Annotated in this window: 57 protein-coding genes and 1 tRNA gene (2 of these 58 running past the window's edge); 26 read left to right on the forward strand and 32 right to left on the reverse strand. The window is 69.5% G+C overall.

All coding sequences use genetic code 11. From position 1 onward, the window contains the following. Positions 1-760: the 3' portion of a substrate-binding domain-containing protein gene (locus DY023_RS15360; protein WP_116243219.1), read on the forward strand. It extends 359 nt beyond the left edge of the window; 760 of the gene's 1,119 nt are visible here — the last part of the coding sequence; its start codon lies beyond the left edge, outside the window; its stop codon occupies positions 758-760. A gap of 82 nt (positions 761-842) precedes the next feature. Beyond that, positions 843-2,690 (forward strand): ABC-F family ATP-binding cassette domain-containing protein, encoded by a 1,848-nt coding sequence (locus DY023_RS15365; protein ID WP_116243220.1) that lies wholly within the window; start codon positions 843-845, stop codon positions 2,688-2,690. A 6-nt stretch (positions 2,691-2,696) separates the two neighbouring features. On the opposite strand, the gene DY023_RS15370 is transcribed toward DY023_RS15365, so the two are convergent. From DY023_RS15370 to idi, 7 genes are read right to left on the reverse strand one after another with little or no spacing between them, the layout of a single operon-like run. Continuing rightward, positions 2,697-3,557 carry a prenyltransferase gene (locus tag DY023_RS15370; RefSeq protein WP_116243221.1) on the reverse strand — a complete coding sequence of 287 codons (861 nt, stop codon included), beginning with the start codon at positions 3,555-3,557 and terminating at the stop codon, positions 2,697-2,699. Beyond that, positions 3,547-3,849 (reverse strand): lycopene cyclase domain-containing protein, encoded by a 303-nt coding sequence (locus tag DY023_RS15375; protein ID WP_116243222.1) that lies wholly within the window; start codon positions 3,847-3,849, stop codon positions 3,547-3,549. Before DY023_RS15375 ends, DY023_RS15370 begins: the two co-directional genes overlap by 11 nt. Continuing rightward, positions 3,846-4,172, reverse strand: a complete 327-nt coding sequence (locus DY023_RS15380; RefSeq protein ID WP_116243223.1) for a lycopene cyclase domain-containing protein — start codon at positions 4,170-4,172, stop codon at positions 3,846-3,848. Before DY023_RS15380 ends, DY023_RS15375 begins: the two co-directional genes overlap by 4 nt. After that, the gene (crtI, locus tag DY023_RS15385) at positions 4,169-5,692 is read right to left on the reverse strand and encodes a phytoene desaturase family protein (protein WP_116243224.1); all 1,524 of its coding nucleotides are present in this window, start codon (positions 5,690-5,692) and stop codon (positions 4,169-4,171) included. Before crtI ends, DY023_RS15380 begins: the two co-directional genes overlap by 4 nt. A 17-nt stretch (positions 5,693-5,709) precedes the next feature. Then, on the reverse strand, positions 5,710-6,579 hold the full coding sequence (locus DY023_RS15390; protein ID WP_116243225.1) for a phytoene/squalene synthase family protein: 870 nt from the start codon (positions 6,577-6,579) through the stop codon (positions 5,710-5,712). Next, positions 6,576-7,625, reverse strand: a complete 1,050-nt coding sequence (locus tag DY023_RS15395; RefSeq protein WP_116243226.1) for a polyprenyl synthetase family protein — start codon at positions 7,623-7,625, stop codon at positions 6,576-6,578. Before DY023_RS15395 ends, DY023_RS15390 begins: the two co-directional genes overlap by 4 nt. Continuing rightward, the gene (idi, locus tag DY023_RS15400; RefSeq protein WP_116243227.1) at positions 7,622-8,188 is read right to left on the reverse strand and encodes an isopentenyl-diphosphate Delta-isomerase; all 567 of its coding nucleotides are present in this window, start codon (positions 8,186-8,188) and stop codon (positions 7,622-7,624) included. The genes DY023_RS15395 and idi overlap by 4 nt, the downstream gene beginning before the upstream one ends. Positions 8,189-8,265: 77 nt before the next feature. Between idi and DY023_RS15405 the strand changes: the two genes are divergently transcribed. From DY023_RS15405 to DY023_RS15430, 6 genes are all read left to right on the forward strand, one after another. After that, positions 8,266-8,829: a MarR family winged helix-turn-helix transcriptional regulator gene (locus tag DY023_RS15405; RefSeq protein WP_245958734.1), complete on the forward strand. Its 564-nt coding sequence runs from the start codon at positions 8,266-8,268 to the stop codon at positions 8,827-8,829. A 108-nt stretch (positions 8,830-8,937) separates the two neighbouring features. Continuing rightward, positions 8,938-10,659 (forward strand): Na+/H+ antiporter, encoded by a 1,722-nt coding sequence (locus DY023_RS15410; protein ID WP_116243229.1) that lies wholly within the window; start codon positions 8,938-8,940, stop codon positions 10,657-10,659. A gap of 95 nt (positions 10,660-10,754) precedes the next feature. Next, positions 10,755-11,660, forward strand: a complete 906-nt coding sequence (locus DY023_RS15415; protein ID WP_116243230.1) for a MetQ/NlpA family ABC transporter substrate-binding protein — start codon at positions 10,755-10,757, stop codon at positions 11,658-11,660. Between the two features lie 88 nt (positions 11,661-11,748). After that, positions 11,749-12,795, forward strand: a complete 1,047-nt coding sequence (locus tag DY023_RS15420; RefSeq protein WP_116243231.1) for a methionine ABC transporter ATP-binding protein — start codon at positions 11,749-11,751, stop codon at positions 12,793-12,795. Continuing rightward, entirely contained in the window at positions 12,795-13,454 is a 660-nt protein-coding gene (locus tag DY023_RS15425) for a methionine ABC transporter permease (RefSeq protein WP_116243232.1), read from the forward strand. The genes DY023_RS15420 and DY023_RS15425 overlap by 1 nt, the downstream gene beginning before the upstream one ends. Positions 13,455-13,501: 47 nt before the next feature. Next, positions 13,502-14,683: a MarP family serine protease gene (locus DY023_RS15430; protein ID WP_116243233.1), complete on the forward strand. Its 1,182-nt coding sequence runs from the start codon at positions 13,502-13,504 to the stop codon at positions 14,681-14,683. A gap of 6 nt (positions 14,684-14,689) precedes the next feature. Here the strand turns inward: DY023_RS15430 and DY023_RS15435 are convergent, their stop codons facing one another. The 3 genes from DY023_RS15435 to DY023_RS15445 form a co-directional block, all read right to left on the reverse strand. Then, entirely contained in the window at positions 14,690-15,622 is a 933-nt protein-coding gene (locus tag DY023_RS15435) for a pseudouridine synthase (RefSeq protein ID WP_220347337.1), read from the reverse strand. 5 nt (positions 15,623-15,627) lie between these two features. After that, positions 15,628-16,377, reverse strand: a complete 750-nt coding sequence (locus DY023_RS15440; protein WP_116243235.1) for an SDR family oxidoreductase — start codon at positions 16,375-16,377, stop codon at positions 15,628-15,630. A gap of 63 nt (positions 16,378-16,440) precedes the next feature. Next, positions 16,441-17,376, reverse strand: a complete 936-nt coding sequence (locus DY023_RS15445) for a GlxA family transcriptional regulator (RefSeq protein ID WP_116243236.1) — start codon at positions 17,374-17,376, stop codon at positions 16,441-16,443. 116 nt (positions 17,377-17,492) lie between these two features. Between DY023_RS15445 and DY023_RS15450 the strand changes: the two genes are divergently transcribed. Then, positions 17,493-18,437 carry an NADP-dependent oxidoreductase gene (locus DY023_RS15450; RefSeq protein ID WP_116243237.1) on the forward strand — a complete coding sequence of 315 codons (945 nt, stop codon included), beginning with the start codon at positions 17,493-17,495 and terminating at the stop codon, positions 18,435-18,437. 17 nt (positions 18,438-18,454) lie between these two features. Here the strand turns inward: DY023_RS15450 and DY023_RS15455 are convergent, their stop codons facing one another. Continuing rightward, positions 18,455-18,949, reverse strand: coding sequence for a MarR family winged helix-turn-helix transcriptional regulator (locus tag DY023_RS15455; protein ID WP_116243238.1), 495 nt, complete (start codon positions 18,947-18,949; stop codon positions 18,455-18,457). Positions 18,950-18,956: 7 nt separating this feature from the next. Then, positions 18,957-19,451 (reverse strand): GNAT family N-acetyltransferase, encoded by a 495-nt coding sequence (locus tag DY023_RS15460; protein WP_116243239.1) that lies wholly within the window; start codon positions 19,449-19,451, stop codon positions 18,957-18,959. A 63-nt stretch (positions 19,452-19,514) separates the two neighbouring features. Between DY023_RS15460 and DY023_RS15465 the strand changes: the two genes are divergently transcribed. The 6 genes from DY023_RS15465 to DY023_RS15490 all read left to right on the forward strand — a co-directional run bounded on the left by DY023_RS15465 (position 19,515) and on the right by DY023_RS15490 (position 24,980). Continuing rightward, a tRNA-Gln gene (locus DY023_RS15465) sits at positions 19,515-19,586 on the forward strand. A 1-nt stretch (position 19,587) separates the two neighbouring features. Further along, positions 19,588-21,018 (forward strand): bifunctional UDP-N-acetylglucosamine diphosphorylase/glucosamine-1-phosphate N-acetyltransferase GlmU, encoded by a 1,431-nt coding sequence (gene glmU / locus DY023_RS15470; RefSeq protein ID WP_116243240.1) that lies wholly within the window; start codon positions 19,588-19,590, stop codon positions 21,016-21,018. Positions 21,019-21,028: 10 nt separating this feature from the next. After that, complete coding sequence (locus DY023_RS15475) at positions 21,029-22,063, forward strand: ribose-phosphate diphosphokinase (protein WP_116243241.1); 1,035 nt, start codon at positions 21,029-21,031, stop codon at positions 22,061-22,063. Positions 22,064-22,125: 62 nt separating this feature from the next. Beyond that, a complete protein-coding gene (locus tag DY023_RS15480) occupies positions 22,126-22,545 on the forward strand; it encodes an FMN-binding protein (RefSeq protein WP_116243242.1) in 420 nt (139 codons plus the stop codon). 12 nt (positions 22,546-22,557) lie between these two features. Then, positions 22,558-23,433 carry an FAD:protein FMN transferase gene (locus tag DY023_RS15485; RefSeq protein ID WP_116243243.1) on the forward strand — a complete coding sequence of 292 codons (876 nt, stop codon included), beginning with the start codon at positions 22,558-22,560 and terminating at the stop codon, positions 23,431-23,433. After that, positions 23,430-24,980, forward strand: coding sequence for an FAD-dependent oxidoreductase (locus DY023_RS15490; RefSeq protein ID WP_116243244.1), 1,551 nt, complete (start codon positions 23,430-23,432; stop codon positions 24,978-24,980). Before DY023_RS15485 ends, DY023_RS15490 begins: the two co-directional genes overlap by 4 nt. Before the next feature lie 73 nt (positions 24,981-25,053). Here DY023_RS15490 and DY023_RS15495 read toward each other — a convergent pair whose 3' ends face one another. From DY023_RS15495 to DY023_RS18400, 4 genes are all read right to left on the reverse strand, one after another. Next, a complete protein-coding gene (locus tag DY023_RS15495) occupies positions 25,054-26,502 on the reverse strand; it encodes a sensor histidine kinase (protein WP_116243245.1) in 1,449 nt (482 codons plus the stop codon). Between the two features lie 64 nt (positions 26,503-26,566). Continuing rightward, entirely contained in the window at positions 26,567-27,295 is a 729-nt protein-coding gene (locus DY023_RS15500) for a response regulator transcription factor (protein ID WP_116243246.1), read from the reverse strand. A 128-nt stretch (positions 27,296-27,423) separates the two neighbouring features. Next, entirely contained in the window at positions 27,424-28,872 is a 1,449-nt protein-coding gene (gene gndA / locus DY023_RS15505) for an NADP-dependent phosphogluconate dehydrogenase (RefSeq protein WP_116243247.1), read from the reverse strand. 82 nt (positions 28,873-28,954) lie between these two features. After that, complete coding sequence (locus DY023_RS18400; protein WP_281271947.1) at positions 28,955-29,080, reverse strand: hypothetical protein; 126 nt, start codon at positions 29,078-29,080, stop codon at positions 28,955-28,957. Positions 29,081-29,314: 234 nt separating this feature from the next. Between DY023_RS18400 and DY023_RS15510 the strand changes: the two genes are divergently transcribed. Together DY023_RS15510 and pth are read left to right on the forward strand one after the other, a co-directional pair. Then, on the forward strand, positions 29,315-29,932 hold the full coding sequence (locus tag DY023_RS15510) for a 50S ribosomal protein L25/general stress protein Ctc (RefSeq protein WP_116243248.1): 618 nt from the start codon (positions 29,315-29,317) through the stop codon (positions 29,930-29,932). 89 nt (positions 29,933-30,021) lie between these two features. Beyond that, positions 30,022-30,603 carry an aminoacyl-tRNA hydrolase gene (gene pth / locus DY023_RS15515; protein WP_116243249.1) on the forward strand — a complete coding sequence of 194 codons (582 nt, stop codon included), beginning with the start codon at positions 30,022-30,024 and terminating at the stop codon, positions 30,601-30,603. Between the two features lie 30 nt (positions 30,604-30,633). Here pth and DY023_RS15520 read toward each other — a convergent pair whose 3' ends face one another. The 9 genes from DY023_RS15520 to sdhC form a co-directional block, all read right to left on the reverse strand. Beyond that, positions 30,634-31,161, reverse strand: a complete 528-nt coding sequence (locus DY023_RS15520; RefSeq protein WP_116243250.1) for a hypothetical protein — start codon at positions 31,159-31,161, stop codon at positions 30,634-30,636. Between the two features lie 29 nt (positions 31,162-31,190). Further along, complete coding sequence (gene trpS, locus DY023_RS15525) at positions 31,191-32,198, reverse strand: tryptophan--tRNA ligase (protein WP_116243251.1); 1,008 nt, start codon at positions 32,196-32,198, stop codon at positions 31,191-31,193. Positions 32,199-32,207: 9 nt separating this feature from the next. Beyond that, entirely contained in the window at positions 32,208-32,750 is a 543-nt protein-coding gene (locus DY023_RS15530; protein WP_116243252.1) for a hypothetical protein, read from the reverse strand. A gap of 73 nt (positions 32,751-32,823) precedes the next feature. Further along, a complete protein-coding gene (locus tag DY023_RS15535) occupies positions 32,824-33,717 on the reverse strand; it encodes an exodeoxyribonuclease III (protein WP_116243253.1) in 894 nt (297 codons plus the stop codon). Between the two features lie 9 nt (positions 33,718-33,726). After that, positions 33,727-35,025: a YihY/virulence factor BrkB family protein gene (locus tag DY023_RS15540; RefSeq protein ID WP_245958735.1), complete on the reverse strand. Its 1,299-nt coding sequence runs from the start codon at positions 35,023-35,025 to the stop codon at positions 33,727-33,729. A gap of 21 nt (positions 35,026-35,046) precedes the next feature. After that, positions 35,047-35,805: a succinate dehydrogenase iron-sulfur subunit gene (locus DY023_RS15545; protein ID WP_116243254.1), complete on the reverse strand. Its 759-nt coding sequence runs from the start codon at positions 35,803-35,805 to the stop codon at positions 35,047-35,049. Positions 35,806-35,807: 2 nt separating this feature from the next. Next, positions 35,808-37,634 (reverse strand): succinate dehydrogenase flavoprotein subunit, encoded by a 1,827-nt coding sequence (gene sdhA, locus DY023_RS15550; protein WP_116243255.1) that lies wholly within the window; start codon positions 37,632-37,634, stop codon positions 35,808-35,810. Positions 37,635-37,660: 26 nt separating this feature from the next. After that, entirely contained in the window at positions 37,661-38,101 is a 441-nt protein-coding gene (locus tag DY023_RS15555) for a succinate dehydrogenase hydrophobic membrane anchor subunit (RefSeq protein ID WP_116243256.1), read from the reverse strand. Continuing rightward, the gene (gene sdhC / locus DY023_RS15560) at positions 38,101-38,526 is read right to left on the reverse strand and encodes a succinate dehydrogenase, cytochrome b556 subunit (RefSeq protein ID WP_116243257.1); all 426 of its coding nucleotides are present in this window, start codon (positions 38,524-38,526) and stop codon (positions 38,101-38,103) included. Before sdhC ends, DY023_RS15555 begins: the two co-directional genes overlap by 1 nt. Positions 38,527-38,687: 161 nt before the next feature. Here sdhC and DY023_RS15565 point away from each other — a divergent pair, with 161 nt between their 5' ends. The 9 genes from DY023_RS15565 to DY023_RS15605 all read left to right on the forward strand — a co-directional run bounded on the left by DY023_RS15565 (position 38,688) and on the right by DY023_RS15605 (position 48,982). Then, a complete protein-coding gene (locus tag DY023_RS15565) occupies positions 38,688-39,803 on the forward strand; it encodes a mannose-1-phosphate guanylyltransferase (RefSeq protein ID WP_116243258.1) in 1,116 nt (371 codons plus the stop codon). A gap of 137 nt (positions 39,804-39,940) precedes the next feature. Beyond that, entirely contained in the window at positions 39,941-41,050 is a 1,110-nt protein-coding gene (locus tag DY023_RS15570) for a BMP family lipoprotein (protein WP_116243259.1), read from the forward strand. Between the two features lie 85 nt (positions 41,051-41,135). Next, positions 41,136-42,650: an ABC transporter ATP-binding protein gene (locus DY023_RS15575; RefSeq protein ID WP_116243260.1), complete on the forward strand. Its 1,515-nt coding sequence runs from the start codon at positions 41,136-41,138 to the stop codon at positions 42,648-42,650. Beyond that, positions 42,647-43,963, forward strand: coding sequence for an ABC transporter permease (locus DY023_RS15580; protein WP_116243261.1), 1,317 nt, complete (start codon positions 42,647-42,649; stop codon positions 43,961-43,963). Before DY023_RS15575 ends, DY023_RS15580 begins: the two co-directional genes overlap by 4 nt. Continuing rightward, positions 43,960-45,246, forward strand: coding sequence for an ABC transporter permease (locus tag DY023_RS15585; RefSeq protein WP_116243262.1), 1,287 nt, complete (start codon positions 43,960-43,962; stop codon positions 45,244-45,246). Before DY023_RS15580 ends, DY023_RS15585 begins: the two co-directional genes overlap by 4 nt. A 15-nt stretch (positions 45,247-45,261) precedes the next feature. Beyond that, positions 45,262-45,681 carry a cytidine deaminase gene (locus tag DY023_RS15590; protein ID WP_116243263.1) on the forward strand — a complete coding sequence of 140 codons (420 nt, stop codon included), beginning with the start codon at positions 45,262-45,264 and terminating at the stop codon, positions 45,679-45,681. After that, the gene (locus DY023_RS15595) at positions 45,678-46,970 is read left to right on the forward strand and encodes a thymidine phosphorylase (RefSeq protein WP_116243264.1); all 1,293 of its coding nucleotides are present in this window, start codon (positions 45,678-45,680) and stop codon (positions 46,968-46,970) included. Before DY023_RS15590 ends, DY023_RS15595 begins: the two co-directional genes overlap by 4 nt. A 25-nt stretch (positions 46,971-46,995) precedes the next feature. Beyond that, positions 46,996-48,111: an adenosine deaminase gene (locus tag DY023_RS15600; RefSeq protein ID WP_116243265.1), complete on the forward strand. Its 1,116-nt coding sequence runs from the start codon at positions 46,996-46,998 to the stop codon at positions 48,109-48,111. Positions 48,112-48,130: 19 nt separating this feature from the next. Beyond that, the gene (locus DY023_RS15605) at positions 48,131-48,982 is read left to right on the forward strand and encodes a carbohydrate kinase family protein (RefSeq protein ID WP_116243266.1); all 852 of its coding nucleotides are present in this window, start codon (positions 48,131-48,133) and stop codon (positions 48,980-48,982) included. An 18-nt stretch (positions 48,983-49,000) separates the two neighbouring features. On the opposite strand, the gene DY023_RS15610 is transcribed toward DY023_RS15605, so the two are convergent. The 7 genes from DY023_RS15610 to DY023_RS15640 all read right to left on the reverse strand — a co-directional run. Beyond that, positions 49,001-49,750 (reverse strand): alpha/beta hydrolase, encoded by a 750-nt coding sequence (locus DY023_RS15610; protein ID WP_116243267.1) that lies wholly within the window; start codon positions 49,748-49,750, stop codon positions 49,001-49,003. A gap of 9 nt (positions 49,751-49,759) precedes the next feature. After that, positions 49,760-50,707 (reverse strand): SDR family oxidoreductase, encoded by a 948-nt coding sequence (locus tag DY023_RS15615; RefSeq protein WP_116243268.1) that lies wholly within the window; start codon positions 50,705-50,707, stop codon positions 49,760-49,762. After that, positions 50,704-51,663 carry a bile acid:sodium symporter family protein gene (locus DY023_RS15620; RefSeq protein ID WP_116243269.1) on the reverse strand — a complete coding sequence of 320 codons (960 nt, stop codon included), beginning with the start codon at positions 51,661-51,663 and terminating at the stop codon, positions 50,704-50,706. The genes DY023_RS15615 and DY023_RS15620 overlap by 4 nt, the downstream gene beginning before the upstream one ends. After that, a complete protein-coding gene (locus DY023_RS15625) occupies positions 51,660-52,943 on the reverse strand; it encodes a flavin-containing monooxygenase (RefSeq protein ID WP_116243270.1) in 1,284 nt (427 codons plus the stop codon). The genes DY023_RS15620 and DY023_RS15625 overlap by 4 nt, the downstream gene beginning before the upstream one ends. 102 nt (positions 52,944-53,045) lie before the next feature. Beyond that, on the reverse strand, positions 53,046-53,768 hold the full coding sequence (locus DY023_RS15630) for a TSUP family transporter (protein WP_116243271.1): 723 nt from the start codon (positions 53,766-53,768) through the stop codon (positions 53,046-53,048). Beyond that, positions 53,768-55,435 (reverse strand): phospho-sugar mutase, encoded by a 1,668-nt coding sequence (locus DY023_RS15635; protein ID WP_116243272.1) that lies wholly within the window; start codon positions 55,433-55,435, stop codon positions 53,768-53,770. The genes DY023_RS15630 and DY023_RS15635 overlap by 1 nt, the downstream gene beginning before the upstream one ends. Further along, positions 55,432-56,149, reverse strand: the 3' portion of a protein-coding gene (locus tag DY023_RS15640; RefSeq protein WP_116243273.1) for a purine-nucleoside phosphorylase. Its footprint extends 116 nt past the window's final position; only the last 718 of its 834 coding nucleotides appear in the window; the start codon falls outside the window, past its right edge; its stop codon occupies positions 55,432-55,434. The genes DY023_RS15635 and DY023_RS15640 overlap by 4 nt, the downstream gene beginning before the upstream one ends.

Consider the following 56,149-nt stretch of genomic DNA (forward strand, 5'->3'; position numbering starts at 1 on the left):
GGTGGAAGCTGCTCGCGAGGCAGGCGCGTACGTGATCGCGTACGACCGTCTGATCGAGAACACCGAGGCCGTCGACTACTACGTGGCGTTCGACAACTTCAAGGTCGGCGAGCTGCAGGGCCAGGCACTGCTCGACGGGCTGGAGGAGCGTGCGGGTCACGAGGCGCCCTACAACATCGAGCTGTTCTCCGGGTCGCCCGACGACGCCAACTCGAAGGTGTTCTTCGACGGCGCCATGAAGGTGCTGCAGCCGAAGATCGATGACGGCACTCTCAAGGTGCTCTCGGGCCAGACCGACATCGCGCAGACGGCGACCGAGGGCTGGAAGGCCGAGAACGCCCAGCGCCGGATGGACTCCATCCTCACCTCGACCTACAGCTCCGCCACCATCGACGGCGTGCTGTCGCCGAACGACACCCTGGCGCGCGCCATCATCACCTCGGTGCAGCAGGCAGGCAAGCCGGTCCCGGTGGTCACCGGTCAGGACTCCGAGGTCGAATCGGTGAAGTCGATCATGGAGGGCGTGCAGTACTCCACGATCAACAAGGACACCACGCTGCTGGTGCAGCAGGCCATCAAGATGGTCGGCCAGCTGCAGAAGGGCGAGGAGGTCGACGTCAACGACACCGAGCAGTACGACAACGGCGTGAAGGTCGTCCCGGCGTACCTGCTGCCCCCGGTCATCGTCACGAAGGACAACGCCGCCGAGGCGTACAAGAACGTGCCGAGCCTGGAGAAGGTCGTCGAATCCTACGAGTGATCTGCAGTCCACTCACCACGCAGAAGCGGGCCGTCCTCGGGCGGCCCGCTTTCGCATGTCGGCCGACTACCCTTGTAGGGACATGGCACATCTCCTCGGGGCCGAAGGCCTGCATCTCGAGTACCCCACCCGCGTCGTCTTCGACTCCGTCACGCTCGGCGTGGAGGAGGGCGACCGCATCGGCATCGTGGGTCGCAACGGCGACGGCAAGTCGAGCCTGCTCGGCATGCTCGCAGGGCTCCGCGAGCCGGATGCCGGCCGGGTGACCGTCCGCGGCGGAACGACGATCGGCCGCCTCGATCAGGCCGACACCCTCGACGACGCGCTCACGGTGGGCACTGCAGTGGTCGGCGACACCCCGGAGCACGAGTGGGCGGGGGACGCCCGCGTCCGCGACGTGATCTCCGGACTCGTGGCCGACCTCGGCTGGGACACCCCGGTCGCCGCGCTCAGCGGCGGGCAGCGCCGCCGCGTGTCGCTCGCGAAGCTGCTGGCTGGGGACTGGGACGTGCTCTTCCTCGACGAGCCGACGAACCACCTCGACGTCGAGGCCATCACCTGGCTGGCCGGGCACCTCAAGAACCGCTGGGCGAAGAACTCCGGCGCACTGCTGGTGGTGACCCACGACCGGTGGTTCCTCGATGAGGTCTGCAACGCCACCTGGGAGGTGCACGACCGCATCGTCGAGCCCTTCGAGGGCGGCTACGCCGCTTACATCCTGCAGCGCGTGGAGCGCGACCGCATGGCCGCGGCATCCGAGGCGAAGCGTCAGAACCTGGCGCGCAAGGAGCTCGCCTGGCTGCGTCGCGGCGCGCCCGCGCGCACGAGCAAGCCGAAGTTCCGCATCGATGCCGCCAACGAGCTGATCGCCGATGTGCCGCCGATCCGTGATTCGGTGTCGCTGCAGTCGCTCGCCGTCTCGCGGCTGGGCAAGGACGTCGTCGACCTGCTGGATGCGGGGGTCTCCTACCCTTCGACAGGCTCAGGGACCCAGGAGAAGGTCGTGCTGAAGGACGTCGAATGGCGCATCGCACCGGGTGAGCGCACCGGCATCCTCGGTGTGAACGGCGCGGGCAAGTCCACGCTGCTCGGCCTGATCTCGGGTGCCGTGCAGCCGACCAGCGGACGGGTGAAGCACGGCAAGACCGTGCAGGTGCGCACGCTCACGCAGCGCCTGGATGAGCTCGACAAGCACTGGAACGATCCGGTGCGCACCGTGATCAGCGGCCTTCGCACCTCGTACACGTTCGGCACCGGCTCGAAGGCGCAGGATCTCACGCCCGGGCAGCTGCTGGAGCGCCTCGGGTTCACCTCGGCGCAGCTGTCCACCCCGGTGAAGGACCTCTCCGGTGGCCAGCAGCGCCGGCTGCAGCTGCTGCTCGTGCTGCTCGACCAGCCCAACGTGCTGATCCTCGACGAGCCCACGAACGACATGGACACGGACATGCTCGCCGCGATCGAGGACCTCCTCGACTCGTGGCCGGGCACGCTGCTGGTCGTCAGCCACGACCGGTACTTCCTCGAGCGTGTCACCGACCAGCAGTACGCCATCCTCGATCGGCACCTGCGTCACCTACCCGGCGGCGTCGACGAGTACCTGCGGCTGCGCGCACTGGAGCAGTCCGCCTCGGTCGTCGACCGCCCTTCATCTCGCTCCGCTCACTCAGGATCCGCGGGGCAGGGTGCAGCGCCGCAGGCTTCCGCTCTCGACGGCGCCGCCCGCCGCGCCGCCGAGAAGGAACTCGCCGCGCTCGAGCGCAAGATGCAGAAGCTGAACGGCGACATCGACAGGGCCAAGCACGCCCTCGCCGATCACGACCAGTCCGACTACGCCGGTCTCGGCGAGAAGATGAAGGCCATCCAGGCCCAGCAGGACGAGGTCGAGGAGCTCGAGCTGCGCTGGTTCGAGCTCACCGAGCAGCTCGGCTGAGTGCCCTCACGAGGTCTGGGCCGCGAACGCGATCAGCAGCATCGTCACGAGGAATCCGCAGAGGTAGTTGATCCACAGGAACCGCCGCCAGCCCCGATTCGCGTTCGCCGAGTCCTGGTCGCTCACGCCGGCGTACGGTGCGGCGGCGAGAAGGTAGGGGACGGCGAGCACCGCCGCCAGCGCGCCTGGCCATCCGGTCATGAGCATCAGAAGTCCCGCGGCGGTCCAGCAGGCGAGCGCGAAGCGCACCGTGCGCGCGGCACCGAGCACGGTGCCGATGGAGGCGATGCCGGCCTCCCGGTCGGGAACGATGTCCTGCACAGCCCCGAAGGCGTGACTGGCCATGCCCCAGAGGAAGAACGCGCTGAGGGCGGCGACGAGACCCGACGTGAAGTCGCCGCCGGCGAGCACCACGCCGTAGACGGCAGGGCTCACGAAATGCGTGCTGGACGTCGCGGAGTCGAGGCCGGGCACCTCCTTGAACCGCAGCGGCGGCGCGGAGTAGGCCACCACGGCGAAGAGACTGACCGCGAGGACGAGCCAGGAGAGCGGCGATCCCATCGCGACGAGTGCGAGGACGAACGGCAGGCACAGCACCGCAGAGGCGATCAGGACGCCCCGGTGTCGCGATGCCGGCAGCAGCGCTCCTTCCACTCCGCCCTTGCGCGGGTTGGCGAGATCCGATTCGTGGTCGAAGACGTCGTTGATGCCGTACATCGCGAGGTTGTATGGCACGAGGAAGAACAGCGTCCCGATGATCAGTGCCGCGTCCAGCTCCCGCGCCGTGAGGAGGTAGGCGGCGGCGAACGGGTAGCCGGTGTTGATCCAGCTGAGCGGGCGGGAGACGGCGAACAGGTCACGGATCATCGTGCCTCCTCAGTGCTCCCCAGAGAGCCGGGAGCAGGATCACGGCGGCCAGGGGATAGGCGAAGTCCTCGATCGGCGCTGCACCGAGCGTCAGCCCCGAGACCCGCTGGTCCTCGGCATAGGCGAACAGGCCGGCGGCGATCATCAGATTGTCGAAGACGGCGGTGAGGGCGACGAGTGCCGCGGCGGTGATCGCCAGCGCCGCGACCGACAGCACACGCCGACGGCGGGTGGTCACGGCGACCGCTGCCGCCGCGGCGAGGAACCCCGCGCAGAGCAGAATGTAGGTCATCGCGGGCTCCGCCGGTGATCGAGCGCGCGCTGGATGCCGCAGGCGAGAGTCATCGTCAACTGGCAGAGGAACAGGAGGAAGAGCGGCTCTTCCAGAGGCAGCTCGGGCGCTAGGAGGACGCCTGTCGAGTAGGGGTTCTCGCCGCGGAAGAAGATCCCCAGTGCGATGCCTGCGGCGTCCCAGAGCAGGAGGAAGGCGACGCCGATGCCGAGGACGATCGCCGCGCGCAACGGATCGCGTCCGAGGAAGAGCCGGTGCCGCAGGTCGACCACGACCGTACCGGCGAGCGAGACCAGCAGCAGCATGAGGTACAGCGCGTTCACAGCGGCTCCGGGAGCGGGGTCGCCGTGCGGTCGCCGCGCAGCCGCTTGAGCACCAGCTCGGCACTGATCAGGCACATCGGCAGCCCGATGCCCGGAATGGTCGAGGCCCCGGCGAGCAGCAGCCCCTTGACTCGAGGGGAGGCGTTCCTGCCCCGGAGCACGGCGCTCTGACCCAGCGTGTGAGCCGGGCCGAGCGCCCCGCCCCTCCAGGCGCCGAACTCGCGCTCGAAATCGGCCGGGCCGACGCTGCGCCGCACGACGACGCGCTCACGGAGTTCGGGGATCTCGCACCACGCGGCGATCTGGTCGATGGCGGAGTCGACCGCACGTTCCACGGCCGGTGATCCCGCTCCGTCGATGCCGCCGGCGCCGAGGGCGGGATCTGCGGGCACGGGCACCAGGACGAAGAGGTTCTCGTGCCCGGGAGGGGCCACATCGTCAGAAGCGCTGGGACGGCAGACGTACAGTGACGCCGGCTCCGGCACGCGCGGACGATCTCCGTAGATCGCGTTGAATCCGGCCTCCCAGCCGTCCGCGAACAGCAGGGTGTGGTGGGCGAGCTGCGGCAGCTCTCCCCGGATGCCGAGCATCGCGAGCACGGCGCCGGGTCCCGGGTCGCGACGGCGCCACCAGCGCTCGGATCGGCTCCGATGCTCGGGAGCGAGCAGCTCCCGCTCCGTCACGCGGAGATCGGCCGTGGAGACGACGACGTCCGCTGCGAGCACCTCGACGCCGTCGGCCGACTCGACCTCCACGCCGGTCGCGGAGCCGTCCTCCACGACGATCCGTCTGGCCCGCGTCCCGGTCCTCAGCGTCGCTCCGCGTCCGGCGGCGAGTTCGGCGATCACGTCGATCACCGCGCCGAGACCGCCGCGCGGGTAGAGCACGCCCTGGCCGATGTCGAGGTGGCTCATCAGGTGGTACATGCTCGGCGCCTTTGCCGGGGAGGTGCCCAGGAAGACGGCGGGGTACCCGAGGATGCGCTGTACACGGGGATCCGGCGAACTGCGCCGGATCATCCGGTCCAGGGGCTCACCGAGGAGGCGGGCGAGCCGGGGTAGGCGACGGAGGAGGGCGGTGTCCAGGAACGGGCGGAATGACTCGTAGCTGCTGTAGAGGAACGACGATGTGGCCAGGGAGTACGTCTCCGCGGCCGATGACATGTACTCCGAGAGTCGTTTCCCGGATGACGGGTCCAGCGCGGTCAGCGCGGCCAGCGCATCGTCAGCCGGAAGGTCGAAGGGCGTGGGGTCCCCCTCGAAGTACACGCGATACGCGGGGTCGAGTCGGACCAGGTCCAGCTGCTGCCTGGCGGACGTGCCGAGCAGGCGGAAGAAGTGGTCGAACACCTCCGGCATGAGGTACCACGACGGGCCGGTGTCGAAGACGAACCCCTCGCTCTCCCAGCGACCGGCTCTTCCGCCGAGCTCGTCCCGTGCCTCGACCAGGGTCACCTCCAGTCCCTCGTCGGCCAGCAGCGCTGCGGTGGCGAGTCCGGCGATGCCTCCGCCGATGACCACGGCGCGCTCCGCCGCCCTCACCCTCGCACCTGCCCGAGCGCCGCACCCGACACCAGTCGCAGCTTCACGCCCATCGGCACGGACACGCGCTCGCGTCTCAGCTGATCGACCGGCGTGGTCCTGAGCTGCTCATTGAGGCGTCCGAAGAGTGCAGCGGCTGCTGCCGTGGCACGGCGGGAACGGGGCGGGAGCCGCCTGATGGCGGACCGCGCCGCAGCGAGGTCGTCGGCGATCTCGTCGACCATGGCGATCTTGTCCTCCTCTGCGAGCACACCCGCGTGGGTGCCCGGGATGTACTGCCGGCCGAGGGAGTCGACGTCCTCGGCGAGGTCGCGCAGGAAGTTCACCTTCTGGAAGGCGGCACCGAGCCTGCGGGCGCCCTCCTCCAGATGCTCGTCGATCGTGACGCCGGGTGCCTCACGCGCGAAGACGCGCAGGCACATGGATCCGACGACCTCGGCGGATCCGTGCACGTAGCGCCGGAACGTCTCGCGGTCGGATGCGAACGGATCGAGGTCCATCCGCATCGAGGCGAAGAACGGCCGGAGCAGGTCCGCATCGATCCCGGTCTGACGCGCGGTGACCGCGAACGCGTGCACGATGACGTTCGTGCTGAAGCCACGAGAAAGAGCCAGGATCGTCTCCTGCTCGAGCTCGTCGAGGATGCGGCGGGTGGTGCCGGTGTCGAGTCCGGCTTCGGAGGCGGGACCGTCGACGATCTCATCGGCGATGCGCACCAGGCCGTAGACATCGGCGATGCCCTGCCTGACGTCCCGGGGGAGCAGGCGGCTGGCCATCCCGAATGATGTCGAATAGGAGCGGATGATGCGCCGAGATGACGATCGCGCGGTGGTGGTGTACAGGGCGAGGCCCTCCGGTCTGCTCATGCCTGACGCTCCGCGCACATCCTGGCGATGCCGGACAGCGCGTCCCGCAGCACTGCCGGAACAGGGGCGAGGTCGATCTCGCGCCGTGTCCTGTCGAGCTGCTCGGCAACGGCGCCCTGCATCCGTTCTGCGGCACCCGAGGCGATGAGCGCGTCGCGCAGCCGGGCGGCGTCGGTCTCGTCGAGGGGGACACGGCCGAAGAGATGTCGTACCTCGTGCCACTCCGGAGTCTGCTCGGCGTAGGCGATCAGCAGTGTGCGCTTGCCCTCGCGAAGATCGCCTGTGATCGACTTGCCGGTGCGTGACTCGGCTCCGAAGACTCCGAGGACGTCGTCGCGCAGCTGGTAGAGCACGCCGAGTTCGCTGCCGATCCGCTGGAGAGCGGCCACCGTGCCGGGGTGGGCGCCGGCGATGATCGCGCCGGCCCGCAGCGGGGCGGCGCAGGAGTACGTCGCCGTCTTCTGCGCCATCGTCAGGATGATGTCCCCCGAGGACGGCGAGGTCATTCCCCGTGCCGCCCCCACGTCGGCGTGCTCGCCGGCGACGGCGTCGAAGAGTGCGTCGTCGATCGCCCGGTGCATCTCGCGGGCGATCGGGTCCCGGAGCTCGGAGACGAGCGCATGTGCGCCGCTGATGAGGAGGTCGCCGGCGAGCATCGCCGACGCCGTGCCCCACGCGGTCGCATCCTCGAGAGGTCGACCCGCATCGATCGCGTCCGAGGTGAAGAGCCCGGCCAGGTTCGGCCGGCCCCGGCGGATCAGATCGCCGTCCAGGACGTCGTCGTGCAGCAGGAGCGCCGTGTGCAGCAGCTCGAAGGCGGCACCGGCGGTCTCGGCCGAGCGGCGGTCACCGCCGCCGAGATGGTCATGGGCCAGCAGCACCAGCCGCGATCGCAGGCGCTTGCCGCCGTCAGCCGCATCCGCGATACGCCGCCAGAGCAGGGCGTGCCCCGCGTTCCGTGTCCGCGCGTCCTCGGCGCGCGCGGCGAAGAAGCGACGGATCCTCTCCTCCACGCCCGTGGTGATCTCGGACGGCGTGGTTCTCATGCTGCGGTCCTCTGCCAGGCGCTCGGGCGGATCTCGCCGTGCGAATCGGACAGTTCCTCCGCCTGGCTCACCAGCCAGGGGCTGAACGCCCAGGGGGCGGCGCGGAGGGCTGCTGCGAGATCGGCGGGTTCCACCCAGCGCAGCTCCATCGCCTCCGAGGGGACCGGAGAGGGAACGTTCGTCGCGCGAGCGGTGTACACCGGGCACACCTCGTTCTCCACCGTTCCCGAGGCGTCCACGGCACGGTAGCGGAAGTCCGGGAGCTCCAACCGGATGTCGGCGAGTTCCAGGCGGAGCTCCTCGCGCGCCCGGCGGATGACGGCGTCGGGGATCGGTTCGAAGGGCTCGGGATGCCCGCAGAAGGCGTTCGTCCAGGTGCCTGGCCAGGTGCGCTTGCCCAGCGCCCGCCGGGTGAGCAGGACCCGGCCGTCGTCGTCGAGGACGTGACAGGAGAAGGCGAGGTGAAGCGGCGTGCTGGTGTTGTGCACCTCGTGCTTGGCCGCGACGCCACGAGGCGTGCCGTCGTCGTTGAGCAGCACGACACGTTCCGCGAGGATGGTCATATCTCTCTCCTGTCTATTTACTAGCCAAGCTAGCTGTATCCCAGAGCATATAGCCTCGGTGAGCTAAAGTCATGGACATGGCGAAGCCGATCCCGCCCAGACCAGCGCCGGTCGTGCTGCACGACCCCCGCCGTCTGGATCCGGACGAGGAGATCGTGCACCGCTCGCACCTCACCGATGACGAGCTCGCGCAGGTCGTCCGCGTCCTCGACGCGATGCACCGCTGGCGAGAGGCCGAGCGGGCCATGAGCGAGGAATCGCAGCGGTACATGAAGCTCGGCGAGACCGACATGCGAGCACTCCGGCTGCTGATCGCCGCCCAGCGGCAGGAGGCGGTGGTCACCCCCGGCGACCTCGCGACGCATCTCGGGGTGTCCACGGCGTCGGTGACGAAACTGCTGGACCGGTTGGAGAAGGGCGGACACATCCGCCGTCGTCCGCATCCGACGGATCGGCGCAGGCTCGCCATCGAGGTGACGGCGCGGACGCGCCGGGCCGCGAGAGAGAGCGTCGGACGCTCCCACGCCAGGCGCTTCGATGTGGTCGCCGCTCTCTCCGCCGAGCAGCGCGCCGTCGTCGCGGGATTCTTCGACGACCTCGCCGCCACCGCCGATCCGGAGGGCGAGCGGCAGGAGCAGTGATGGGCTGCGCCGTGAGGACGGCGGGAATACTCGGAGCGTGACGGCGCTTGGCCCACTCAGCGGACCCGCTGCGGCGAGGCCCGGACGTTATCGCCACCGGGAGGCGTCATGGAAGGTCTCGAGGTCACCGTCCTGCTCGGCGCGACCATCGTCGTCGGCGCGATCATCGCGCCGCGGATACGGCTCGCACTGCCGCTCGTGCTCGTCGTGCTCGGGCTGCTGCTGGGTTTCGTGCCCGCCCTGCGTGAGATCCAGCTGCCGCCGGAGACGGTGCTGCTGCTGTTCCTGCCGGTCATGCTGTTCTGGGAGAGTCTGACGACGTCGCTGCGCTCGATCCGCCGCGACTTCCGCTACATCCTGCCGATGAGCACCGTGCTGGTCGTGGCGAGCGCCTTCGCCGTCGCGGGTGTCGCGGTCCTGTTCGGTCTGCCCTGGGAGGCGGCCCTGATCCTGGGCGCGGCCGTGGCGCCGCCGGATGCCACGGCCGTGGCCGCCCTCGGACGCCTGCTGCCGCGGCGGATGTTCATGAAGCTGAAGGCCGAGAGCCTCACCAACGACGGCACGGCACTGGTGCTCTACGCCATCGCCGTGTCGCTCGCCATGGGGGCGCAGATCACGCCGCTGTCGGTGACCTGGATGGTCGTGATGTCGTATGTGGGCGGTGTCGCCGCGGGCGTCGTGGTCGCCGGTCTCGGCTACCTGGTGCTGCGCCGGATGACGTCGACGATCGTGATCAACGTCACCCTTCTGCTCCTGCCCTTCAGCGCATTCCTGATCGCCGAGCTCGTCGAGGCGTCCGGCGTGCTGGCCGTGGTCGTCGCGGGCCTGATCGTCGCCGCTGTCGCGCCGCGGATGACGACGGCCGCGTCGCGCCGGCAGGCGGATGCCGCGTGGCCGTTCGGCGTGTACCTGCTCAACGGCGCGCTGTTCGTGCTGATCGGCATCGAGGTGCAGTTCGTCGTGCACGAGATCTCGGCCGCGATGATCGGATGGCTCGTGCTGGTGACCCTCGCGGTGTGGCTGGTGCTGCTGGTCGTGCGTCTGCTGTTCCAGCTTCTCACCGCGCCGTTCAGCAGGCACGGCTCCGCACTGCCACCGCGGACGCGGGCACGCGCCTGGATCGTCAGCACGGTCGCCGGAATGCGCGGCGCCGTCTCTCTGGCGATCGCGCTGTCGGTGCCGCTGGCACCGGGGGCGGGTGATGCCGTCGAGGGCCGGGACTCGGTCGTCTTCGTCACCGCCGGCGTGATCCTGCTCAGCCTGCTGGTGCAGGGCCCGCTTCTGCCCGTGATCGTGCGCTGGGCGAAGCTGCCGGTCGACCACGCCGAGGATGAGGAGTATGAGATGGCCGAGCGCGCCATCTCGGGCGCAGCCCTGGCCGCACTGGACGAGCTCGCCGCCGAGCACGGTGTGAGCGAAGAGGTGCGCGACCGCGCTCGCCGCGAGGGCTACGAGGCGCTGGAGCTGGCCAACGCGCGCGCCCTGGAGCGCGAGCGCGGCCTCATCGATGCCGAGGTCGGCGCGATGGAGGCCATGCTCGACGAGCCCGACCCCCTCGCGCTGGAATCGGCCGTGGACCCGGCGGTCCGAAGCTCCGCGGCGCCCCTGCGCATGCTCGCCGTCTCCACCGACGTCGACGTGCTGCAGCGCTCGCCGCTGGTGCGCCACGACGAGGCCACCCGTCTCAAGCTCGCCCTGATCGAGCGCAAGCGCGTCGTGCTGCACGGGCTGCGCCGGTCAGGCACGGTGGACGACCTGGTCGTGCGCCGGATAGCGGCGCGGATGGACCTCGAGGAGGTGCGGCTGCGCGGCATCGAGGAGTTCGGCTGACTCCTCGCTGTGACGCCGTGTGACGGGCTGATTCGGGCGACATCGGATGCCGCACGTACGGTGATCGAGTCCCCCAAGAGAGGAACCCGACCACCATGTCTCGACGCATCACGTCTGTCATCGCCGCAGCCGCGGCAGCCACCGCCCTCGTCGTCAGCCTCGCCGGCTGCGCCTCCCAGCCCGCCGCCGACGGCTCGTCGGATTCCGCCGATAAGACCGTGAAGATCGGCGTCGTCGGCAAGAGCGACCCGCAGTGGCCCGCCTTCGTGGATGCCGCGAAGAAGGAGGGCATCACGGTCGAGCTGGTCGACTTCGGTTCGTACGAGCAGCCGAACCCGGCACTCGCGCAGGGCGAGCTCGACCTGAACCAGTTCCAGCACATCGTCTACCTCGCGCAGTACGACAAGGCCTCCGGCGAGGACCTGCAGCCCATCGGCGCCACCGCGATCTACCCCCTCGGCCTGTACTCGAAGAAGTACGAGGACGTGAAGGACATCAAGGAGGGCGAGACCGTCGCCGTGCCCGACGACGCATCGAACCAGGCACGCGCGCTGCTCGTGCTGCAGTCGGCCGGACTGGTGTCGCTGAAGAGCGGCGGCACGATCGTCAGCGACCTCGCAGATGTCGACACTGAGAAGTCCAAGGTGAAGGTCACAGCCCTCGAGGCCGCGATCATCCCGACAGCGCTGCCGGACGTCGCCGCCGCGATCATCAACAACGACTTCGTCGAGGATGCCGGGCTCAGCTTCGCCGACGCGATCGCCCAGGACGACCCGTCCGACCCGAACGCGCTCCCGTACGTGAACATCTTCGCCGCGCGCGCAGATGACGTGGACAACCCCACCTACAAGAAGCTCGTCGAGATCTTCCAGAACGACGAGGGCGTGCAGAAGGGGCTGCAGGAGGCCTCGGGAGACACCGCCGTCCTGCTCGACACCCCGGCCGCGGATCTTCAGGAGTCTCTGAAGAAGGTCCTCGAGGACACCGTCATCAGCGAGTGACCTGACGGAATCCCACCTGAATGCGAGACAATCGGGCGGCGCGATCTCGCGTCGCCCGATTCCGTGCCGTCACACCCCGGGAGAGCATATGGCCATCGTGAGCCTCGCCGGCGTCACAAAGACGTACCCGCCCGCTGCGAAGGGCGATGCCCCCGTCACCGCCGTCGACGACGTCAGCCTCGACATCGAACGAGGAGACGTCTTCGGCATCATCGGCTACTCCGGTGCAGGCAAGTCGACTCTCGTGCGGCTGATCAACGCGCTGGAGCCCGCCAGCGGCGGCACCATCCACGTCGATGACATCGACATCACCGCGCTGTCGGAGCGCGAGCTGCGCCGGGTGCGCGGCGGCATCGGCATGATCTTCCAGCAGTTCAACCTGTTCTCGTCCAGGACTGTCGGAGCGAACATCGCCTATCCGCTCAGACTGGCGGGCTGGAAGAAGGCCGACATCGACGCCCGCGTCGCCGAGCTGCTCACCTTCGTCGGGCTGTCGGACAAGGCCAAGGCGTATCCCGAGCAGCTGTCTGGCGGTCAGAAGCAGCGCGTCGGCATCGCGAGGGCCCTGGCCACCAGACCTCGTATCCTGCTTGCCGACGAGGCGACCAGCGCGCTCGACCCGCAGACCACGCACGAGGTGCTCGAGCTTCTGAAGCGGGTCAACGAGGAGCAGGGCGTCACGATCGTCGTCATCACGCATGAGATGGATGTCATCCAGACCATCGCGACGAAGGTCGCCGTGATGGAGAAGGGCCGCGTGATCGAGCACGGAGACGTCTTCGACGTCTTCTCGAACCCGCAGAACCCCGCGTCCCAGCGTTTCGTCGGAACCGTGATCAAGGGCATCCCCTCGCCTGTCGAGGCTGCCGCACTGCGCGAGCGGCATGCCGGCCGCCTGGTGACGTTCTCCTTCCGCGACGGCGACTCGTCGCAGGCCCAGGTCTTCCTCGACCTCGCCACCGCCGGCCTGGAGTTCGAACTCGTCTACGGTGGCATCAACGACATCCGCGGGCGGGCCTTCGGACACCTCACCCTGGCCGTCAGAGGAGCGGACGCCGAGATCGATGCGGCACTGACGAAGATCGGCGCCCATGCCCAGGTCACCGAACTCGCCTTCGACGGGGAGGTGCGCTGATGGAGCGGCTCAACGAGCTCTGGCCCGAGTTCTGGCAGGCGGCGCTCGAGACGCTGTACATGACCACGTTCGCGCTGGTCATGGCCGGCGTGCTCGGCACCTTCGTCGGCATAGGGCTCTACATCACACGGCCCGGAGGGCTGACGCCGAACTGGCTGGTGCGCGGCATCCTCGAGCTGCTCGTGAACTTCTTCCGGCCGATCCCGTTCGTGATCTTCATCGCCGTCGCCATGCCGCTCACCCGCGCCGTGGTCGGCAGCGGCATCGGCACGACGGCCGGCGCCTTCGCGATCGGACTGGCCGCGACGTTCGCCATCGCCCGTATCGTCGAGCAGCATCTCGTCTCCGTGCCACCGGGCGTGATCGAGGCAGCACGGGCGATGGGTGCGGGGCCCTGGCGCATCCTGTTCACCGTCGTCATGCCGGAGTCCCTCGGCCCGCTCATCCTCGGTTACACGTTCATCGTCGTCGCGCTGATCGACATGACGGCGATGGCGGGTCTGATCGGCGGCGGCGGCCTCGGCGCGTTCGCTCAGATCTACGGCTTCCGCCAGTTCGAACCGGTCGTGATGTGGGTCGCGATCATCCTCATCGTCGTGTTCGTGCATCTCGTGCAGACGCTGGGCACGTGGCTGGCGCGCAAGGTCATGCGGCGCTGAGCGGTCCCTCGGGGTTCGCATAGCCGCGTCGCGTAGCGTCGTGTGACATGAACGTGGTCGACGTCATCGCCGTCGTGCTGCTGATCGTCGCGCTCCTGAGCGGCATCCGCGCCGGCCTGTTCGCCGTGCTCGGAATGCTCTGCGGCCTCATCGCGGGCGGTCTCGCCGCCCCCTGGGTGCTGCCGTGGGTGTCCGGGCTGACGGCGACGAGCGAGTGGCACGGGTTCTCCGTCGTCGGGAGTGCGATCCTGCTCCTCGCGATCGGGGCGAGCATCGGCGCCGGGATCGGCAGCCTGTTCCGGCACGGCGCCGACAAGCTCAAGCTGCGCGGCATCGAGCGCCTGCTCGGCGGCGTGCTCGCGGTCGTCACCGCTGCGCTCGCGCTCACCCTCACAGGCGCGGGCATCGCCGCAGCCGGCATCCCGGTCGTCTCGGCCTCCGTCGCCTCCTCCACGGTCCTCCGGACGATCCAGGACAGCACTCCGCCGCCGGTCGCCGAGGCCATGGCACGGCTGCACTCCGCCGTGCTCGGCGACACCACCCTGCCCACGATCGACGGTCTCCTCGACGAGAGCGACCTCGCGAACGCCCCGGATCCCGGCGAGATCGACACCGAGGACCCGGCGCTCGCGGCAGCCGCGCGATCGGTGGCCAAGGTGTCCGGCATGGCGCCCGCGTGCGGCGTGGTCTCCAGCGGTTCCGGATTCGTCGTCGCCGACGACCTGATCGTCACGAACGCGCACGTGGTCGCCGGCGTCGACGCGCCGATCGTCGAGCTGCCGGGCGAGCCCGCGCGCGACGGGCGCGTGGTGTACTTCGACCCGGTCGACGATCTCGCCGTGGTCGCCGCCGACGTGCGCGCCGACCCGCTGCCGCTGGCGGACACGCTGCAGGCCGGCGACGGCGGCGTGGTGCAGGGCTACCCGCACGGAGGTCCGTTCCGCACTGTTCCCGCAGGCGTCATCCGTGCGGGCGCGCTGCTGATCGACGACATCTACGGCATGAGCACCGCGGAGCGATCGGTGTACACACTGCAGGCCGACGTGCAGCCCGGGAACTCCGGCGGTCCGCTGCTCACCCAGAGCGGCGCCGTCGCGGGGGTCGTCTTCGCCCGCGACGAGGTGCAGCCTCAGGTCGGCTACGCGATGACGAACGCCGAGCTGCTTCCCGTGCTCGCCCGCCTCGATCCCGCGGTGCGCGCGGTGTCCACCGGCAGCTGCCGCACCTGAGAACCGCTACGGACGCTCCTGCAGCGTCCTGTGCGTGACGAACTCGCGCGGCGCCCCGCTGAGCGGGTCCACGAACCGCAGTTCGCGCGCCAGAAGCTGCAGCGGCTTCGCGAAGTCGTCCGGCGCCTCGGGCAGCAGATCCGGGTAGAACCCGTCGTTCAGAATGCCGGCCCCGAGGGCGGACAGATGCACGCGCAGCTGGTGCATCTTGCCGCTGTGCGGGCGCAGCAGCGTGTGCACGACGCGGTCGTCGAAGTCGATCAGCTCGATCAGCGTCTCGGAGTTCGGCTCGCGATCCGGATCCACCCGCACGCAGACGTGCGAGCGCAGCTTCTCGATGTGGTTGCGGTACACGATCGGGAATCGGATGCCGGCGAGCGCCGGCTCCGCGGCATCCCAGTCCGCAGGCAGCGCGGAGACGGCCTCGTAGACCTTCTCGACCTGCCGCCTCTCGAAGAGCAGCTGGTACGCGCCGCGGGTCTCTGGGCGCGTCGAGAACATCAGCAGCCCGGCCGTCGCACGGTCGAGCCGGTGGATCGGCGTGAGGTCGGGGTTTCCCAGCAGATTGCGCAGCCGCACCAGGGCGGAGTTCTGCAGGTACTTGCCCCCGGGAGTCGTCGGCAGGAAGTGCGGCTTGTCCACGACGACGAGGTCGCGGTCCTGGTGCAGGATCTCGACCTCGAACGGGATGTCGCGCTCCTCCGGGGGCTCCCGGTAGTACCAGACGAACTCCTCGGCGCCCAGGGGAGTGTCGCGTGCGAGTGAGGATCCGTTGAACGCGACGATGTCACCGCGATCGAACCGCCGCAGCAGCCGCTCAGGATCGAGGTGCGAGAACCGCTCCGCCATGTACTGCGAGACCGTGTCCCAGGGCCCCTCCAGTGGCACATGGAGCCTGGTGGCACCCACACCGTCGCGCACCGGGAGCGGTGAAGTCATCGCCATCAGCGCGCGCCCGCAGCGAGCCAGGCGTCGAACGACGTCGGCGCGATCCGCGCACCGGCGGGCGGCAGCAGCACCTCGCCGGAGAACTCCAGTCCGAGCGCGGCGCCGGCCCAGGACGCGCGGATCGCGCGATCCGCACCGCGGGCCGCGAAGGTGCGCCGCGCCATGTCCACCGCATCCTCGGTGCGCGGACCGGCGACGACGATCCCGGCCGGGTCCGGTGCTCCGAGAGCCACCTCGACGAGGACGGATGCCACATCGGCGGGAGCGATCGGCTGAAGCAGCAGCGGCGGCACCACGGCCTCGCCGTCGACGATGGCGCGATCGGCGATCATCGCCGGGAAGTCGTGGAACTGCGTCGCGCGCACGATCGTATAGGGCACCGCTCCGGCGCGGACGGTGCGCTCCTGCGCCCTCTTGCCGAAGTAGTGCGGTCCGCCCTGCACCGCGTCGATGGCGGCGATCGACAGCGCGACATGGTGGCGCACGCCCGCCGCGGCCCCGGCTGCCAGCAGGTTCTCCGAGGCGGCGGTGTACACGCGCTCAGCCTCTGCGGCATCCGCCGCCGCCGGGTTCGACACGTCGATGAGCGCCTCGACATCGGTGAGCCGCTCGGCGAGTCCCGCGCCGCCGACGAGGTCGACGCCCTCGCCGCGGCTGAGCGAGACGACGTCGACGCCCTCGCGTGAGAGCAGGGCGACGACCAGCCGCCCGATCCGTCCGGTCCCGCCCGCCACTGCTATGCGCATGCTGCCTCCAATGTCCGTCGTTACCAGCTTGGCGCATCCGCTCGGCGCACGGGACCTTTCGCCCTATGCGGCACGCGCGAAGCGAGTGCGGTACTGCTGCGGTGCGAGGCCTATGCGGTCGCGGAAGTGCTTGCGCAGGGCGGCTCCGGTGGCGAAGCCGGAGCGGCTCGCCACGTCATCGATGAGCAGATCCGTGGTCTCCAGCAGCTCGCGGGCCCGGTCCACCCGTGCGTCGGCGAACCAGTTCCCGACGGTGCGTCCGGTCTCGGCGCGGAACCGCCGCGTGAGGGTGCGTACGCTCATTCCGAACGCGTCGGCGACGTTGGCGAGCGTCAGTGGCTCATCGATGTGATCGATCAGCCACGCCTGGATCTCGCTCGCCGAACCGCTCGCCGCGGCGGCGACCGCAGGACGCGCGACGAACTGCCGCTGTCCGCCGCCACGATGCGGCGCCGCCAGCGTCGCCCGCGAGACCGCCGCTGCCACCGCCGCACCATGATCGCTCGCAATGAGGTGCATCGTCGCGTCGATCGCGGCCGACGCCCCGGCCGCCGTCAGCACCGAGCCGTGGTCCACGAACAGCTCGTCCTCCCGCAGATGGACCTGCGGAAACCGGCGGGCGAACTCGTTGGAAGCACACCAGTGCGTCGTCGCCTCCTTGCCGTCGAGCAGTCCGGCCGCCGCGACGGTGAATGCCCCGGTGCAGTAGCTCACGATCCGCCGATCCGCATATGCGGCGAGCCCGATCGGGTCATCGGACACCTCGGCCCTGCTCCACGGCGGCACGATGATTGTGTCAGCGCTCTCCAGCGCGCGACGGTCTGCCTCCGGCGCGATCGTGAAATCCGCGTTGGTGGGCACGGGCCGACCGTCCAGCGAACAGGTCGTGACGGAGTAGAGCGGCTCGCCGTCGCGGAGAGCCGCGCGGAAGAACCGGGCGGGGATGCCGAGCTCATAGGGGAACACCCCGGGGAGGGCGACGACCACCACATTGTGCATGGCCAGATTATGACAGATGTTGTCTTTCAGGTCACTGGTGTGATTCCGCCGCCTCCGGAATTCTCGGTGATGCGGTCAAGTCGGCCGCCTCCTGTGATCAGCAGATTGGTAAGCAGATGCGTTCAGCGAAGTACTTCGGCGCCGGTGCGGCATCCGAGGTCATCTCCCTCATCGACGTTCCGGTGCCTGCGCCCGGCCCGGGTCAGGTCCTCATCAGGGTCGGAGCCGTCGGGCTCAATCCGGTCGACGTGAAGATCCGCGCGGCGGCTGAGGATTTCGGAGTGATCGAGTACTCGGACCGCCCCGGGTGGGATGTCGCGGGGGTCGTGACCGAGGTGGGAGCCGGCGTCTCCTCCTGGAGGCCGGGTGATCGTGTGTTCGCACTCGCCGGATTCCCCGTCGCCGCGCAGACTCTGGCCGACTACGCAGTAGTGGGCGCAGCGGATCTGGCATCCGTGCCGTCGGATTGGAGCATCGCGCAGGCAGGCGCGGCACCCGTGGTTGCGCTCACCGCCTGGCAGGCGCTCGAAGCCGCGCGGGTCGAACCCGGACAGCGGGTGCTGGTGCTGGGCGGTGCGGGAGGAGTGGGCCACCTCACCGTCCAACTGGCGAAGGCCCGCGGCGCCGAGGTGATCGCGACGGCCGGCCCGGCGAAACACGAGCTGGTCCGTTCCTGGGGTGCCGACCTGGTCGTCGACTATCGCGACGAGGCCGCCCTCGAGGAGATCTCACGGGTGGATGCCGTGATCGTCACCGTCAGCGACGTCACCCCGCCGCGGCAGTCCATCGGAGACGGAACCGCGGTGATCACGATCACCGCGCTGTCCGAGGAGCAGCGCACGCTGCTGGCCGACTGGGGTGCGGCGCCGGTCGAGCGCATCCTCGTCCACGCCGACGGCACTCAGCTCGCGGAGATCGCGGACATCGCCGACGACGGCGGGCTGACCGTGCACCTGGATTCGGAGTTCCCGCTCGAGCGCCTCGCAGACGCACAGGAGCGCGTCGAAACCGGTCGCGTCACCGGCAAGGTGGTCGTGGTCGTCGACTCCGCTGTTCGCTGAGCAGGAGCCCGACCCGTTCAGACGTCGAAGCTCAGGCTCAGCTTGCGCAGCAGCCCGGCCAGTCTCTCGCGGTCGGCGCGGGGGAGCGCCGCCAGCAGCGTCGCCTCCGCGTCGACGAGTCGGGTGATCGCGGCATCCACCCGCACCTTGCCGTCGTCGGTCAGGGTCACGAGCACGCTGCGGCCGTCACCCGGGTCGGCCTCGCGGCGCACCAGACGGCGGCCGACGAGCCGGTCGATCCTGTTCGTCATGGTGCCGCTGGAGACCAGGGTCTGCTGCAGCAGCTGCTTCGGCGAGAGCTGGAACGGCGCGCCGGCACGGCGCAGTGCTGACAGCACATCCCACTCCCACGACTCCAGATCGCTGCGATGGAACACGTCGCGCCTGGCGCGATCGAGGTGCCGGGAGAGGCGGTCCACCCGCGACAGCACCTCGAGCGGTGAGAAGTCGAGATCGGGACGCTGTGTCGTCCACGCGCCGACGATCCGGTCGACCTCATCCGCTTCGCTCATCCGACCATTATCGCGCGAGGTCGGTCTCACTCCCTGCCGCGGGCAGCGTGAGCGTCATGAAGGCGCTGTGCGGATCCGCGGGGTACGCGCCGAACGGACCGCTGTCGTGGAATCCCGCCCTGGCGTACATCGCCCTCGCTGGCACGAAGAAGTCGGCGCTGTCCGTCTCGAGGGAGAGGCGCAGGATGCCGCGGTCCGTGGCATCCGCGACGAGGTGGGCGAGCATCGCCCGGCCGATCCCTCTCCCGCGGACGGCGGGGTCGGTGCGCATCGACTTGATCTCCTCGTGACCGTCCTCGACCGGGACCAGGGCGCCGGTGGCGACCGGACGGTCCCCGTCGAAGGCGGCGAACAGACGCACGTGCTCGGCGAGCAGGCGCTCGAACTGCAGGGCGTGCCGGCTCTCGGCCGGAGCGGTCGGCTCGAGCTCGGCGTGATCGGCGGTGATGAAGTCCACGAGAGCGGGGGAGGAGGCCTTGACGCGATCGATGCGGATGGTCACCGCACCAGCATCCCAGCCGCGAGGTGGCAGACTTGACGGGCGGCCCGCTCCGGCGGGGCGCGGTCCGCCGTGGTGTAATGGCAGCACGACAGCCTTTGGAGCTGTGAGGTTCAGGTTCGAGTCCTGGCGGCGGAGCATGACGCAGAACAATCTCGCCATCGTCGTCCTCGCTGCGGGGCAGGGCACCCGCATGAAGTCCCGGCGGCCCAAGGTGCTGCACGAGATCGGCGGGCGCCCGCTGGTCGGCCACGTGCTCACCCAGGCCGCCGCACTGGAGGCCTCGTACGTCGAGGTCGTGGTGCGACACGAGCGCGACCAGGTCGTGTCGGCGCTCTCGGCGCAGTACCCGGGCGCCGTGATCGTCGACCAGGACGAGATCCCCGGCACCGGACGTGCCGTGCAGGTCGCGCTGGAAGCCCTGCCGGCCGACTTCGACGGCGACGTGCTCGTGCTCTCCGGCGACGTGCCGCTGCTCGAGGCAGACACGCTGCGCGCGCTCATCGAAGGGCACCGCGCCGCGTCCGCCGCGGCCACGCTGCTGAGCGCGGTCCTCGACGACCCGACCGGCTACGGCCGCATCATCCGCGACGCCGCCGGCGGCGTGCAGCGCATCGTCGAGCAGAAGGACGCGGATGCCGCCGAGGCGGCCGTGCACGAGATCAACGCCGGCGTATACGTGTTCCGCGCTCCGCAGCTGCGCACGCACCTGGCCCGCATCACCCGGGACAACGCCCAGGGCGAGCTGTACCTCACCGACGTGATCGGGCTGCTGCGCGAGGCGTCTGAGCCGGTCGCCGCAGAGATCGCCGCCGACGCGGCATCCACCTTCGGCATCAACGACCGCATCCAGCTCGCCGAGGCGGGCAAGGTGCTGCGGCAGCGCATCATCCGCCGCTGGCAGCGCGAGGGCGTCACCATCGTCGACCCCGAGAGCACGTGGATCGACGACGACGCGGTGCTCGCTTCCGACGTGACGATCCTGCCGAACACCCACATCCTGCGTGCCACGAAGATCGACTCCGGCGCGATCATCGGCCCCGACACGACCCTCGTGGACTGCGAGGTCGGTGAGGACGCCGTGGTCAAGCGCACCGACGCGACTCTCGCGGTGATCGGCGCGCGCGCCACCGTCGGCCCGTTCTCCTACCTGCGCGCGGGCACCGTGCTCGGCGAGGGAGGCAAGATCGGCGCGTACGTCGAGACGAAGAACGCCCAGATCGGCGAGGGCTCGAAGGTGCCGCACCTGTCGTACGTCGGCGATGCCACGATCGGCCGTGGCGTGAACCTCGGCGCCAGCACCATCACCGCGAACTACGACGACGTGAACAAGCACCGCACCGAGATCGGCGACGAGGTGCACACCGGCTCGCACACGGTGCTCGTCGCGCCCGTTAGGCTTGGTGCAGGAGCGAAGACCGGGGCCGGAGCGGTCGTCCGCAAGGACGTGCCGGCTGGTGCACTGGCCATGAGCGTCGCCCCTCAGCGCAATGTCGAGGGGTGGGTCGAGAAGAACAGGGCGGGCACGGCCGCGGCGGATGCCGCGGCACGGGCCGAATCGGCGGAATAGGCGGATCCCGATGGGGCGCAAGAAGAAGACGATCGAGCTGGACCGCGAGAACGGCGTCGCGCCGGGTCTGATCGCCAAGACCAAGAAGCGACTCGTCGTCGCGGGCGGGCGGTCGGTTCCCGAGCTGACCCGCCAGGTCGCCGGAGCCCTCGGCACCGAGATCGCGCCGGTCGAGCACCGCACGTTCGCCTCGGGTGAGATCTACGCCCGCTTCGAGGTGTCGATCCGCGGCTGCGACCTGTTCATCGTGCAGTCCTTCGGAGAGCCGGTGAACGAGTGGCTGATGGAGACGCTGATCATGCTCGACGCGGCCAAGCGCGCGTCTGCCAAGCGCATCACCGTCGTCGCCCCGTACTACCCGTACTCCCGTCAGGACAAGAAGGGCCGCGGCCGCGAGCCGATCAGCGCCCGCCTCGTCGCCGACCTGCTGAAGACCGCCGGCGCCGACCGCGTGATGAGCGTCGACCTGCACGCCGCGCAGATCCAGGGCTTCTTCGACGGCCCCGTCGATCACCTGTTCGCGAAGCCCGTGCTGCTGGACTACTTCGAGAAGAACCTCACCGCCGAGGACCGCGAGACGCTCACGATCGTCTCGCCCGACATGGGCCGTGTTCGTGTGGCCGACACCTGGTCGGACAGCCTGAACGCGCCGCTCGCGATCATCCACAAGCGCCGCGACCCGAAGGTCGCGAACCAGGTCTCCGTGCACGAGATCGTCGGCACGGTCGAGGGCCGCACCTGCCTGCTGGTCGACGACATGATCGACACCGGCGGCACGATCGTGAAGGCCGCGCAGGCGCTGAAGGCCAACGGCGCCCGACGGGTGATCGTCGCCGCGACGCACGCGATCTTCAGCGACCCGGCATCCGATCGCCTGCAGGACTCCGCGATCGACGAGGTCGTCGTCACCGACACGATCCCGCTGTCGGAGTCGCGCCGGTTCCCGAATCTCACGATCCTGCCGATCGCGCCGCTGCTCGCGACGGCGATCCGTCAGGTCTTCGAGGACGGCTCCGTCACGAGCATGTTCAACGGCGAGGCCTGAGGTTTACGTCATACATCGCCTTCGTATGGCGTTCTCATAGGTCTGCATCGGATGCTGGTCGCATGACTTCTCACGCGACCCGCACCGTGACCGCTCTCGCCGGGGCCGCCGGCGTGCTGCTGCTGGCCGGATGCTCCGGTGCCGCCGACGCCGAGTCCGGCGACTCCGCAGCCCCCGCTGAGTACACCGACGGCACGTACACGGCGGAGGGGTCGTACCAGACCCCGGAGACCGTCGAGCAGGTCTCGGTGACGCTCACCCTGACGGATGGGGTCGTCAGTGACGTCGAGGTGACCGGCGATCCGCAGGCGAGCGAGACCGAGCAGTACCAGGGCCAGTTCATCGGTGGCATCGCGGCGGAGGTCGAGGGCAAGAACATCGACGAGCTGGAGGTCGACCGCGTCGCCGGGTCCTCGCTGACCAGCGGTGGCTTCAACCAGGCTGTCGAGAAGATCAAGGAGCAGGCGCAGACCGCCGAGTGATCCCTGCACCCCATGGAGACCTGGCGATTCGAAGCCATAGGCACGGGCTGGGAGATCGAGACCGAGGGTCCGCTCCCGGCGACGGAGCGCGACCGCGTCGCCGCCGTGATCGACCGATTCGACGCCGAGTGGTCGCGGTTCCGGGCCGACTCCGTCGTGTCGCGACTCGCGGGCGGGGGAGAGGCCCCCGCGCCGGCGGATGCCGCGGCGATGCTGGACCTGTACCGGGAACTCTCCGATGCCACGGCGGGGGCGGTGAATCCGCTCGCAGGCGGCAGCCTCGCGGCGCTCGGCTATGACGCAGGCTGCTCCCTGGTCGCCGGAGCCCCGCGGCAGGCACCGGCGGACTGGACAGACAGGCTGCACTGGACGGATGCCGCGCTCTCGCTCCACGCTCCGGCCGTGATCGACGTCGGCGCGCTCGGCAAGGGCCGGCTCGTCGACCTGGTGCTCGCCGCGCTGTCCCATCTCGAGGGCCGCGTCGTCGTGGACGCGAGCGGCGACCTCGCCGTCCGCGGCGGCAGCATCCGGGTCGCTCTGGAGCATCCGTACGACCCATCCCGCGCCGTCGGCGTCGTCGAGGTGCAGGACCGCGCGCTCTGCGCCTCGGCGACCAACCGCCGTGCCTGGGGCGACGGCCTGCATCACGTGCTCGATGCGCGCACCGGCATCCCGGTACGCGCATGGGCGGCGACGTGGGCGCTCGCTCCCGACGCGATGCTCGCCGACGCCGCGACGACCGCGCTGTTCTTCGACGGCGGACCGGAGTTCGCAGACGCCCACGCCGTCGACTGGGTGCGCATGTCCACGGACGGCCGCGTGCAGGCATCCGCCGGCTTCCCGGGCGAGCTGTTCACCAAGACCGGTGGGGGAGACTTGTCACCGTGATCACTTCTCTCACCGCGTTCCGCCAGCGCGTACTCGCCGTGCTCGCCGCGATCTCGATGTACCGATTCGTGCTGTTCGCGCTGATCGGGCTCGGGGTCATCGCGCTGGGGCTCTCGCTGTTCGGCCAGATCGGGCCGTCGGCCACAGAGCTGCTCGCGACCTACGCGGTCCTCGCCATCGTCATCTCGGCGGTGGATGCGGCGGCGCAGCGCATCCTGCGTCTGCCATGGCGCATCGAGTCGTCGTTGGTCACCGCATTCATCCTGCTGTTCGTGCTGCAGCCCCAGCTGACGCTCCCCGGGCTCGTCGGCGTCGCGCTCGCGGGAGCGCTCGCGAGCCTGTCGAAGTACCTCATCGCGTGGCGCGGGCGGCACATCCTGAACCCCGCAGCCTTCGGCGCGGCGGTCGTCTCGGTCTTCGGCCTCGGCACCACCGCCTCGTGGTGGGTCGGAACGCCGGCGATGGCCGTGCCGGTCGCCGTCCTCGGACTCCTCGTGCTCTGGCGCACCGAGAAGGTACGAGTGGTTTCGCTGTTCGCCGTGATCGCCGTGGGCGTCTCCGTGGTGCGGCAGGCCGTGCAGCTCTCCGCCGCCGGGCTCGACTTCGTTATCGCAGACGCGATCGGCATGGCGCTGCTGCAGTCGCCGATCCTCTTCTTGGGTGCGTTCATGCTGTCCGAGCCGCTGACGCTGCCGCCGCGGCGCTGGCAGCAGTTCTGGGTCGCCACGCTCGTCGGCGTGCTGGTGGGCTGGCCGATCCCGGTCGGCGGCCTGTTCACGCTCGGGCAGGAGCGTGCGCTGCTGCTCGGCAATCTGCTGGCCTTCGCGTTCGCGCTGCGCGGTTCGGTGCGGCTGGTGCTCGAGAAGCGCGAGTTCGTCACGCCCGCCGTGCAGGAGCTCACGTTCCGCACGAAGGGCGGATTGCGGTTCCTCGCGGGGCAGTACCTCGAGCTCGACGTGCCGCATCATCGGCCCGACGCCCGTGGCACGCGCCGCGAGTTCAGCATCCTGTCCGCACCCTCGGATCTGCCCACGCTGCGCATCGCCTACAAGAACGGCGATCAGCAGCATCCGTCCAGCTACAAGCGCGCGCTCGCCGAGGCGCAGCCCGGCGCGGTGCTCGCCGTCACCGGCACGTGGGGCGACTTCGTGCTTCCGCGCGGCGACGCCCCGCTGCTGATGGTCGCTGCGGGCATCGGCGTCACGCCCTTCGTCTCGCAGCTGCGCGAGCTGCGCGCGACCGGCGCCGATCGCGATGTGGCGCTGGTCTACGTCGCGTCGGATGCCGCGGAGCTGGCCTTCCGTGAGGAGCTGGCTGAGACCGGCGTGCCGGTCGTCGTCTTCACCCGCGACCTTCCGCAGGATCTGCCGGCGCACTGGATCTGGGCACAGGGCGTGCGTCTCGACGCCGAGGGGCTGGAGCAGGTCGTTCCCGACCTGACGGCGAGGCACGCGTTCATCTCCGGTCCGCCGCGCCTGATCGCCGACCTGGCCCCCGCACTGCAGAAGGCCCGTTCGCTCACGACCGACGCATTCGCCGGCTACTGACGCGTCGTCCGCCCCGCGCTCCCATCGGCGAGAAACGCCTGGGAGCGTGAGAAATACCGTCTGGAGGCGTTTCTCACGCCGTCTCGTGTTTCTCGGCGGAGGCTGCGGGCAGCCGCACCACGAACGTCGTGTCACCGGGCTCGCTCTCGACCGTGATGGTGCCGCCATGCCCCTCGACGATCGCCTTGACGATCGCGAGGCCCAGACCGGTGCCGCCGGTCTGGCGGGCTCGGCTCGAGTCGCCGCGCGCGAAACGCGCGAACAACTCCTCGCGCACCTTCGGGTCGATGCCCGGTCCGTCGTCGTGCACCCGCAGCTCGGCGCCGTCCGTCGTTGCCGTGAGGCTCAGTGTGATCGTCGTGCCTGCGGGGGTGTGCGTGCGGGCGTTGGCGAGCAGGTTCCCGACCACCTGGTGCAGACGGCCGGCATCGCCGTCCACGGTGATGGGCTCCTCGGGCACATCGATCTCCCAGACGTGGTCGGCTGCTGTGGGCCGGGCGTCTGTCAGCTCCTCCACCGCGAGCATCGTGAGATCGACCGGCGCATGACTCAGTTCGCGTCCCTCGTCGAGGCGGGCGAGCAGCAGCAGATCCTCGACCAGGCGCGTCATCCGCAGGGACTGCGCCTGGATGCGCTCCAGTGCAGTCGTCGTGCTCTCGGTCGTCTCCGGTCCCTGAGCCTGTCGAAGGGCGCGCAGGGACAGTTCGGAGTATCCGCGGATCGAGGCCAGTGGCGTCCGGAGCTCGTGGCTCGCGTCGGCGACGAACCGCCGCATCCGCTCCTCGTTCTGCTGCCGGGCCGCGAGCGACGTGTCGACGTGGTCGAGCAGCGTGTTCAGCGCGGCGCCGACCAGGCCGGTCTCCGTGCGGGGGTCGGCCTCGGAGTCCGGCACACGCTCGGTGATCGAGACCTCGCCGCGGTCCAGCTGCTTGTTGGCGACTCGCGTCGCCGTCGCCACGACGGCGCGCAGCGGCCGCAGACCGACGCTGATCGTCACGGCGGTGGTGAGCGCGAGCAGGATCAGTCCACCCAGGGTGGCGAGCGCCACGACGGTGAACAGCTGGGTCATCGTCTGCTGCATCTCGGTGCGCGGGAGCCCCGTGACGACGGGTGTGCCGTCGCGCGTCTGGCGTGCGGTCACGAGGTACGAGCCGTGCTTGCCCAGCGACACCGTCGCCGTCGTGCTGTTCCGCAGCGCGTCGCTGATCTGGAACAGCTCGGTGTCGCTGAGCGCACTGCTCCCGGACGCGGTGATGACCAGGCCGTTCGCGTCGGACGGCGGGTAGACGGCGACGAGGATCCCGACGGGGACGCGCTTGTTGAGCATCACGCTCTCGGCTGTGAGGTCTGTTCCGGTCGCGGTCGCGAGCATCTCCGTCTCGGTGGCCCACCTCGTGGTCTGCGAGGCGGCCACGCTCAGCTGATCGCTCAGCCGCTGCTCCAGAGCGGTGCCCAGCGTGACGCTGGTGATGATCGCGACGATGGCGAGGATGAGCGACACGAAGCCGATCACCGCGGCCATCAGCCGCGCCTGCAGAGTCAGTGGCCGGCGCGACACGGGCAATGCCTCACTGCTGCGCCGCGGGTCACTGCGGCGCCTTGATCATGTAGCCGACGCCGCGCACGGTGTGCAGCAGGGGGGTGCGGCCGGCGTCGATCTTCTTGCGCAGGTACGAGATGTACAGCTCGACCACGGACGACTTGCCGCCGAAGTCGTAGCTCCACACGCGGTCGAGGATCTGGGCCTTCGACAGCACCCGGCGCTCGTTGCGCATCAGGTAGCGGAGCAGTTCGAACTCGGTCGCGGTCAGCTCGATCTCGTCGTCGCCGCGGAAGACCTCGTGGCTGTCCTCATTGAGTGAGAGATCGGCGACCCGCAGGATGGCCTGCTCGTCGTCGGTGCGCACCTGGCCGGCGCGTCGGATGACGGCGCGCAGACGCGCGATCACCTCTTCCAGGCTGAACGGCTTGGTGACGTAGTCGTCCCCGCCCGCGGTGAGGCCGGAGATGCGGTCCTCCACCGCGTCCTTGGCGGTGAGGAACACCACCGGGACGAGGTTGCCCGACTCGCGCAGCCGGCGCAGCACTCCCATGCCGTCGAGGTCGGGCATCATCACGTCGAGGACGAGCGCGTCCGGCTCGAACTCCCGTGCCACCTGCAGGGCTTCCAGGCCGCTCGCCGCGGTCTTGACCTCCCATCCCTCCATGCGCAGGGCCATGGCGAGCAGGTCGGTCAGCATCGGCTCGTCGTCCACGGCCAGGATGCGCAGCGGGGAGCCGTCGGGACGGCGCAGCTCGGGGTGTTCGTTCGACATGACCCCATTGTCATACTGAAGTCATCGAGAATCCATAGGTTCAGCTATGCGGGGCCTGAGAGCCGGATGCACAGACGGGACGGGCCCGGATGCAGAGCATCCGGGCCCGTCGTCGACGACCGTGAGGATCAGTGCGTGTCTTCGGCCTCGATCTCGGTGCGGTCTCCGGACCACAGGGTGTGGAAGGTGCCGGGCTTGTCGATGCGCTTGTAGGTGTGCGCGCCGAAGAAGTCGCGCTGGCCCTGCACGAGGGCGGCCGGCAGGCGGTCGGCGCGGATGCCGTCGTAGTACGACAGCGACGACGAGAACGCCGGCGCCGGGATGCCGGCCTGCGCGGCGGCCACGACGACGCGGCGCCACGCGGCCTGGGCGCGGGTGATCGCTTCGGCGAAGTACGGGGCGGTCATCAGCACCGGCAGGCCGGGCTCGGCGGCGTACGCGTCGGCGATGCGGTTCAGGAACTGGGCGCGGATGATGCAGCCGGCGCGCCAGATCTTCGACACGGCGCCGAGGTCGATGGTCCAGTCGTACTCGGCGGCGCCGGCGCGGATCTCGTCGAAGCCCTGCGAGTAGGCGACGATCTTCGAGGCGTACAGCGCCAGGCGGACGTCCTCGATGAAGGCGTCGACGTCGGCGACGGCGAAGGTCTCATCGGGGCCGGGGAGGGTTCCGGCGACGGCGCGCTGCTCGGGGTGGCTGGAGAGGGACCGGGCGAACGTGGCCTCGGCGATGCCCGAGACCGGGGTGCCGAGCGAGAGCGCGGTCTGCACGGTCCAGGCGCCGGTGCCCTTGGCGCCGGCCTGGTCGACGATCACATCGACCAGCGGCTTCCCGGTGGCGGCGTCCACCTGGCGCAGCACCTCGGCGGTGATCTCGATCAGGTACGACTCGAGCTCGCCCTTGTTCCACTCGGCGAAGATCTCGGCGATCTCGGCGGGGGACTTGCCGGTGCCGCGGCGGATCAGGTCGTAGGCCTCGGCGATCAGCTGCATGTCGGCGTACTCGATGCCGTTGTGCACCATCTTCACGAAGTGGCCGGCGCCGTCGTGGCCGATGTGCGTGACACACGGCTCGCCCTCGGCGACCGCGGCGATGGACTTGAGGATCGGGCCGAGCGTGACCCAGGACTCATCCGAGCCGCCGGGCATGATCGAGGGGCCGTTGAGCGCGCCCTCCTCGCCGCCGGAGATCCCGGCGCCGACGTAGTTGATGCCGGTCTCGCGGACCGCCTTCTCACGGCGGATCGTGTCGGGGAAGAAGGCGTTGCCGCCGTCGACGATGATGTCGCCGGGCTCGAACACCCGCACCAGCTCGTCGATGACGGCGTCGGTCGGACCGCCCGCCTTGACCATGATGATCGCGGTGCGCGGCTTCTGCAGGCTCGCGGCGAACTCCTCGTACGAGAACGCGGGGATGAACCCGGCCTCGGGATGCGCGGCGACCAGCTCGTCGGTCTTGGCGCGAGAGCGGTTTAGGACCGCCACCGTGTTGCCCTCGCGGCTGGCGAGGTTGCGGGCCAGGTTCGACCCCATGACGGCGAGTCCGACGACTCCGATGTTGGCTGCGGCTTCGGGCACGTGTGCGCTCCTCGATATCGCGGAAGGAAAGGTCTCCAGGATATCGCCGCCGTCGCACGTCATTCCGACGTGTGACAGCCGCTCAGTCCTTGCGGTAGCCCGAGCGACCCATCGCGAACAGTGCGCCGGCGGTCACGACGGTGGCGCCGACGGCCATCAGGCCGATCAGCCAGGCGATCGCGTGGGACCAGAAAGCGGCGTCGAACATGCGAGGGCTCCGTTCAGCAGGACAGCGTGTCACCAGCGTATCGGGTCTTCGGGTACGATGGAGGAGTTCCTCGGCGAGGGATGCCTTGCGCGTGCGCGGCATCCGTTATCGACGTGGCGATGTGAGCTCTGCGGTCGTACCGGCCAGGTGGGTTTCGCTTTCCCGCGTCTGCGCCGTGAGAACGACCACCAGACCACCGCGCGACACCTGCCGCGCGCCTTGAAGGAGAACCTCATGTCCGAAGACACCACGGTCCACGCCGAGCTCCGCTCGAGCTTCGGCAAGGGCTTCGCCCGCCGCCTCCGCGCCGCCGGCAAGATCCCCGCCGTCATCTACGGTCACGGCACCGAGCCCGTGCACGTCGCTCTGCCCGGCCACCAGGTCAGCCTGATCGTCCGTCGCGCCAACGCCGTGCTCGACCTCGACATCGAGGGCAAGAGCCAGCTCGCCCTGGTCAAGGACGTGCAGAAGGACCCGGTGCACCAGATCATCGAGCACATCGACCTGCTGGTCGTGAAGAAGGGCGAGAAGGTCACCGTCGAGGTGCCGCTCGTCGTCACCGGTGAGTCGTTCTCGGGCACCATCGTGACCGTCGACGTCGCGACCATCACCCTCGAGGTCGAGGCCACCCACATCCCCGAGCACGTCGAGGTCAGCGTCGAGGGTCTGCAGGAGGGCGCGCACATCACCGCCGGCGACGTCACCCTGCCCAAGGGCGCGACGCTGGTCGGCGACGCCGACCTGCTGCTCATCGGCATCTCCGTCCCGGCCGCTGAGGTCGCCGAGGAGAACGAGGCCGCCGCTGAGGCTGAGGCTGAGGCCGCTCCGGCCGAGGAGGCCGCCGCGGAGTGATCCGCATTCACTTCGACGGAGGGGACGCGAGCACCGGTTCGCGTCCCCTCCGGCGTATTCCAGACGCTGTCTGCTGAGAGAGGACGACCATGGCATCCACCTGGCTGGTGATCGGCCTCGGGAACCCCGGGCCGCGCTACGAGGCGACCCGGCACAACATCGGGCAGATGGTCGTCGACGAACTCGCCGCACGCCGCGGCGAGCGGTTTCGCGAGCACAAGGCCGGTGCGCGGGTGGTGGAGACCTGGTTGCGTCCGGGTGGTGACAAGCTCGTCCTCGCCAAGCTCAATGCGTTCATGAACGTCTCGGGCGGGCCTGCGGCGAACCTCGCGAAGTTCTACTCGGTGGACCCCGGGCAGGTCATCGTCGTGCACGACGAGCTCGACATCCCGTTCGACACCCTCAAGCTCAAGACCGGTGGAGGGCACGGCGGACACAACGGCGTCCGCGACATCGCCAAGGCCCTCGGCACCCCCGACTTCCCGCGCGTGCGTGTCGGCATCGGCCGACCGCCGGGAAGGCAGGACCCTGCGGACTGGGTACTCGCGCCGTTCGGCGCGACCGAGCGCAAGACGCTGCCGATTCACATCTCGGATGCCGCGGATGCCGTCGAGCTGCTCGTGGCGGACGGCCTGACCGCCGCGCAGCAGAAGCACCACGCCCCGCGCTGAGCGCGGGTGACCCGCTACCCGCTCGGCGGGTCAGAACGCGGTCAACGTGCTGACGGCCCCGGTCGCCGCGGCGATGGCGAACGCGAGTGCGAACGCCACCGGGCCGAGCACGGCGAGGACCATGCCGGTGATGCCGGCTGCGCGTCCGCGGCGCTTCGCCGCCGCGACGATGCCGAGGACGATCGCCGCGATGCCGATCGCGGTGCCGCTCCAGAAGGCGATCTCGGTCCACAGGATCTGCGTGCGCGCGGGTGCGAGTGCGGCGAGGTCGTCGTAGTTCCCTGAGGTGTCGAGGAAGAAACCGGGAGCGGCCGCGCCGGCCTGCGCCCCGAAGACGCCGCCGAGGATCGGGATCACGATGAGCGCGATCAGGCCGAGCACGAGCGCGGCGACACCGAGCGCCGGCGAGCCCTTCGAGGGCGGTTGGGGCGGTGTGTACCCGCCCACGGGCGCCTGGTACCCGCCCACGGGCACGGCGTAGGCGCCGGGCGGCGGAGCGTAGCCGGGCTGTGCCGGCGCGGGGTATGCGGGCGGCTGCGGCGGGAACGGATCGGTCACGCGTTCATCCTGTCAGACGTGTCGGACGCTCAGACGCGGCGGAGCAGGCCGACCTTGTCGTACACGTCGCGGAGCGTGGCATCCGCCACCTCGTCGGCGCGTGCGGCGTTCGCTGCAAGGATCCGGTCCAGTTCGGCGGGGTCGTCGAGCAGCTCGAGCACGCGCTCGCGCACGGGGCCGAACTCGTTCACCACGACCTCGGCGAGACCCTTCTTGAAGTCGCCGTAGCCGCGGCCCGCGTACTCGTCCTCGATGGACCCGACCTGGCGGCCGCTGAGTGCGGCGTAGATGGTGAGCAGGTTCGAGACGCCCGGCTTGTTCTCGCGGTCGTAGCGCACCGATCCCTCGGTGTCGGTGACTGCGCGCATGATCTTCTTCGCCGACTTCGCCGGGTCGTCGAGCAGCCACAGCACACCGGCGTCGCTCTCGGCCGACTTCGACATCTTCGAGGTCGGGTTCTGCAGGTCGTAGATGCGGGCGGTGTCCTTCTGGATGACGGCCTTGGGCACCGTGAACGTCTTGCCGAATCGCTTGTTGAAGCGCTCCGCGAGGTCGCGGGTGAGCTCGACGTGCTGCTTCTGATCGTCGCCGACCGGCACCAGCTCGCTCTGATAGAGCAGGATGTCGGCGGCCATCAGCACCGGGTAGGTGAACAGCCCCACCGAGGCGGAGTCCGCGCCGTAGCGGGCGGACTTGTCCTTGAACTGCGTCATCCGGCCGGCCTCGCCGAAGCCCGTGATCGTGGACAGGATCCAGGCGAGCTCGGCGTGCGCGCGCACGTGCGACTGCACGTAGAGGGTGGACTTCGACGGCTCGATGCCGGCGGCGATGTACTGCGCCGCTGTGCGCCGCGTCTTCTCGCGCAGCTCGGCGGGATCCTGCGGCACGGTGATCGCGTGCAGATCGACGACGGAGAAGAACGCGTCGTAGGAGTTCTGCATCTCGCGCCACTGCAGGAGCGCCCCGATGTAGTTGCCGGCCTGGAGGGAGTCGGCGGAGGGCTGCATTCCTGAGTAGAGGCGAGGCTTCTGGGTCACCGTTCAATCCTATGGGGCGGATGCTGCGGCACTGAGCGCGGTGGCCGGGGCCGCGGCACGCAGCAGCGCGGCGTACACGGCGACGGCGAAGGCGGTGATCAGGTACAGGACGACCGCCTGAAGGGCGTAGGCCGGATAGTGCAGGATCCACGGCGACTGGGTCGGATCGCTGAGATGCGCCGGATTGTCCTCGATGTACGGGACGATCACACCGACGCCGTACCCCACGGTCTGTCCGAGCGCGTAGACGGCGATTCCGGCCAACAGGGCACCGCTGGCGCGCCCTGGCCGCTTCCGCCACACCGCTGCCGCGGTCCGCATGCTCGTCCGCCGATCCCAGACGCCGGCTTCCGGTGCGGCGACAGAGGACGGCACCGGAGCGGCCACGAACGCCACCGTCAGCAGCACGAGCAGCAGGCCTGTGCCGAGGAACAGGAGTTGCTCGCTGCCCGCACGACTGCGCATCAGCTGCGGGACGAGCAGCAGCGCGAGCAGCGGAAGGAGGGCGAACAGGCAGACGATCCAGGTGCGCAGCAGGATGCGGAGGTTCATGGAACCCACGATGCCGCCGGGCTCCGGCGGCGACCACCGGGACAGCCGTCGAGTGAGGTAGGGAAAACCCGCGTCAGTACGTGTAGTCGACGATCACGGGGGAGTGGTCGCTCCAGCGCTCGGCGTAGGTGGCGGCGCGCGCGACGCGGTAGTTCGTCGCCCGCGCCGCGAGCGCAGGGGTGGCGAGGTGATAGTCGATCCGCCAGCCGGAGTCGTTGTCGAACGCCTGACCGCGCATGGTCCACCACGTGTACGGGCCGTCGACCTCGCCGTGCGCCGCTCGCCCGACGTCGACCCAGCCGAGCCCCTTGCCGTCGCCCTCGAGCACGTAGGGCCGGGTGTCGCTGAGCTGTCCGACCATGCCACGGCCGATGCCCTCCTGACCGATCACGGGTTCGCCCGCAGCGCCGAGGAAGCGGTCGAAGTAGGCACGCTCGCGCGCCAGGAACCCGGACTTCTTGACGTTGCCCTTCCAGTTCAGGATGTCGAGGGGTCGATGGCCGACGTTCAGGTCGCCCGTGACGAGCGCGAGGGCGCCGTCGGCGCCGAGCTGCGACATCCGCCGCTCCATCGCGTCGAGGAACTTCCACTTCTCGACCTGCTTGGGGGTGTCGGCCTCGCCGGAGTGCACGTAGGCGCTCACGACCGTCAGCGGTACGCCGCCGAGGTCGAAGTCCGCCTCGAGCCAGCGACCTGCGGAGTCGAAGTCGTCGGCCCCGAGCGCGGTGCGCGAGGCGAGGGCGGGCTCACGGCTCACGACCGCGACGCCGGCGCGTCCCTTCGCGGAGGCGACGTCGTGCAGGATCGACCAGCCCGGGAACGCAGCCGCGACGTGTTCGTCCTGCGCGCGCACCTCCTGCACGGTGAGGATGTCCACGCCGGCGTCATCCAGCCAGCCGTGCATCCCGTTGCGGACGGCAGCACGGATGCCGTTGACATTGACGGAGGCGATACGCAGATGAGGCATCCATCCAGCCTATCGACGGGGACGGACATCCCCTCCCGCGGCGTCGCCCTTCGGGGCGGCGGGCGCGAGCAGACCCCGCTTCTGCGGGGGCGGGGGCGCTGCGTCCTTCACCTGCTGGAGTTCGTCCTCCGCGTCGCGCACCGCACGGTCCGCCGCCCAGCGCCGGTACCACGGTGCACTCTCGCGGTCGTCCTGCGCGGTGCGCAGACGCACCTGGGCCGCCAACAGCAGCGCCTGGTGCTCCTTGGCGAGGCGCTGAGCCTCGGTCTGCGGGATCAGCGGCACGTGATTGTCGTGCGCGGCCACGGCGATCCACGACGCGGCGACCAGGAGCACGATCCCGATCAGACGGAACCACAGCAGCAGCACGATGAACACCGTGAAGGTGACCAGCAGCGGGTTGGAAGGCGAGTAGCTGAGGAACAGACCGAAGCCGAGCTGCAGCAGGGTCGTCGCGGCGGCACCGACCAGAGATCCGGGGACGATGCGACGCCACGTGAGTCTGGTGCCCGTGAGGAAGCGGAACAGCCCGGCCATCAGCGCGGTGTTCACGGCGTAGAGCACGCTCACGCCCACGATCCAGACGCCGGTCTGGAGCAGGAACGAGGAGTCCTGCATCCCCACCAGGTCGAAGACGATCGTGAGCGCCCAGGTGCCCAGGGCGCCGAGTGCCGTGCCCACCAGCAGACCGGCGCCGAAAACGATCGCTGCGAGCAGATCGAGCGATTTCAGCAGGAAGTAGTTCCGCCGGTCCGGTGCGATGCCGAAGACTCCGCGCACGGCGCGGCGGGCGAAAGAGATGGCTCCGATCGCGGTCCAGAGCAGGGCGCCGACGGCGATCGCACCGGTGATGCCGAGCGTGCCGGACATGCTGTTCGCGATCTCCTGCACCTGAGCCTGCGTGGCGATCCCGTTGTCACTGATGAGTCCGGGGATGTAGGCGTTGATGATGTCGACGAGAGCGTCGACCGCCTCCTCACTGCCGCCGAGCCAGATCCCGACGATCGCGAAGACCACGTAGATCGCAGCGAACGCGGCGAACAGCGTCTGATAGCTGATGCCGGCGGCGAGCAGGAAACCCTCGTGCTGCAGGAAGTTGCGCCACACCCGCACGGGGAACCACGCCAGCGTGCGCTGCGTGATCCTCGTGGCACGAGAGATCGGCTCGTCGAAGCGCTCTCTCAGGCTCTCCTGCGTCGATTCCCAGCGCTGGCGCAGGTGCTGCTCTTCGCGAGCAGCGTCCGCGGCCAGCCCGCGCTTCGCGCGGGCGCTGGGCGCGGACGTGTCAGAGGCCTCCGAGTCGGTCACGATCTCAGAGTAGCGAGCGGATCAGCGCCCGCCGCGCAGCACCGCCTGCTTGACCTCGGCGATGGCCTTGGTGACCTCGATGCCGCGGGGGCACGCCTCAGTGCAGTTGAAGGTCGTGCGGCAGCGCCACACGCCCTCCTTGTCGTTGAGGATGTCGAGGCGCACGTCGGCGTTGTCGTCGCGCGAGTCGAAGATGAAGCGGTGCGCGTTGACGATCGCGGCAGGTCCGAAGTACTGGCCGTCGGTCCAGAACACCGGGCACGAGGACGTGCACGCCGCGCAGAGGATGCACTTGGTGGTGTCGTCGAAGATCGCGCGGTCGGCGATGGACTGGATGCGCTCCTTGCCCTTGTCGGGAGTCGAGTTCGCGACCAGGAACGGCTGCACCTCGCGGTAGGAGGCGAAGAACGGCTCCATGTCGACGATGAGGTCCTTCTCGAGCGGCAGACCCTTGATCGCCTCGACGTAGATCGGCTTCGAGATGTCGAGGTCCTTGATCAGCGTCTTGCATGCGAGTCGGTTGCGCCCGTTGATGCGCATCGCGTCGGAGCCGCAGATGCCGTGCGCGCAGGAGCGGCGGAAACTCAGCGAGCCGTCCACCTCCCACTTGATCTTGTGCAGGGCGTCGAGCACGCGGTCGGTGGCGTACAGCTCGACGTCGTAGTCCACCCAGTGCGGCTCGGCGTCGGTCTCGGGGTCGAAGCGACGGATGATGAAGGTGACGAGGAACGACTGCACACCGGAATCGTTCGCGGGTGCCTCTGCAACTGCGTTCGACATGCTCAGTACTTCCTCTCCATCGGCGGGTACCGCAACTCGCCGTCCTCGTTCTTGGTGAACACGACGGGCTTCCAGTCCAGCTTGATGTGGTCGGCCGGCGTCGACGAGTGCGGATCGCCGGTCAGGTACGCCATCGTGTGCTTCATGTAGTTCTCGTCGTCGCGCTGGGGGAAGTCGTCGCGCATGTGGCCGCCACGGCTCTCCTCGCGGTTCTGCGCGGCGTAGACGACGACCTCGGCGATGTCGAGCAGGAAGCCCAGCTCGACGGCCTCGAGCAGATCGGTGTTGAACCGCTTTCCCTTGTCGTCGACGTGCACGTTCTTGTAGCGCTCGCGCAGCTCCTTGATGACGCCGAGGACGTGCTCGAGCGAGTCGTGGGTGCGGAACACCTGGGCACCCTTGTCCATCTCGTCCTGCAGCTTCTTGCGCAGCACCGCGATGCGCTCGGTGCCGGCGTTGTTGCGCAGGCCCTCGATCATGTCGCGCACGCCGTTCACCGCGTCATCCGGCAGCGGCACGAAGTCTGCCGTCTTGACGTACTCGACAGCGTTGCGGCCGGCGCGCTTGCCGAACACGTTGATGTCCAGCAGCGAGTTGGTGCCCAGACGGTTCGAGCCGTGCACCGAAACGCAGGCGCACTCTCCGGCGGCGTAGAGACCCGGGACCGTCTCGGTGTTGCTCTGCAGCACCTCGGCGTTGTTGTTGGTCGGGATGCCGCCCATCGCGTAGTGCGCGGTGGGCATCACCGGTACGGGCTCGACGACCGGGTCGACGCCCAGGTAGGTGCGCGCGAACTCGGTGATGTCGGGGAGCTTGGTCTCGAGGACCTCGGCGCCCAGGTGCGTGCAGTCGAGCAGCACGTAGTCCTTGTGCGGACCGGCGCCACGGCCCTCCGCGACCTCCTGCACCATGCTGCGCGCGACGATGTCACGGGGAGCGAGGTCCTTGATGGTGGGGGCGTAGCGCTCCATGAAGCGCTCACCGGAGGCGTTGCGCAGGATCGCGCCCTCACCGCGGGCGCCCTCGGTGAGGAGGATGCCGAGGCCGGCGAGGCCGGTCGGGTGGAACTGGAAGAACTCCAGGTCCTCCAGCGGCAGGCCCTTGCGCCACACGATGCCGACGCCGTCACCGGTGAGGGTGTGCGCGTTCGAGGTGGTCTTGAAGATCTTGCCGAAGCCGCCGGTCGCGAAGATCACGGCCTTGGACTGGAACACGTGCAGTTCGCCGGTGGCGAGGTCGTATGCGACGACGCCCGCGATCTGGGTCTTCCCCTCGGCGTCCTTCACGGTGACGAGGTCGAGCACGTAGAACTCGTTGAAGAAGTTGATGCCGAGCTTGACGCAGTTCTGGAACAGCGTCTGCAGGATCATGTGCCCGGTGCGGTCGGCGGCGTAGCAGGCACGGCGCACCGGCGACTTGCCGTGCTCGCGGGTGTGACCGCCGAACCGGCGCTGGTCGATCTTGCCCTCGGGGGTGCGGTTGAACGGCAGCCCCATGTTCTCGAGGTCGATGACGGCGTCGATCGCCTCCTTGGCCAGGATCTCCGCGGCATCCTGGTCGACCAGGTAGTCACCGCCCTTGACGGTGTCGTAGGTGTGCCATTCCCAGTTGTCGTCCTCGACGTTGGCGAGCGCCGCCGCCATACCGCCCTGCGCCGCACCGGTGTGCGAGCGAGTGGGGTACAGCTTGGAGATGACGGCCGTCTTCGCGCCGGGGCCCGCCTCGATGGCCGCCCGCATCCCGGCGCCTCCGGCGCCGACGATGACGATGTCGAACTGGTGGTAGTGCACGCCGTCGCGGACGACGGAATCCTGGGTCTGCGCAGTCACTCGTATGCCTATCTCTTACGCTCTGATCAGTTGCCGACGGCCTGGCAGGTCTCCCACATGACGCCGCTCTCGAGCACGCCGTTGCAGGGGTCGAAGGTGAACACCACGAGGGTGCCCAGCACGATCAGCAGGGCGGCGGCGAGGCCGATCGCCCAGACGAGCGCCTTGCGGGCGCCCTCGTGCGTGACGTAGTCGTTGACGATCGTGCGCATGCCGTTGCCGCCGTGGATCAGGGCGAGCCAGAGCATCAGCACGTCCCACCACTGCCAGAACGGCGTGGCGTACTTGCCGGCGACGAAGCCGAAGTCGACACCGTGGATGCCCTCGCCGACCATCAGGTTGACGAACAGGTGGCCGAAGATCAGCACGATCAGCACGACACCGGAGAGGCGCATGAACAGCCATGCCCACTTCTCGATGTTGAAACCGCGGGTGCGGCGGGCGGGAGCAGTCGCTGTGGCGGTCATCAGTGGCCTCCTCCGAACGCGAGCATGAGGTGGCGCGGGACGAAGCCGGCCATGAGGACGACCCAGACACCGAGCACGCCCCAGAACATCTGGCGCTGATAGCGGGCGCCCTTCGACCAGAAGTCGATCAGGATGATCCGCAGTCCGTTCATGGCGTGGAACACGATGCCGGCGACGAGAACGACCTCTCCGACCGCCATCACGGGGTTCTTGTAGGTGCCGATGACCGCGTCGTAGGCCTCGGGAGACACGCGGATCAGGGACGTGTCGAGCACGTGCACCAGAAGGAAGAAGAAGATGGCGACGCCGGTGATCCGGTGAAGCACCCAGGACCACATGCCTTCGCGCCCTCGATAGAGGGTGCCGCGCGGGGTCTTGGATGTCGTCTCCGAAATCGACGGTGTCAAGCGAGTGCTTGCGGACACTTTCGTCCTCCCTGATCGATCCTGATCGATGTGACTCGGGGCGCGCCACAGCGGGCACGCGTGATCGGGTCCATCCTATTCCTGTTCGTTCGCTGGGAGCGAGCAAGGCACACCTAACTATCTTGACGTCAAGATTTCTCCGCGCCGGTAGCCTGGACGACATGAGAGAGCCCATCGAGGACTTCTACGCCGTCATTCCCGCGGGCGGCATCGGCAGCAGGCTGTGGCCCCTGTCCCGTGCGGATGCACCGAAGTTCCTGCACGACCTGACCGGATCCGGGCACTCGCTGCTGCGCGACACGTGGGACCGCCTGGAACCGCTGGCCGGCGCCGACCGTATCGCCGTGGTCACCGGGCGGGCGCACCGCGCCGCCGTCGAGGAGCAGCTGCCCGGCATCCCCGACCACAACGTCTTCCTCGAGTCCGAGCCGCGCGAGTCGGCGGCGGCGATCGGCCTGGCGGCCGCCGTCCTGCATCGCCGCGACCCCGACGTGATCATCGGGTCGTTCAGCGCGGATCACGTGATCCGCGGGTCGCGCGTCTTCGAGTTCGCCGTGCGGGATGCGGTGGAGGTGGCGCGCGAGGGGTACATCTGCACCATCGGCATCTCGCCCACCGAGCCGTCCGTGGGCTTCGGCTACATCAAGCGCGGAGCGGAGCTGGTCGTCGAGGGCGCGCGCGAGGCGGCGCTGGTCGAGCGCTTCGTGGAGAAGCCGGACCTCGAGACCGCCAAGGGCTACCTCGCCGAGCGCACCTATCTGTGGAACGCGGGCATGTTCATCGCGAAGGCGAGTGTGCTGCTCGAGGAGCTCGCACTCAACGAGCCCGAGCTGCACGCAGGGCTGATGGAGCTCGCGGAGGCGTGGGACGACAGGGAGAGGCGCGGTCCCGCGGTGGACCGCATCTGGCCGCGCCTGAAGAAGATCGCGATCGACTACGCCGTCGCGGAGCCCGCGGCGGAGCGCGGGCGGCTCGCTGTGGTACCAGGGCACTTCGACTGGGACGACGTGGGCGACTTCGCCTCGCTCACCAAGCTCATCACCAACGGCCGCAAGAACGATCTCGCGGTGCTCGGGCCCAAGGCCCGCGTGCTGAGCGATGCCGCCAGCGGCATCCTGGTCAGCCAGACCTCGCGGGTGATCAGCCTGGTCGGGGTGAAGGACATCGTCGTGGTCGACACTCCGGACGCGCTGCTGGTGACCACGGTGGAGAACGCCCAGCGTGTCAAGGGCGTCGTCGAGTCGCTGAAGGTCACCGGCCGCGGCGACGTGCTGTAGTGGGTGCCGCCCAACGGATGCGGGCGGGCATCATCTCAGATTTGTAACCTTTCGCCACCCGATGCATGGGTGCGTTCGAAACAGTAGGTAACTTTGATCGATCCGCGATGGGCGCGGATCTTTCCCGGGAGGCTCGAGTGACCATCTCCACCACCAAGAAGCTCATCGGCGCTACCCTCGCCGCGGGCGTCGTCTTCGCACTCGCCGGCTGCGGCCAGGCGCCCGAGGAGACGGAGGGCGGCGCAAAGCCCGTCGACTCCGACTTCCTTCCCTGCCTCGTCTCGGACGCCGGCGGCTGGAACGACAAGTCGTTCAACCAGTCGGCGAAGGAGGGCATGGACAGCGCGGCCGAAAAGATCGGCGTCAAGCCGCTCGAGTTCGAGTCCGCCAACGACAACGACTACGCACCCAACCTCGAGACCGCCGTCTCGGAGGGCTGCACGCTGATCGTCTCGGTCGGCTTCAAGCTCTCGGCCGCGACGATCGAGTCCGCCACGGCGAACCCCGACATCAACTACGCGATCATCGACGACTGGGCCGACGCGGACTTCGACGGCAAGACCGACGCACCGAACATCAAGCCCCTCGTCTTCGACACCGCTCAGGCGGCCTACCTCGGCGGCTACGCCTCGGCGGCATGGTCGGCTCAGGCCGGCGTGAACAAGGTCGGCACCTTCGGCGGCATGCAGATCCCGTCGGTCGCCGTGTTCATGGACGGCTTCCAGCTCGGCGTCGAGAAGTACAACGAGGACAAGAGCGCCGGCGTCCAGGTGTTCGGCTGGGACACCAAGACCCAGAAGGGCTCGTTCACCGGCGGCTTCGACGCGAACGACACGGCCAAGCAGACCGCTCAGGGCGTGCTCGACCAGGGCGTCGACGTCATCCTCCCCGTCGGCGGACCGATCTACCAGAGCGCCGCAGCGGCGATCAAGGACAGCGGCAAGGACACGCTCCTCGTCGGTGTCGACAGCGACCTCGCCGTCGCCGACCCGAGCGTCGCCGACGTCACCTTCGTGTCGATCATGAAGGCGATCGACCAGGCTGTGAACGATGTCACGGTCGCCGCATCGAAGGGCGACTTCAAGGCCGAGCCTTACATCGGAACGCTCGAGAACGAGGGCGTGAAGCTCTCCGGCTTCGGCGAGTTCGAGGGCCAGCTGCCCGACGGCCTCACCGACGAGCTGGCCGAGCTGCAGAAGCAGATCATCGCCGGTGACATCACCGTGGAGTCCCCGAACTCTCCGTGACCTCACCTCACCCGCACGGGGCGAGCAGCGCATTCCGCTGCTCGCCCCGTGCCCGTGAGCGGACTCTTCTGGATAAGGTGCAGATATGAAGCTCGAACTTCGCGGCATCACCAAGCGATTCGGCACTCTGGTGGCAAACGACCACATCGACCTCGTGGTCGAGCCCGGTCAGATCCACGCGCTGCTGGGTGAGAACGGCGCAGGAAAATCAACGCTGATGAACGTCCTGTACGGCCTCTACCAGGCCGACGAGGGCGACATCCTCCTCGACGACGTCGTGCAGCACTTCCGAGGACCCGGCGACGCGATGGCGGCCGGTATCGGAATGGTGCACCAGCACTTCATGCTGGTGCCGGTGTTCACCGTGGCCGAGAACGTCATGCTCGGTCACGAGCAGACCAAGGGGCTGGGCGTGCTCGACATCGCCAAGGCCCGCGCGCACGTGCGCGCCGTCGCCGAGCGATTCGGCTTCGACATCGACCCGGACGCGATCGTCGGCGATCTGCCGGTGGGCGTGCAGCAGCGGGTCGAGATCATCAAGGCGCTCTCGCGGGACGCCAAGGTCCTCGTCTTCGACGAGCCGACCGCGGTGCTGACCCCGCAGGAGACCGACGAGCTGATGGGCATCATGCGCCAGCTCCGCGACGAGGGGACGGCGATCGTCTTCATCACGCACAAGCTGCGCGAGGTGCGCGAGGTCGCCGACACGATCACCATCGTGCGCCTCGGCAAGATCGTCGGGGAGGCCTCTCCGACGGCGAGCAACGCCGAACTGGCATCCCTGATGGTGGGCCGTGCGGTCGAACTGACTGTGCAGAAGGAACCGCCGAACCCCGGCGAGGGCGGCCTCGAGGTCAGCGGGCTGCGTGTGCTCACGCCGGCCGGAGCCATCGTCGTCGACGGCGTCGACTTCACCGTGCGCCCCGGCGAGGTGCTCGCCATCGCGGGCGTGCAGGGCAACGGACAGACCGAGCTCGTCGAGGCGCTCGTGGGCCTGGCCGCGCGGGTCGAAGGGTCGATCTCGCTCGACGGCACCGAGCTCGTCGGACGCAGCGTCCGCGCCATCCTCGACGCCGGCGTCGGCTTCGTGCCGGAGGACCGCACCGAGGACGGCCTCGTCGCCGCATTCTCGGTCGCCGAGAACCTGATCCTCGATCGCACCTCGGATCCGGCGTTCAGCACGGCCGGGACCGTGCGCCGCGGTGTGCTGGAGGACTTCGCCAAGGAGCGGATCGCCGAGTACGACATCCGCGCCCAGGGGCCGCACACGCCTGCCGGGACGCTGTCCGGCGGCAATCAGCAGAAGGTCGTCATCGCACGCGAGATGAGTCGTGAGCTCCGGCTGCTGGTGGCTGCCCAGCCGACGCGCGGTGTCGATGTCGGCTCGATCGAGTTCATCCACAAGCGCATCATCGAGACCCGGGATGCCGGTGTGCCGGTCGTGGTCGTCTCGACCGAGCTCGACGAGGTCGCGGCACTGGCCGACAGGATCGCTGTGATGTATCGCGGAAACATCATCGGGATCGTGCCCGGTGACACGCCAAGAGAGAAGCTGGGGCTGATGATGGCCGGAGTGGCCGATGCGGAGGTGACCGAATGAGCGGGACGACACCCGGGGCGGGCGATGCGACCAAGGGGCTGCCGCCCGAGCAGCTGCCGCCCAGCTCCGGCATCCCCGGCAGCGAGCGCGAAGACCTCGCACCGCCGCGCAGCAATGTGCTGATCAAGGAGATCATGCGCAGCAGCGCGGTCACCACGGTGCTGGCGATCGTGCTGGCACTCCTGGTCGGAGGCGTACTCATCGCACTGACCAACGAAGACGTGCAGAAGACGTCGGTGTACTTCTTCGCGCGTCCCGGCGACATGCTGAACGCGGTCTGGGTCGCGGTGTACGACGGCTACGAGGCGCTGTTCCGCGGCGCGATCTTCAACGCGAGGGGCAACACCTTCGCCGCGCAGATCAAGCCGCTGACGAACACTCTGGGCTTCGCCGCACCGCTGATCGCGGCGGGCCTCGGCGTCGCTCTCGCCTTCCGCGTCGGTCTGTTCAACATCGGTGCACGCGGGCAGATGCTCATCGCCGTCGGCTTCGCGGGACTGTTCACGTTCTCGCTGGATCTGCCGATCTGGCTGCACATTCCGGCCACGCTCATCGTCGGCATCGCCGGCGGTGCGCTCTGGGGCGGCATCGCCGGCCTCATCAAGGCGCGCACCGGTGCGCACGAGGTGATCCTCACGATCATGCTCAACTACATCGCGTACTACCTGCTGCTCTGGATGATCCGCACCCCGGGTCTGCTGCAGAAGCCCGGCACCAACCAGGCGCTGGGGTCGCCGACACCGGAGACCGCGCGGTTCCCCGAACTTCTCGGACCGCGCTTCCCGCTGCTCGATCTCGGCTTCGTGCTGGTGATCGTCGCGACCCTGTTCGTGTGGTGGCTGATCGAGCGCTCGTCTCTTGGCATGCGGATGCGGGCCGTCGGCGAGAACCCGCACGCGGCGCGCGCGGCGGGCATCAACGTGCAGCGCATCTACGTGTACGCGATGCTGTTCGCCGGCGGTCTGGCGGGCCTTGCCGGCATGAACCAGGTGCAGGGCGCGGTCACGACCGGCATCACCGAGACGATCGACGCCGGCATCGGCTTCGACGCGATCACGGTGGCGCTGCTCGGGCGCAGCAGGGCGTGGGGCACTTTCGCCGCAGGCATCCTGTTCGGTGCGCTGAAGGCGGGGTCGTTCTCGATGCAGGCGCAGGACATCCCGGTCGACATCGTGCTGGTGGTGCAGTCGCTCGTGGTGCTGTTCATCGCGGCCCCGCCGCTGCTGCGCACGGTGTTCTTCCTCCCCAAGACGGATGCTGAGAAGGCCGCCAAGGCGCGAGCCAAGGCTGCGAAGAAGGCGGTGGCGGCATGAGCACGCTCGCACAGACCGAGGCGTCCGACGGGACGGTGCAGCTCGCGACCGTTCGCGAGCGCAAGTGGAAGACGCCCATCGTCCTGGCATCGGTGACGGTGCTGCTGGCCCTGCTGTTCCTCATGGTTCCGCGCACGGGCACGAGCACGTTCCGGCTCAGCGACCGCTCGTCGGCGATCAAGCTGCCCGACGTCCCGCTGCCCACGGCGCTGACCTGCTGGGTGCTCATCGCCGTCATGATCCTGCTCGTGGCGCTCGCCGTCGTCCAGGTGCAGGCGTACCGCACGCCGCCGCTCTGGCTGATCTCGGTGTTCGGCGTCGTCGGCGTGCTCGCCTTCCTGGTCTGGGCCTCCGCCGGCGGACTCGTGCCGGTCACCAGCCTGCTGGTCGGCGCGGTGTCCCTGTCGGTGCCGCTCGTGTTCGGTGCTCTCGGCGGCGTGATCGGCGAGCGCGCCGGAGTGGTCAACGTGGCCATCGAGGGGCAGCTGCTGCTCGGCGCCTTCTCTGCGGCGCTGCTGTCGAGCATCACCGGCAACCCGTTCGTCGGGCTGTTCGGTGCGATGGTCGGCGGCGTGCTCGTCGCGAGCGTGCTCGCGGCGTTCGCGATCAAGTACCTCGTCGAGCAGGTCATCGTCGGTGTCGTGCTGAACGTGCTGGTGACCGGACTCACCGGATTCCTCTACGGGGCGCTGCTGGCTCCGAACGAGGCGACTCTGAACACCGCGGTGCGCTTCGAGCGGATCAAGATCCCGCTGCTGGGCGACATCCCTGTGATCGGTCCGGTGCTGTTCAACCAGACGATCATCGTGTACCTGATGTTCGTCACGGTCGCACTCGTGGCGTGGGGCCTGTACCGCACCCGCTGGGGTCTGCGCCTGCGGGCGGTCGGAGAGCACCCCAAGGCCGCCGACACCGTCGGCATCCGCGTGAACCCGACCCGATTCTGGAACGTGCTGCTCGCCGGTGCCATCGCGGGCATCGGCGGGGCGTACTTCACCCTCGTGTCGGTGCCGCAGTTCGGCAAGGAGATGACGGCGGGTCTGGGCTTCATCGCCCTCGCCGCCGTGATCTTCGGACGCTGGGACCCGATCCGCGCGACGCTCGCGGCGCTGCTGTTCGGCTTCGTGACCAACCTGCAGAACCTGCTCGTGATCCTGAAGACGCCGATTCCCGGTGAGTTCATGCTCATGCTGCCGTACCTGGTGACGCTGCTCGCGGTGGCCGGGTTCGCCGGACAGATCAAGGCGCCGGCAGCCGACGGCAAGCCGTACATCAAGTCCTAGGAGGACGGAACACAGATGACCGACATCGACTGGGACGATCTGCGCCAGGTCGCGACCGAAGCGATGCAGAAGGCGTACGCGCCGTACTCGCGATACAAGGTGGGTGCAGCGGCGCTCGTCGACGACGGACGGGTCGTGGCGGGATGCAACGTGGAGAACGCCTCGTACGGGGTGACGCTGTGCGCCGAGTGCGCGCTGGTGGGTGATCTGCACATGTCCGGCGGTGGCAAGCTCGTCGCGTTCGTGTGCGTGAACGGCGACGGGCAGACGATCATGCCCTGCGGCCGCTGCCGTCAGCTGCTGTTCGAGCACGCGACCCCGGGAATGCTCCTGGAGACGGTCTCCGGCATCCGCACGATCGACGAGGTGCTGCCCGACGCGTTCGGGCCGCGCGCCCTCCGGCAGGCTCAGGGACCGGTTGGAGAAGGACGATGAGCGTGGAACCGTTCGACGCCGTCGACGTCATCCGCGCGAAGCGCGACGGCGGCGCTGTCCCCGAGGACGCACTGCGATGGATGGTGGACGCGTACACCCGCGGCTACGTCTCCGACGCGCAGATGGCCTCGTTCGCGATGGCAGTGTTCCAGCGCGGCATGGAGCGTGACGAGATCCGGGTGCTCACCGATGCGATGATCGCGACGGGGGAGCGGATGAGCTTCGCCTCGCTCGGCAAGCGCACCGTCGACAAGCACTCCACCGGCGGCGTGGGCGACAAGATCACCCTGCCGCTCGCCCCTCTGGTCGCCGTGTTCGGCGTGGCGGTGCCGCAGCTCTCGGGCCGCGGCCTCGGCCACACCGGCGGCACCCTGGACAAGCTCGAGGCGATCCCCGGCTGGCGCGCGGCGCTGTCGAACGAGGAGATGTTCGCGCAGATGAAGTCCGACGTCGGCGCGGTGATCTGCGCCGCCGGCTCGGGGCTGGCCCCTGCGGACAAGAAGCTGTACGCGCTGCGCGATGTCACCGGCACGGTCGAGGCGATCCCGTTGATCGCGTCGAGCATCATGTCGAAGAAGATCGCCGAGGGCACCGATGCGCTCGTGCTGGACGTGAAGTTCGGCTCGGGTGCGTTCATGCAGGACATCGACCGCGCGCGCGAACTGGCTCGTACGATGGTCGCGCTCGGCACCGATTCGGGTGTGGCCACGACTGCGCTGCTCACCGACATGAACGTGCCGCTCGGCCTCGCCATCGGCAACGCCAATGAGGTGCGCGAGTCGGTGGAGGTGCTCGCCGGAGCCGGCCCCGCCGACGTCCGCGAGCTCACCGTCGCGCTCGCGCGCGAGATGCTCGCACTGGCCGGGCAGCCGGATGCCGACGTCGAGGCCGCCCTGGATGACGGTCGTGCGATGGATCAGTGGAAGGCGATGATCCGCGCGCAGGACGGCGACCCGGATGCCGCACTGCCGACCGCCCGCGAGACGCATGTCATCACCGCACCGGAATCCGGCGTCGTGACCCGCATGGAGGCGCTGCCCTTCGGAATCGCCGCCTGGCGCCTCGGTGCCGGACGCGCACGGGCGGAGGATCCGGTCATCCACGCGGCGGGCATCGACCTGCACGTCAAGCCCGGAGAGTCCGTTGCCGCCGGACAGCCGGTGTTCACGCTCTCCGCCGAGGATCCCGCGCGTTTCGCACGCGCACTCGAGGCTCTCGAGGGCGCGTGGGCCATCGGGGCCGAGGCGCCCGTGTCCGGCCCGCTGGTGCGCGAGCGCATCACCGCCTGAACCGACCGATTCCCGAGGAGACCCGATGACCATCGACCAGAACGGCGACGTCCGTGTGCAGGGCGTCTCGCTGCGCGGCCTGCCCAAGGTCTCGCTGCACGACCACCTCGACGGGGGCGTGCGACCGGAGACGATCCTCGAGCTGGCTGACGCGCACGGCGTCAGCGCCCCGGCATCCGACGCCCCCGCCCTGCGCCGCTGGATCGGCGCGCAGAGCGACTCCGGCTCGCTGCCGAAGTACCTCGAGACGTTCTCGCTGACCACCGCCGTCATGCAGACCGCCGACGGGCTGGCGCGCGTGGCGCGCGAGTTCGTCGCCGACCTGGCGGCCGACGGCGTGATCTACGGCGAGGTGCGCTGGGCGCCTGAGCAGCATCTCGTCGGAGGGCTCTCGCTGACCGAGGCCGTCGACGCCGTGCAGCGCGGCATCGAGGAGGGCGAGGACGAGGCGGATGCCGCGGGTCGCAGCATCCGCGTCGGCCAGATCCTGTCCGCGATGCGGCAGGCGGATCGCACCCGTGAGATCGCCGAGCTCGCGGTGGCCTACCGCGGCCGAGGCGTCGTCGGATTCGACATCGCCGGTCCGGAGGACGGTTTCCCGCCCGCCGCACATCGCGAGGCGTTCGACTACCTCGCCGGGGAGTTCTTCCCCGTGACCGTGCATGCCGGTGAGGGTGCGGGACCCGCCTCGATCCGGTCTGGGCTGATCGACGGCCGCGCTCTGCGCCTCGGGCACGGTGTGCGCATCGCCGAGGACCTGCAGATCATCGACCATGAGGGCGACGAGGTGCAGGTGCAGTTCGGCGATCTGGCTCGCTGGGTGCGGGATCGGGAGATCCCGCTCGAGCTGTCGCCGTCGTCGAACCTGCAGACCGGGGCATCCGCGCTGTGGGGCGACGACCTCGCCGACCACCCGTTCGACCTGCTCTACCAGCTCGGCTTCGCGGTGACGGTGAACACCGACAACCGCACCATGAGCGGCACCTCGCTGACACGGGAACTGGCACTGCTGGTGGACGCGTTCGGCTACGACCTGGAGGATCTGGAGACCTTCCAGTTCAACGCCGCCTCGGCGGCCTTCCTCCCCGTCGAGGAGCGCGAGGAACTGGTCGAGATCATCGCGGAGGGCTTCGAGCGCTGAGTTCTGCCAGGATGGGAGGATGAGCTCCGTCTTCATCGCCGGCCCCGCCTCCTGGAACTCCCTGGTCGTGCTGGACAGGCTTCCCGAGCCTGTGCCGCACATGCAGTTCGCCGAGGACTCCTGGGAGACTTTGGGCGGCACCAGCGCCGGCAAGGCGCTGAGCCTGACTTCGCTCGGACGCGACGTGCTGCTGTACGCGACCAGCGGGACCGACGCGCCGGGCGCCCGCGTACGCGCCGCATTGGCGGATGCTGGTGTGCCGACCCTCTGGGCCGACGGTGCGACCGAGCGGCACCTCAATCTCATGACGCGGGCGGGAGAGCGCGTGTCGCTCTATCTCGCGTCGCCGGATGCCGCAGACGGCGCCGGTGATGCCGTGCTCGAAGCGGCGATGGCGGATGCCGAGGTGCTGGTGCTCGACCTGGCCGCCGAACCGCTGCGGCTCCTGCCGCTCGCCCGGCGCTCCGGCCGGCCGATCTGGGTGGACGTGCACGACTACGACGGCGAGGCGGAGTTCCACCGGCCGTTCCTGGCGGCGGCGGACGCGGTGTTCTGCAACGCCGACAGGCTGGCCGACCCGGTCGCCTTCCTGCGGTCGCGTATCGACGCGGGCGCCTCGCTGGCGGTCTGCACGCTCGGCGCCGAGGGCGCGGTCGCGGTGGATGCCGCAGGGGACGTGCACCGGGTCTCGGCCGTGCCCGTCGAGGTGCTCGACACCAACGGTGCCGGCGACGCGTTCCTCGCGGGCGTGCTGCACGCGCACCTCGACGGAGCGGATGTGCCCGCCTCGCTGTCCGCTGGTGCACGCTCCGCGTCATCGGTGCTGGGTACTCGCCACCTGCATCCGCTGCTGGACGACGTGCTCCGCTGAGCCGAGTGCGGGCGCCGCTCAGCGCAGGGCGTCGGCGACCGCGCCGACGTGCTCGGTGAGCTGCGCGCGCATGTCCTCGTCGGAGATCGTGGGCGTGCCGTCTCCTGCCTGCGGACCGTAGTCGCCGAAGGACGCGTGCGAGGCGCCCTCGATCTCCACCAGCTCGGCGTCCTCAGGCAGCAGGTGCCGGGCATCCGCGATCTTCTGCGGGGTGGACAGGCCGTCCTCGCTGCCCGACAGGCTGAGCACCGGAAGGCCGGATTCGGCCAGATCGTTCGCACAGTACGAGGCGAACAGCACCAGGGCGTCGGCGTCTTCCGCCAGCTGGCACGAGCGCACTCCGCCGAGCGAATGGCCGCCGACCATCCAGGTGCTGATGTCGGGGGCGGCGGAGGTGAAGGCATCCATCCCGCGCAGGTCGAAGAACGCCAGGTTCAGCCAGGGACGGGTGATCACGACGGTGATGCCGTCCTCGGCGGCGAGATCCTGCAGTTTCGCGATGTACGCCTCCGGCTGCACCTTCGCGCCGGGGATGAACACGAGGCCGACCTCGGAGTCGCCGTCCGCGGGGGAGAGCACGACGCCCTCCGGGGCGTCAGCGTCGATCGTCAGTGCCGGGTTCTGCTCGGCCTCGGCCAGGGGGCCGGGCTCGGCGGTCATCACGCCGACCTGGCTCCAGATCACGGTGCCGCCCACGACGAGGATCACGAGGGCGAGCAGACTCCACAGCGTCCAGCGGAGCACCCGCCTCCCGCGCTTCTCCGGCATGCTTCCAGGCTATCGTCGCGCGACGCCCGGATGCGTGCGCAGGTACTCCTCGAACGCCTCGTACGTGCTCAGCGCGGGGGTGTAGCCGAAGTCGCGCTTCAGCCGGTCGTTCGCGAGCACCGGCCGCCAGCGCAGGAACGGCACCTTCTCGGGGCCGTGCTCGGTCAGATGCAGGAGGCGCCCCACCCGGAGCCCTGCCGACAGCGCCCATGCCGGGATCGTGAGCATTCCCTTGCCGAGCCGCGCGGCGAGCTCGGGAACGGTCATCCGGCCGTCGCCCGCGACGTTGTAGACGCCGGCGGGTCCGCCGGTCGCGGCCCGCACCATCGCACCGGCCACGTCGTCGACCCAGACGAACACGAACGGCGAGTCGGAGCCGGCGATGCGCAGCAGGCGGTCGCCGTCCCAGAGCGCGGTGATCTGGTTGTGCACGGTCGGTCCGAGGATGGTGCCGATCCGGAAGATCACCTGCTCCAGCTCCGGATGCGCGGTGCGGGCATCCGCCAGCATCTCCTCGACCAGGCGCTTGTGACGCGAGTAGGGGAACGCGTCGTTCCCGCGCAGCGGCTCGTCCTCGGTGATCCACTCAGGGTTGTCACCGTGATAACCATAGGCGGCCCCGGAGGACGACACGACGAGCCGCCGCACGCCGGCCTCGACGCATGCCGCGAGCACGTTGGCGGAACCGTCGACGTCGACGCGGTATTCCAGGGCGACGTCGCGACCGGGGTTCACGATGGCTGCGAGGTGCACCACGGTGTCGATCCGGTGCTTCTGCAGTACGGGGGCCAGCGACCCGGCATCCGTCACGTCGAACGGTTCGGAGACGACCTCCGGCACTGCGGAGGCACGCAGGTCACCGCTCACGACGAGCTCCACGTCAGGGTGCGCGGCGAGCAGCCGGGTCACGTGCGAGCCGAGGAACCCGGCGCCGCCGGTGACGAGGACGCGGGTCATGAGGGGTCTCCCGTCGTCGCGACGGCGTGCCGGGACGCGTCGCCGGTCGCCGAGCCGGTGCGGCGCCGCGTGTGCGCCGCCCAGAGCGTGGCGACGATGAGACCCGCGATGATGTCCCACACGCCCCACCAGCCGGCCACCACCGCCATGCCGCCCAGCCCGCCGAAGAACGTGAACACCAGGCCGAGTCCGAGACCGGCGTTGCGGATGCCCACCTCGAAGGTCATCGCCTTGCGCTCCCGGGTGCCGAGGCCGCCGAGGACGGCTGTGCCGTAGCCGAGGCCGAGGGCGACGGCGTCGTGGGCGGCGACCACCAGCAGCACGGTGCCCAGCACGCTGAGGAACACCGCCCAGTTGCCCACCAGCGCGCCGATGATGAAGCCGAGCAGCGCGATCAGGCTGAACCAGCGCACGACCGGCTGCACCTTCGCGGCGAAGCGCGGCGCCTTGGCGCGCAGCAGCAGACCGACCGCGAACGGCAGGCCGATGATCAGCACGATCTCGAGCAGCATCTGCCACGGGTTCAGTTCGACCGCGTGCAGCAGGGTTCGCGCCTTCGGGTGCAGCGAGCCCCAGAAGGCGATGCTCAGCGGCATCGCGACGATGTAGATGAGGTTGCCGACCGCGGTCAGCGACACCGACAGCGCCACGTTGCCCCCGGATCGGTGCGTCAGCACCTGCGAGATGTTGCCGGGAGGGCAGCACGCCACCAGCAGCATGCCGAGGGCCATGGAGGGCGTCACGGGCAGCACCAGGGTCAGCGCGAACGTCACGATCGGCAGCAGGAGCAGCTGCGCGAGGATCGCGATCACGAACGGCTTCGGGTGCTTCGCCACGACGCGGAAGTCGCGCGGGGCGGTGTCCAGCGCGATGCCGAACATGATCAGCCCCAGTACGACGTTGAGGATCATCAACGTGCCCGGGGTGAAGTTCAGGACCACCTCGTCGATGTTCATGCCTTCTCCAGGGCCTTCTTCTGCTTGCGCACGGCGGTGCGATAGGCGTGCTTGTTCACGTAGTACGACATCCGGTCGAGCCCGAGGTAGCGGTAGCCGCCGGTGAGGTCCGGCCAGGGCGATCCGGTGACGCGCTCGCGGAACCTCCGCGCGCGTTCGGGGGAGTGCTCCTCGGCGGCGAGATAGGCGGCGACCAGCTCGGCCTGCTCGTAGCGGCCCTGCCAGCCGATGCCGGACGCCTCGATCATGCCCATCACGTACAGCCCGTTGAACGACGGCGGGAAGACGTTGAGGAACAGCTCCGGGGCGGCGCCCTGCCAGTGCAGGTGCTCGCGATCGACGAACGGATAGTCCAGCGTGTACCCCGTCGCCAGCAGGATCAGGTCGTAGTCGCCGGAGGTTCCGTCCGTGAAATGCACGGTGTCGCCGTCGAAGCGGTCGATGCCGGGCCGGATGCGGAGGTCGCCCTGTCCGAGGTGGTTCAGGATCAGCGTGTTGACGATCGGATGCGACTCGTAGATCCGGTAGTCCGGCTTCGGGAACCCGAAGCGCACCGGGTCGCCGGTGAAGGCCTTCAGCACGCGCGTGTCGATCGCCTGCTTGATGCGGGCGGGCAGCGGACGCCCCTGGTTCAGCAGATCACTCGGTCTGCCCAGCAGGTAGCGCGGCACGAAGTAGTACCCGCGGCGCACGCTCATGTCGACGGATGCCGCGTGGTGCACGGCGTCCACGGCGATGTCGCACCCGGAGTTGCCTGCGCCGATGATGAGCACCCGCTTCCCGCCGAGCCGGGACGCGTCCTTGTAGGCGCTGGTGTGCATGATCTCGCCGGCGAAGTCCCCGGGGAAAGTCGGGACCTGCGGCTCGGCGAGGGTGCCGTTCGCGAGGATGACGCCGTCGTACCGCACGGGGTCGAGACCGGCGGCGTGGAGCATCCAGCCGCCGTCCGCGACCGGTTCGAGGCGTTCGACCTTGGTGTCGAACCGGAACAGCTCGCGCAGGCCGAACTCGTCGGCGTACGAGCCGAAGTACTTCTTGAGGACCCGATGCCCGGGATAGTCGACGTCGGAGTCCATCGGGAACTCGGTGAACTCGGTCGTGGTGCGAGACGAGATCAGGTGCGCGGACTCGTACATCGTGCTGCGCGGGTTGGTGATGTCCCACAGGCCGCCGACATCGTGCGAGGCCTCGTATCCCTCGACGATGATGCCCTGCGCCTGCAGCGCTCTGGCTGCCGCGAGTCCGGAGGGGCCGGCGCCGATGACGGCGTATCTCTTCATTTCTCTCCCGCACGACGACGTGCTGCCTTCTGTCGCCCCCCGGTCTCAGCGATCCTAACCCGGCTGGAATCCGGTGCCGAATCCTGCGATACCGAGGACGGTTCAGGAGAACAGCGCCACGACGCCGCGGACGAGCACCACGAGCGTGCCCGTCCACGCGCACAGCAGCATGATCCTGCGCGCGAGCGCGATCGGGATGCGCCGTGCCAGCCACCCGCCGAGCAGCATCCCCGCTGCTGTGCAGGCGCCCAGCAGGATGAGATCGGCGGGCGGCGAGGAGGGCAGGCCGCGGAGCGCCACCGACACCAGCCCGTATCCGAGGAAGATCACCTGGGCGCTCGCGGCGAACCGCCGCTGCGGCCAGTCGTCGCCCAGTGCAAAGGATGCGAGCGCCGGACCGGACAGACCGCTGGAGGCGTGCATGAACCCGGCGAGGGCTCCGGCGCCGATCGCGCCGCCCCGGCCGTGCAGGTGGCGCGCGACACGGCCGAAGCGCTGAGCGCTGAGCGCGAGCAGACCCATCGCCGCGATGAGCAGCAGCAGGGCGGCATCGGGCAGCACCAGCGCGGTGAGCGCGCCGAGCGGGGCCGCCACGAGACCGGCGCCGAGCAGCCATCGGGTGGGCGGCCAGTCCACCTCGCGCCAGGCGCCGGGCAGCGCGAAGAGGGAGGCGATCACGGCCAGCAGCACCGCGATCGTGACACCCTCCACCGGCCCGTAGACGAGGACGACGGGGCCGATCAGCACGAGCACGAACGCCAGCCCGGTGACGCGCTGGATGACCGCGGCGATCACGGTGACCGCCGCGGTCAGAGCGAGCAGCACTACGAGCGCTCCTCCAGCAGGGCGCGGACTGCGGCTTCGAGTTCGGCGACGGCGGTGCGGGCGGCATCCGCGTCGTCGGCTCTGGCGTCGATGTACACCTTGAGCTTCGGCTCGGTGCCGCTGGGCCGTACGATCACACGCGACCCGTCGGCGAGACGGTAGCGCAGCACGTCGCCCGCGGGCATGCCGGATGCTCCGGTGGCGAGGTCCTCGGCGGATGCCACGGCCCGCTGCCCGAACGCCGTGGGCGGTGTGCGGCGCAGCGAGGCCATGAGCCCTGTGATCACGGAGAGGTCGTCCACGCGGATCGACACCTGACCGCTCGCGAACCGCCCGACCTGCTCGCCGAGTTCGTCCAGCAGACCGGCGATCGTCGTGCCCCGGACCCGTGCGTCGGCGGCGAGACCCAGCAGCGCCACGGCGGCGGAGATGCCGTCCTTGTCGCGCACGGTCTCCGGGTTCACCAGATAGCCCAGCGCCTCCTCGAAGCCGAACACCATCCCCGGCGCGCGGGAGATCCACTTGAAGCCCGTCAGAGTCTCGTGGAAGTCCAGGCCGTACGCCTCGGCGATGGCACCGAGCCCGGGGGAGGAGACCAGCGAGCAGGCCAGCGATGCCCCCGAGGTTCCCTGGGCTGCCTTCGCGGCGCGCAGGCCCAGCAGCAGCCCGACCTCGTTGCCGGTCAGGCGGCGCCAGCCGCCCTCGGACGCGGCATCCGGGATCGCGACCGCGAGCCGGTCCGCGTCCGGGTCGTTCGCGATGACGAACTCGGCGTCCGCGGCGCGGGCCCGCTCGAACGCGAGGTCCATGGCGCCGGGCTCCTCCGGATTCGGGAACGACACCGTGCGGAACGTGGGGTCGGGCTCGCGCTGCTCGTCGACGACGCGCGGTGCCGGGTAGCCCGCCTTCTTCACGACGCGCGAGAAGGTCTCCCAACCGACGCCGTGCATGGCCGTGTACACCCAGCGCATTTCCTGCACGCCCAGCGGCGCAGGGGCGAGGGCGGCCGTCGCGGCGACGTAGGCCTCGACCAGGTCCTCGCCGGCGATCTCGTAGGCCCCCGAGCGCGGCAGCACGGTCACGTCACCGGCATCCGCCACCCGCTGGATCTCGGCGGCGATCTCGGCGTCGGCGGGCGAGACGATCTGCGAACCGTGGTCGTCACCGCCCAGGTACACCTTGTAGCCGTTGTCGTTCGGCGGGTTGTGGCTGGCGGTGACCATCACACCGGCATCCGCGCCCAGGTGCCGCACCGCGAATGCGAGCACCGGTGTGGGCAGCAGCCGGGGGAGCAGGATCGCTCGCAGCCCCGCACCGGCGAACAGCTCGGCGGAGTCGAGCGCGAACCGGCGCGAGTTGCGGCGACCGTCGTAGCCGATCACCACGGTCGGCGCGCCCGCCGAGCGACCCTTCAGATAGGCGGCGAAGCCGGCTGCGGCCTGCGCCACCAGCACCCGGTTCATGCGGTTGCTGCCGGCGCCGAGCGCCCCGCGAAGACCGGCGGTGCCGAAGGCGAGGCGGCCGGCGAACCGATCCGAGAGATCTGCGACCGCGGCGGCGTCGCCGGAGGCGGCGCGGGTGATCACACCGGCCAGTTCGTCGCGCGTCTCGGAGTCGGGGTCCTGCCGCAGCCAGGCGCGGGCCGTGGCGAGCAGCTCGGCGTTCACAGCGCCTCGATCACTCGGGCCAGCAGTGCCGAGATCACCGGCTCGGCGGCCTGACCGGCCTCGATCACCTCGGCGTGGCTGAGAGGGGTCTTCTGGATGCCGGCGGCGAGGTTGGTGATCAGCGAGAACCCGAGGATCTCCATGCCCGCTTCGCGTGCCGCGATGGCCTCGAGCGCGGTGGACATGCCGACGATGTGCCCGCCGATGGCCTTCGCCATCTGCACCTCGGCCGGGGTCTCGTAGTGCGGTCCGCGGAACTGCGTGTACACGCCCTCGTCCAGCGAGGGATCCACGGTTCGTGCGATGTCGCGGAGGCGCTGCGAGTACAGGTCGGTGAGGTCGATGAAGGTCGCGCCCTCGAGGGGCGAGTCGGCGGTGAGGTTGATGTGGTCGCTGATCAGCACGGGCTGTCCCGGCTTCCAGGTCTCGCGCACGCCGCCTGCGCCGTTGGTGAGGACCATGATCTTCGCACCGGTGGCGGCGGCGGTGCGCACCGAGTGCACGACCCGGCGCACGCCGTGGTCCTCGTAGTAGTGCGTGCGTGCGCCGATCACGAGCACGTTCTTGCCGTCGGGGGTGCGGATGCTGCGCAGCGTCCCGACGTGGCCCTCCAGGGCGGGCTTCGAGAAACCGGTGACCTCGGTCGCCGGAACCGTCGCGACGGTCTCGCCGATGAGCTCGGCGGCCTTGCCCCAGCCCGATCCGAGCGTGAGG

Source organism: Microbacterium bovistercoris, assembly GCF_003387575.1.
Classification (GTDB): Bacteria; Actinomycetota; Actinomycetes; order Actinomycetales; family Microbacteriaceae; genus Microbacterium; species Microbacterium bovistercoris.

Bases quoted from the DNA above. Each gene is read 5' to 3' on its own strand.
- DY023_RS15545 (WP_116243254.1), bottom strand. From the start codon at position 35,805: ATGTCGAACGCAGTTGCAGAGGCACCCGCGAACGATTCCGGTGTGCAG.
- DY023_RS15610 (WP_116243267.1), bottom strand. From the start codon at position 49,750: ATGCCGGAGAAGCGCGGGAGGCGGGTGCTCCGCTGGACGCTGTGGAGT.
- DY023_RS15375 (WP_116243222.1), bottom strand. From the start codon at position 3,849: ATGACCTACATTCTGCTCTGCGCGGGGTTCCTCGCCGCGGCGGCAGCG.
- DY023_RS15445 (WP_116243236.1), bottom strand. From the start codon at position 17,376: ATGCACAATGTGGTGGTCGTCGCCCTCCCCGGGGTGTTCCCCTATGAG.
- DY023_RS15395 (WP_116243226.1), bottom strand. From the start codon at position 7,625: ATGAGAACCACGCCGTCCGAGATCACCACGGGCGTGGAGGAGAGGATC.
- DY023_RS15565 (WP_116243258.1), top strand. From the start codon at position 38,688: ATGAGAGAGCCCATCGAGGACTTCTACGCCGTCATTCCCGCGGGCGGC.
- DY023_RS15620 (WP_116243269.1), bottom strand. From the start codon at position 51,663: ATGAACATCGACGAGGTGGTCCTGAACTTCACCCCGGGCACGTTGATG.
- DY023_RS15450 (WP_116243237.1), top strand. From the start codon at position 17,493: ATGCGTTCAGCGAAGTACTTCGGCGCCGGTGCGGCATCCGAGGTCATC.
- DY023_RS15410 (WP_116243229.1), top strand. From the start codon at position 8,938: ATGGAAGGTCTCGAGGTCACCGTCCTGCTCGGCGCGACCATCGTCGTC.
- DY023_RS15605 (WP_116243266.1), top strand. From the start codon at position 48,131: ATGAGCTCCGTCTTCATCGCCGGCCCCGCCTCCTGGAACTCCCTGGTC.
- DY023_RS15585 (WP_116243262.1), top strand. From the start codon at position 43,960: ATGAGCACGCTCGCACAGACCGAGGCGTCCGACGGGACGGTGCAGCTC.
- DY023_RS15435 (WP_220347337.1), bottom strand. From the start codon at position 15,622: ATGACTTCACCGCTCCCGGTGCGCGACGGTGTGGGTGCCACCAGGCTC.
- DY023_RS15480 (WP_116243242.1), top strand. From the start codon at position 22,126: ATGACTTCTCACGCGACCCGCACCGTGACCGCTCTCGCCGGGGCCGCC.
- DY023_RS15455 (WP_116243238.1), bottom strand. From the start codon at position 18,949: ATGAGCGAAGCGGATGAGGTCGACCGGATCGTCGGCGCGTGGACGACA.
- DY023_RS15420 (WP_116243231.1), top strand. From the start codon at position 11,749: ATGGCCATCGTGAGCCTCGCCGGCGTCACAAAGACGTACCCGCCCGCT.
- DY023_RS15625 (WP_116243270.1), bottom strand. From the start codon at position 52,943: ATGAAGAGATACGCCGTCATCGGCGCCGGCCCCTCCGGACTCGCGGCA.
- DY023_RS15405 (WP_245958734.1), top strand. From the start codon at position 8,266: ATGGCGAAGCCGATCCCGCCCAGACCAGCGCCGGTCGTGCTGCACGAC.
- DY023_RS15600 (WP_116243265.1), top strand. From the start codon at position 46,996: ATGACCATCGACCAGAACGGCGACGTCCGTGTGCAGGGCGTCTCGCTG.
- DY023_RS15370 (WP_116243221.1), bottom strand. From the start codon at position 3,557: ATGATCCGTGACCTGTTCGCCGTCTCCCGCCCGCTCAGCTGGATCAAC.
- DY023_RS15430 (WP_116243233.1), top strand. From the start codon at position 13,502: ATGAACGTGGTCGACGTCATCGCCGTCGTGCTGCTGATCGTCGCGCTC.
- glmU (WP_116243240.1), top strand. From the start codon at position 19,588: ATGACGCAGAACAATCTCGCCATCGTCGTCCTCGCTGCGGGGCAGGGC.
- DY023_RS15555 (WP_116243256.1), bottom strand. From the start codon at position 38,101: ATGACCGCCACAGCGACTGCTCCCGCCCGCCGCACCCGCGGTTTCAAC.
- DY023_RS15415 (WP_116243230.1), top strand. From the start codon at position 10,755: ATGTCTCGACGCATCACGTCTGTCATCGCCGCAGCCGCGGCAGCCACC.
- DY023_RS15510 (WP_116243248.1), top strand. From the start codon at position 29,315: ATGTCCGAAGACACCACGGTCCACGCCGAGCTCCGCTCGAGCTTCGGC.
- DY023_RS15580 (WP_116243261.1), top strand. From the start codon at position 42,647: ATGAGCGGGACGACACCCGGGGCGGGCGATGCGACCAAGGGGCTGCCG.
- DY023_RS15595 (WP_116243264.1), top strand. From the start codon at position 45,678: ATGAGCGTGGAACCGTTCGACGCCGTCGACGTCATCCGCGCGAAGCGC.
- DY023_RS15535 (WP_116243253.1), bottom strand. From the start codon at position 33,717: ATGCCTCATCTGCGTATCGCCTCCGTCAATGTCAACGGCATCCGTGCT.
- DY023_RS15425 (WP_116243232.1), top strand. From the start codon at position 12,795: ATGGAGCGGCTCAACGAGCTCTGGCCCGAGTTCTGGCAGGCGGCGCTC.
- idi (WP_116243227.1), bottom strand. From the start codon at position 8,188: ATGACCATCCTCGCGGAACGTGTCGTGCTGCTCAACGACGACGGCACG.
- DY023_RS15485 (WP_116243243.1), top strand. From the start codon at position 22,558: ATGGAGACCTGGCGATTCGAAGCCATAGGCACGGGCTGGGAGATCGAG.
- DY023_RS15440 (WP_116243235.1), bottom strand. From the start codon at position 16,377: ATGCGCATAGCAGTGGCGGGCGGGACCGGACGGATCGGGCGGCTGGTC.
- DY023_RS15500 (WP_116243246.1), bottom strand. From the start codon at position 27,295: ATGTCGAACGAACACCCCGAGCTGCGCCGTCCCGACGGCTCCCCGCTG.
- DY023_RS15365 (WP_116243220.1), top strand. From the start codon at position 843: ATGGCACATCTCCTCGGGGCCGAAGGCCTGCATCTCGAGTACCCCACC.
- DY023_RS18400 (WP_281271947.1), bottom strand. From the start codon at position 29,080: ATGTTCGACGCCGCTTTCTGGTCCCACGCGATCGCCTGGCTGATCGGC.
- DY023_RS15390 (WP_116243225.1), bottom strand. From the start codon at position 6,579: ATGAGCAGACCGGAGGGCCTCGCCCTGTACACCACCACCGCGCGATCG.
- DY023_RS15575 (WP_116243260.1), top strand. From the start codon at position 41,136: ATGAAGCTCGAACTTCGCGGCATCACCAAGCGATTCGGCACTCTGGTG.
- pth (WP_116243249.1), top strand. From the start codon at position 30,022: ATGGCATCCACCTGGCTGGTGATCGGCCTCGGGAACCCCGGGCCGCGC.
- DY023_RS15530 (WP_116243252.1), bottom strand. From the start codon at position 32,750: ATGAACCTCCGCATCCTGCTGCGCACCTGGATCGTCTGCCTGTTCGCC.
- DY023_RS15615 (WP_116243268.1), bottom strand. From the start codon at position 50,707: ATGACCCGCGTCCTCGTCACCGGCGGCGCCGGGTTCCTCGGCTCGCAC.
- DY023_RS15590 (WP_116243263.1), top strand. From the start codon at position 45,262: ATGACCGACATCGACTGGGACGATCTGCGCCAGGTCGCGACCGAAGCG.
- DY023_RS15495 (WP_116243245.1), bottom strand. From the start codon at position 26,502: ATGGCCGCGGTGATCGGCTTCGTGTCGCTCATCCTCGCCATCGTCGCG.
- DY023_RS15475 (WP_116243241.1), top strand. From the start codon at position 21,029: ATGGGGCGCAAGAAGAAGACGATCGAGCTGGACCGCGAGAACGGCGTC.